General features: G+C 33.5%; 46 protein-coding genes and 1 rRNA gene (1 of these 47 running past the window's edge). 36 read left to right on the top strand and 11 right to left on the bottom strand.

Annotation, left to right across the window (positions count from 1 at the left end):
* Positions 1–81: ribosomal RNA gene (rrf, locus tag FVB9532_RS06985) — 5S ribosomal RNA — on the top strand; the annotation flags it as partial.
* A 181-nt stretch (positions 82–262) separates the two neighbouring features.
* Here rrf and FVB9532_RS06980 read toward each other — a convergent pair.
* Both FVB9532_RS06980 and exaC read right to left on the bottom strand, forming a co-directional pair.
* Positions 263–625 (bottom strand): DUF779 domain-containing protein, encoded by a 363-nt coding sequence (locus FVB9532_RS06980; protein WP_150544488.1) that lies wholly within the window; start codon positions 623–625, stop codon positions 263–265.
* Positions 625–2,148 carry an acetaldehyde dehydrogenase ExaC gene (gene exaC / locus FVB9532_RS06975; RefSeq protein ID WP_150544487.1) on the bottom strand — a complete coding sequence of 508 codons (1,524 nt, stop codon included), beginning with the start codon at positions 2,146–2,148 and terminating at the stop codon, positions 625–627. The genes FVB9532_RS06980 and exaC overlap by 1 nt, the downstream gene beginning before the upstream one ends.
* A 185-nt stretch (positions 2,149–2,333) precedes the next feature.
* Between exaC and FVB9532_RS06970 the strand changes: the two genes are divergently transcribed.
* Positions 2,334–3,233, top strand: coding sequence for an AraC family transcriptional regulator (locus FVB9532_RS06970; protein WP_150544486.1), 900 nt, complete (start codon positions 2,334–2,336; stop codon positions 3,231–3,233).
* On the opposite strand, the gene FVB9532_RS06965 is transcribed toward FVB9532_RS06970, so the two are convergent.
* The 3 genes from FVB9532_RS06965 to FVB9532_RS06955 all read right to left on the bottom strand — a co-directional run bounded on the left by FVB9532_RS06965 (position 3,234) and on the right by FVB9532_RS06955 (position 7,931).
* Complete coding sequence (locus FVB9532_RS06965; RefSeq protein WP_150544485.1) at positions 3,234–4,202, bottom strand: glycogen-binding domain-containing protein; 969 nt, start codon at positions 4,200–4,202, stop codon at positions 3,234–3,236.
* A gap of 1 nt (position 4,203) precedes the next feature.
* Positions 4,204–5,160, bottom strand: a complete 957-nt coding sequence (locus tag FVB9532_RS06960) for an aspartyl protease family protein (protein ID WP_150544484.1) — start codon at positions 5,158–5,160, stop codon at positions 4,204–4,206.
* Positions 5,161–5,297: 137 nt separating this feature from the next.
* Entirely contained in the window at positions 5,298–7,931 is a 2,634-nt protein-coding gene (locus FVB9532_RS06955; protein WP_150544483.1) for a valine--tRNA ligase, read from the bottom strand.
* Between the two features lie 133 nt (positions 7,932–8,064).
* On the opposite strand from FVB9532_RS06955, the gene FVB9532_RS06950 reads away from it, so the two are divergent.
* From FVB9532_RS06950 to murB, 3 genes are all read left to right on the top strand, one after another.
* Positions 8,065–8,457 (top strand): DUF1573 domain-containing protein, encoded by a 393-nt coding sequence (locus FVB9532_RS06950; RefSeq protein WP_150544482.1) that lies wholly within the window; start codon positions 8,065–8,067, stop codon positions 8,455–8,457.
* Positions 8,458–8,592: 135 nt separating this feature from the next.
* Positions 8,593–9,783: a pyridoxal phosphate-dependent aminotransferase gene (locus FVB9532_RS06945; RefSeq protein WP_150544481.1), complete on the top strand. Its 1,191-nt coding sequence runs from the start codon at positions 8,593–8,595 to the stop codon at positions 9,781–9,783.
* A 1-nt stretch (position 9,784) separates the two neighbouring features.
* Positions 9,785–10,801, top strand: a complete 1,017-nt coding sequence (gene murB / locus FVB9532_RS06940) for a UDP-N-acetylmuramate dehydrogenase (protein WP_150544480.1) — start codon at positions 9,785–9,787, stop codon at positions 10,799–10,801.
* Positions 10,802–10,875: 74 nt separating this feature from the next.
* Here the strand turns inward: murB and FVB9532_RS06935 are convergent, their stop codons facing one another.
* Positions 10,876–11,532: a fasciclin domain-containing protein gene (locus FVB9532_RS06935; protein ID WP_150544479.1), complete on the bottom strand. Its 657-nt coding sequence runs from the start codon at positions 11,530–11,532 to the stop codon at positions 10,876–10,878.
* Positions 11,533–11,682: 150 nt separating this feature from the next.
* Here FVB9532_RS06935 and FVB9532_RS06930 point away from each other — a divergent pair, with 150 nt between their 5' ends.
* The 6 genes from FVB9532_RS06930 to FVB9532_RS06905 all read left to right on the top strand — a co-directional run bounded on the left by FVB9532_RS06930 (position 11,683) and on the right by FVB9532_RS06905 (position 17,780).
* Positions 11,683–11,892, top strand: coding sequence for a membrane or secreted protein (locus tag FVB9532_RS06930; RefSeq protein ID WP_150544478.1), 210 nt, complete (start codon positions 11,683–11,685; stop codon positions 11,890–11,892).
* Positions 11,893–11,902: 10 nt separating this feature from the next.
* A complete protein-coding gene (locus tag FVB9532_RS06925; RefSeq protein WP_150544477.1) occupies positions 11,903–13,006 on the top strand; it encodes a glycosyltransferase in 1,104 nt (367 codons plus the stop codon).
* Entirely contained in the window at positions 13,003–13,554 is a 552-nt protein-coding gene (locus FVB9532_RS06920; protein ID WP_150544476.1) for an RNA polymerase sigma factor, read from the top strand. The genes FVB9532_RS06925 and FVB9532_RS06920 overlap by 4 nt, the downstream gene beginning before the upstream one ends.
* A gap of 81 nt (positions 13,555–13,635) precedes the next feature.
* Positions 13,636–14,508: a lipoyl synthase gene (lipA, locus tag FVB9532_RS06915; RefSeq protein ID WP_150544475.1), complete on the top strand. Its 873-nt coding sequence runs from the start codon at positions 13,636–13,638 to the stop codon at positions 14,506–14,508.
* Positions 14,508–15,512, top strand: a complete 1,005-nt coding sequence (gene gap, locus FVB9532_RS06910) for a type I glyceraldehyde-3-phosphate dehydrogenase (RefSeq protein ID WP_150544474.1) — start codon at positions 14,508–14,510, stop codon at positions 15,510–15,512. Before lipA ends, gap begins: the two co-directional genes overlap by 1 nt.
* Before the next feature lie 12 nt (positions 15,513–15,524).
* Entirely contained in the window at positions 15,525–17,780 is a 2,256-nt protein-coding gene (locus FVB9532_RS06905; protein WP_150544473.1) for a response regulator, read from the top strand.
* Here the strand turns inward: FVB9532_RS06905 and lpxK are convergent.
* Together lpxK and FVB9532_RS06895 are read right to left on the bottom strand one after the other, a co-directional pair.
* The gene (gene lpxK / locus FVB9532_RS06900; RefSeq protein ID WP_150544472.1) at positions 17,767–18,765 is read right to left on the bottom strand and encodes a tetraacyldisaccharide 4'-kinase; all 999 of its coding nucleotides are present in this window, start codon (positions 18,763–18,765) and stop codon (positions 17,767–17,769) included. The two genes, FVB9532_RS06905 and lpxK, sit on opposite strands and share 14 nt — an antisense overlap.
* Positions 18,766–18,790: 25 nt before the next feature.
* Positions 18,791–19,627 carry a hypothetical protein gene (locus FVB9532_RS06895; protein WP_150544471.1) on the bottom strand — a complete coding sequence of 279 codons (837 nt, stop codon included), beginning with the start codon at positions 19,625–19,627 and terminating at the stop codon, positions 18,791–18,793.
* 114 nt (positions 19,628–19,741) lie between these two features.
* Between FVB9532_RS06895 and FVB9532_RS06890 the strand changes: the two genes are divergently transcribed.
* The 4 genes from FVB9532_RS06890 to msrA all read left to right on the top strand — a co-directional run bounded on the left by FVB9532_RS06890 (position 19,742) and on the right by msrA (position 23,022).
* Positions 19,742–20,836: a Nif3-like dinuclear metal center hexameric protein gene (locus FVB9532_RS06890; RefSeq protein WP_150544470.1), complete on the top strand. Its 1,095-nt coding sequence runs from the start codon at positions 19,742–19,744 to the stop codon at positions 20,834–20,836.
* Between the two features lie 2 nt (positions 20,837–20,838).
* Entirely contained in the window at positions 20,839–21,618 is a 780-nt protein-coding gene (locus FVB9532_RS06885; RefSeq protein ID WP_150544469.1) for a zinc ribbon domain-containing protein, read from the top strand.
* A gap of 126 nt (positions 21,619–21,744) precedes the next feature.
* Positions 21,745–22,350: a hypothetical protein gene (locus FVB9532_RS06880; RefSeq protein ID WP_150544468.1), complete on the top strand. Its 606-nt coding sequence runs from the start codon at positions 21,745–21,747 to the stop codon at positions 22,348–22,350.
* A gap of 6 nt (positions 22,351–22,356) precedes the next feature.
* Positions 22,357–23,022, top strand: coding sequence for a peptide-methionine (S)-S-oxide reductase MsrA (msrA, locus tag FVB9532_RS06875; RefSeq protein ID WP_150544467.1), 666 nt, complete (start codon positions 22,357–22,359; stop codon positions 23,020–23,022).
* Here msrA and FVB9532_RS06870 read toward each other — a convergent pair whose 3' ends face one another.
* On the bottom strand, positions 23,023–23,376 hold the full coding sequence (locus FVB9532_RS06870; protein ID WP_150544466.1) for a DUF4870 domain-containing protein: 354 nt from the start codon (positions 23,374–23,376) through the stop codon (positions 23,023–23,025).
* A 97-nt stretch (positions 23,377–23,473) separates the two neighbouring features.
* Here FVB9532_RS06870 and mnmE point away from each other — a divergent pair, with 97 nt between their 5' ends.
* On the top strand, positions 23,474–24,871 hold the full coding sequence (gene mnmE, locus FVB9532_RS06865) for a tRNA uridine-5-carboxymethylaminomethyl(34) synthesis GTPase MnmE (protein ID WP_150544465.1): 1,398 nt from the start codon (positions 23,474–23,476) through the stop codon (positions 24,869–24,871).
* A gap of 136 nt (positions 24,872–25,007) precedes the next feature.
* Here the strand turns inward: mnmE and FVB9532_RS06860 are convergent, their stop codons facing one another.
* The gene (locus tag FVB9532_RS06860; protein WP_150544464.1) at positions 25,008–25,541 is read right to left on the bottom strand and encodes a hypothetical protein; all 534 of its coding nucleotides are present in this window, start codon (positions 25,539–25,541) and stop codon (positions 25,008–25,010) included.
* Between the two features lie 316 nt (positions 25,542–25,857).
* On the opposite strand from FVB9532_RS06860, the gene FVB9532_RS19445 reads away from it, so the two are divergent.
* The 10 genes from FVB9532_RS19445 (at position 25,858) to FVB9532_RS06820 (ending at position 33,418) form a co-directional block, all read left to right on the top strand.
* The gene (locus tag FVB9532_RS19445; protein WP_194716502.1) at positions 25,858–26,001 is read left to right on the top strand and encodes a DUF8810 domain-containing protein; all 144 of its coding nucleotides are present in this window, start codon (positions 25,858–25,860) and stop codon (positions 25,999–26,001) included.
* Positions 26,002–26,003: 2 nt separating this feature from the next.
* Positions 26,004–26,588: a hypothetical protein gene (locus FVB9532_RS06855; protein WP_150544463.1), complete on the top strand. Its 585-nt coding sequence runs from the start codon at positions 26,004–26,006 to the stop codon at positions 26,586–26,588.
* Positions 26,589–26,851: 263 nt separating this feature from the next.
* Positions 26,852–26,998, top strand: coding sequence for a hypothetical protein (locus tag FVB9532_RS19440; protein WP_194716501.1), 147 nt, complete (start codon positions 26,852–26,854; stop codon positions 26,996–26,998).
* On the top strand, positions 26,999–27,586 hold the full coding sequence (locus tag FVB9532_RS06850) for a hypothetical protein (protein WP_150544462.1): 588 nt from the start codon (positions 26,999–27,001) through the stop codon (positions 27,584–27,586).
* A 39-nt stretch (positions 27,587–27,625) separates the two neighbouring features.
* Positions 27,626–28,315, top strand: coding sequence for a hypothetical protein (locus FVB9532_RS06845; RefSeq protein WP_150544461.1), 690 nt, complete (start codon positions 27,626–27,628; stop codon positions 28,313–28,315).
* Positions 28,312–29,022: a hypothetical protein gene (locus FVB9532_RS06840; RefSeq protein WP_150544460.1), complete on the top strand. Its 711-nt coding sequence runs from the start codon at positions 28,312–28,314 to the stop codon at positions 29,020–29,022. Before FVB9532_RS06845 ends, FVB9532_RS06840 begins: the two co-directional genes overlap by 4 nt.
* 187 nt (positions 29,023–29,209) lie before the next feature.
* Positions 29,210–30,526 carry an AAA family ATPase gene (locus tag FVB9532_RS06835; protein ID WP_150544459.1) on the top strand — a complete coding sequence of 439 codons (1,317 nt, stop codon included), beginning with the start codon at positions 29,210–29,212 and terminating at the stop codon, positions 30,524–30,526.
* Positions 30,510–31,283 (top strand): RloB family protein, encoded by a 774-nt coding sequence (locus FVB9532_RS06830; protein ID WP_150544458.1) that lies wholly within the window; start codon positions 30,510–30,512, stop codon positions 31,281–31,283. Before FVB9532_RS06835 ends, FVB9532_RS06830 begins: the two co-directional genes overlap by 17 nt.
* Positions 31,284–31,558: 275 nt before the next feature.
* The gene (locus tag FVB9532_RS06825) at positions 31,559–33,034 is read left to right on the top strand and encodes a sensor histidine kinase (protein WP_150544457.1); all 1,476 of its coding nucleotides are present in this window, start codon (positions 31,559–31,561) and stop codon (positions 33,032–33,034) included.
* 57 nt (positions 33,035–33,091) lie between these two features.
* A complete protein-coding gene (locus FVB9532_RS06820; RefSeq protein WP_228482263.1) occupies positions 33,092–33,418 on the top strand; it encodes a response regulator in 327 nt (108 codons plus the stop codon).
* Here FVB9532_RS06820 and FVB9532_RS06815 read toward each other — a convergent pair.
* A complete protein-coding gene (locus tag FVB9532_RS06815) occupies positions 33,411–34,001 on the bottom strand; it encodes a DUF6134 family protein (protein ID WP_150544456.1) in 591 nt (196 codons plus the stop codon). The two genes, FVB9532_RS06820 and FVB9532_RS06815, sit on opposite strands and share 8 nt — an antisense overlap.
* Positions 34,002–34,132: 131 nt before the next feature.
* Between FVB9532_RS06815 and FVB9532_RS06810 the strand changes: the two genes are divergently transcribed.
* From FVB9532_RS06810 to FVB9532_RS06765, 10 genes are all read left to right on the top strand, one after another.
* Positions 34,133–36,541, top strand: a complete 2,409-nt coding sequence (locus FVB9532_RS06810) for a heavy metal translocating P-type ATPase (protein WP_150544455.1) — start codon at positions 34,133–34,135, stop codon at positions 36,539–36,541.
* Positions 36,525–37,130, top strand: coding sequence for a pyridoxamine 5'-phosphate oxidase (pdxH, locus tag FVB9532_RS06805; RefSeq protein ID WP_150544454.1), 606 nt, complete (start codon positions 36,525–36,527; stop codon positions 37,128–37,130). The genes FVB9532_RS06810 and pdxH overlap by 17 nt, the downstream gene beginning before the upstream one ends.
* Before the next feature lie 205 nt (positions 37,131–37,335).
* Positions 37,336–37,539, top strand: a complete 204-nt coding sequence (gene ccoS / locus FVB9532_RS06800; protein WP_150544453.1) for a cbb3-type cytochrome oxidase assembly protein CcoS — start codon at positions 37,336–37,338, stop codon at positions 37,537–37,539.
* A 2-nt stretch (positions 37,540–37,541) separates the two neighbouring features.
* Positions 37,542–39,740: a cytochrome-c oxidase, cbb3-type subunit I gene (gene ccoN, locus FVB9532_RS06795; RefSeq protein WP_150544452.1), complete on the top strand. Its 2,199-nt coding sequence runs from the start codon at positions 37,542–37,544 to the stop codon at positions 39,738–39,740.
* Positions 39,741–39,751: 11 nt separating this feature from the next.
* Positions 39,752–39,937, top strand: a complete 186-nt coding sequence (locus FVB9532_RS06790) for a CcoQ/FixQ family Cbb3-type cytochrome c oxidase assembly chaperone (protein WP_150544451.1) — start codon at positions 39,752–39,754, stop codon at positions 39,935–39,937.
* A complete protein-coding gene (locus tag FVB9532_RS06785) occupies positions 39,934–40,905 on the top strand; it encodes a cbb3-type cytochrome c oxidase N-terminal domain-containing protein (RefSeq protein WP_150544450.1) in 972 nt (323 codons plus the stop codon). Before FVB9532_RS06790 ends, FVB9532_RS06785 begins: the two co-directional genes overlap by 4 nt.
* 130 nt (positions 40,906–41,035) lie before the next feature.
* Positions 41,036–42,457, top strand: a complete 1,422-nt coding sequence (gene ccoG / locus FVB9532_RS06780) for a cytochrome c oxidase accessory protein CcoG (protein WP_150544449.1) — start codon at positions 41,036–41,038, stop codon at positions 42,455–42,457.
* 52 nt (positions 42,458–42,509) lie between these two features.
* Positions 42,510–42,959 carry a FixH family protein gene (locus FVB9532_RS06775; RefSeq protein WP_150544448.1) on the top strand — a complete coding sequence of 150 codons (450 nt, stop codon included), beginning with the start codon at positions 42,510–42,512 and terminating at the stop codon, positions 42,957–42,959.
* A 337-nt stretch (positions 42,960–43,296) separates the two neighbouring features.
* A complete protein-coding gene (locus FVB9532_RS06770; protein WP_150544447.1) occupies positions 43,297–44,007 on the top strand; it encodes a sulfite exporter TauE/SafE family protein in 711 nt (236 codons plus the stop codon).
* Between the two features lie 89 nt (positions 44,008–44,096).
* Positions 44,097–44,630, top strand: partial view of a carbon starvation CstA family protein gene (locus FVB9532_RS06765; RefSeq protein WP_150544446.1) — the 5' portion only. It continues 882 nt past the right edge of the window; 534 of the gene's 1,416 nt are visible here — the first part of the coding sequence; the start codon lies at positions 44,097–44,099; its stop codon lies off the right edge, out of view.

Genomic DNA, 44,630 nt, shown 5'->3' with positions numbered 1-44,630 from the left:
CTTTCCATTCCGAACAGGGAAGTTAAGCCCGTTAGCGCAGATGGTACTGCTTTACCGTGGGAGAGTATGTCGCCGCCTTCTTTTACAAGGCCCTTCACTATAAAGTGAAGGGCCTTTTTTTTGATCTAGGATGATCAAATAAGACGGATACTTTGTCCATCTTGGGCTGTTATTTATTCTCTTAAAAAGACAACAAAGATTGGTAAAACCTGAAGAAAAATTATATTATAAAAAAGCTCGACAAATTTGTCGAGCTTTTATGCTAGATAGGTTTTAATTGTTTTTGTTCTTCTTCTGTATATAATTTTGATTTTATAATAAATCGAAGTCCAAGAGGGATTTCTAATGAAAAACTAGAACCTCTACCTTGTGTTATATCTACGGTAAGTTGTGTGTGTTTCCAATATTCAAATTGATCTTTAGAAATATAGAATTCACAATTAGCAATTTCACCGAGGAGAATATCTGAATTATCTAACATTAAATCTCCTTTTGGGAAGCACATAGGAGAAGAGCCATCACAACAACCTCCACTTTGATGAAACATCAATTCGCCATGTTTCTCTTTAAGTTGTTGGATGACTTCTATTGCTCTTTCTGTGATTTTTACTCTAGGAGTTTCCATTAAAAGAATCCTAATTTTTGTTTGTCATAAGAGATTAACATGTTTTTAGTTTGTCTATAGTGATCTAGCATCATTTTATGGTTTTCTCTTCCAATTCCTGATTTTTTGTAACCTCCAAATGGTGCGTGTGCTGGGTAATTATGATAGCAGTTTACCCAAACACGTCCTGCTTTAATAGCTCTAGAAATTTGATAAGCTTGATGTGTATCACGCGTCCAAACTCCAGCTCCAAGACCGTATAAAGTATCGTTTGCAATTTCAATGGCTTCTTTTTCATCTTTAAAAGTGGTCACACAAACCACAGGTCCAAAAATTTCTTCTTGGAATACTCTCATTTTATTGTTTCCTTTTAAGATAGTGGGTTTAATATAATAACCGCCATCGAGTCCTTCGTTGTAAGCAGCTTCACCACCAGCTAATACTTCACATCCCTCTTCTTTACCAATATTGATATAATTCAGGATTTTTTCATATTGATCGTTAGACGCTTGTGCTCCCATCATCGTGTTTGGATCTAGCGGATGTCCTAGTTTTATGGCATTGGTACGTTCAATCACTCTTTCGATAAATTTTTCATAGATGCTCTCTTGTATTAAAATTCTACTGGGACAAGTACAAACTTCACCTTGATTAAGTGCAAACATTACAGCACCTTCAATACATTTATCGAAATATTCATCGTCGGCATCCATAATACTTTCGAAGAAAACATTAGGTGATTTTCCTCCTAATTCTAAAGTTACCGGAATGATGTTTTTTGAAGCATATTGCATAATCAATTGTCCCGTAGTTGTTTCGCCAGTAAATGCAATTTTATTGATTCTTGGGTTAGAAGCTAAAGGTTTCCCGGCTTCGACACCAAAACCGTTCACGATATTTAAAACCCCTGCAGGAAGAATATCTTCAATCATTTCCATTAAAACTAAAATTCCTACCGGTGTTTGTTCAGCAGGTTTTAGGACGACACAGTTTCCTGCAGCTAGTGCTGGAGCTATTTTCCATGCGGCCATTAAAATTGGAAAATTCCAAGGAATAATTTGGCCTACCACTCCAAGAGGTTCAGGTACGTTTAAAGAAACTGTATTTGAATCTAGTTCTGCAACAGATCCTTCTTCAGCTCTAATTACTCCGGCAAAATACCTAAAATGATCTACTGCCAATGGCATGTCTGCTGCCATCGTTTCTCTTACGGCCTTCCCATTATCCCAAGTTTCGGCTCTGGCCAAAGCTTCTAAGTTATTTTCTATGACGTTAGCTATTTTTAATAGTAAATTACTACGATATGTTGCTGAAGAATTGTTCCATTCAGGGGCTGCTGCCCATGCTGCATCTAAAGCTTTTTCTATATCTTCTTCTGTAGATCTTGGAATTTTAGTAAAGCTTTTTCCATCTACAGGAGAGATGTTTTCAAAATATTCTCCTTTTGTAGGAGAAGTCCATTTACCGCCAATGAAGTTTTCATATTGACTTTTAAACTGAGGTTTTTTTATCTCTGTTTTCGATGTGGTAGCTGTATTGCTCATAATATTAAATTTTAGTTAGGTTTCTGATTATTAAAATTATGCAGATACTTTGGTTATATTTTGAACAATACTATTAATATGGTGAACAATACTATTAAAACTTATTAAACTGATAAAATATGTATTATATTTATAGGTATAACTTAATTTATGCGATTTATTGTTGTCATATTAATAATTGAATAATGCTTTCTAAACGATTTTTTGAAAACCGAAGTTTACAGGATATGGTGGAAAACCAAACCACTTACACGATGAGTAATGCCGCAATGCATGTTTTTGAAACTCATAAAATGGCAGAGCATGTTCTGCTGCAATTTGACCAGCCGGTTTTGGCAAGTATGTTAGAAGGAAAAAAAATTATGCATTTAAAGGATAGTCAATCCTTTGATTTTTTACCGGGAGAGTCGTTAGTATTGCCAGCTCAAGAAGTAATGCGCATTGATTTTCCTGAAGCGAAAGAAAAGAATCCTACTCGGTGTTTGGCGATGGCAATTTCTGAAGATAAGATTAAGGAAACACTTCATTTAATGAATGAGAACCTACCTAAATTTGATAAGCGTGATTGGAGTTTGATGGATTATAATTTTCATTTTAGTAACGACAGGGAAATTTTTCAAATTATTCAGCGATTACTTTATCTGTTTACAGAAAATCATCCATCTAAAGATTTGTTTGTAGATAATATGTTGCAAGAATTAGTAATTCGGGTTCTACAAACCAATTCTAAAAAGGCTTATTTAGAAAATTCAAACAAATTTCATCAGAGCAGTAGATTGCGCTATGTTATTGAGTTTATTAGAAAAAACATTCATAAAAACCTTTGTATTGAAGATTTAAGCAATCAGGCCTATATGAGTGAATCTAATTTTTACCGGGTATTTAAAAATGAAATGGGAATCTCTCCTGTTGAATTTATTAATGAAGAACGAATTAAATTAGCTACTAAACTTTTAAAAGAAGAAGACCGAAAAATAAAAGATGTTTATATGGAATGTGGTTTTGAAAGCAGATCTTACTTTAACCGTGTTTTCAAGAAAATTAAAAAAGTGAGTCCGGGTAAATTTCAGGAAAGGTTTAATTAATTACTTTACCATTTTTACACAGTTCACATTTCCTTCGCCATCGTATTCCAAAATAGGATTATCAGAATCGATGGTCCATTTTCCATCAACAATATATTTATAGTGATGTTTTCCGCCAGATAGGTAAAGTTTTTTACTCCAACCATCTTTGGTTTTGTTCATCTGGTAATAGTTTTCATTCCAGTTATTAAAGGTTCCGGTAAGGATCACTTCAGAGGCATCTTGAAAACCTTCTAAGTTGAATGTTACCCATTTTTTTACTTTTATTACAGAATTGTATCCACCAAATTCATTGATAGCTTTATCTTTATTGGTAGGGTCTTCCATCCAATTGCCATCTACAATAAATTTGTATTGATATTCTCCGGGTTGTAAATCAAGCGTTAGTTCCCATCCCTTATCTGTAGGTTTCATTTTTAGAAAATGTTTATCCCATCGGGAAAAAGTACCAGAAAGGATTACATTTTTAGCCTTGGTATGGCCTTCTAAAAAGAACTTGACATTACCATTTTCGTTTGGAATAGTGGTGTATAGTTTTAAATTGTTAGAATTTAAATATCCACCAAACTCATCTATAGCCGGAGTAATATTGGGTACTCTATTGCTAGGTTCTGCCCAATAGGTATTATTGATCACAAATTTAAATTCCCAGATAAATTCATCATCAAAATCCTCGATATTTTTTCTTAGTTCGTATTGGCATTCATCTATTTTTTTCATTTTCCAGCCACTTCTTGACCAATTGTTGAAGTTTCCGGAAACCACTACATTTTCAATATCAAGGTCTTTAAAATCTTTGACCAATCCATAATTATCATGGGTTACTTTTTTATAATCATCCTTATTAAAAGTAAAAACAATCTCATTGCCATCTATCCAATAGCCTTTTACCTTACTGTTTTGCGCAAAATTTGGTATTGCAAACAGCAAGAAAATAATTATGATGATATGTTGTTTTATTGTTTTCAAGTTAGTGTTTCAAAGGATAATCAATAAAATAAAGCATTTCTTTTTTATAATTGATAATTGTTCTTTTCTGCATAAAAAATTCATACCCTAATACTCCATCTACGGAGGTTCCAAAGGCTTCGCTCATTTTGGCTAAATTAGTAATAATCGTATTCATAGGGCCAAAATAAATTTGTTCATTTAATTTCACCCGATACAATTTCCCTGCCAATACTTCGGCCTTTTCATCGGCAGCTCCTGAAAGAACAATCCGTTTAGCAGGTTTAAAAAACTTAATAACCTTTTTACTTTTTCTAGTGTTTAACTGATTAATTTCTGCTCCGGTATCTAAAGCAAAATTCATTTTATCATTTCCAACAAAAGTTGTTAAAACAATAGTGTGTTTTTTTAGTTGAAATCCAATACTATCGACTATTTTCTCTAGGTATACTTTTTTATCGAGTTTGTTTCCCTTTGCATCAATTTTAGTAAGTGTAATTTGATTTAAGTAGAGGTCTATAAAAACTTCATAATCTTTTAAAATGCTATAACCAATAATTCCGGTTAAGTTCATGTTTTTTTTCTTTTCGATATGTGAAAGGTCCATTACATGAGCATTGGCATTTTTTAAACTCAGGTTCTGTAATTTGAATTCCTTTAGGAATTTTTTATAGGCATCGGTATCATTGAGAACTCCTGAAGATTTGACAGCAGATTTATCGTGAACATAGAGATTAGGAAAATGAACTTTATTTAGGATTAAACTTTCTGAACCGGTATCGATGATAAAGTTTCCTTTTTTGTTGAGTAGTTCTGCTTCAACCACCATTAAATGATCGATAAGTTTGAAAGGAATTCTGAATGTATTCTCGTTAACTACTTCAGCATTGGGAAAAATAATAGGGTCTAACTTCAGCTCTTCTGCTTGAAGTTTGAAAAAGGAAAGTGTAAATATGACAACCAACCAAAGTTTTCCCATATCTAATAGACGTGGATTGATGAAAATTGTTACAGTCTAATTAGTGTTGAAGATAAATAAAAAACGCCTAGCTTTCACTAGGCGTTTGGTTTTACGGCTAAATTTTATACTTCGATAAGCTTTAACCAAATGTTTAATTATTGAAGGCTCGCTAAGCTTTGCTTGATGGCTTCAATTTTGGCTTCAGCATCAGCTTTCTTTTGTTTTTCAATCGCCACCACTTTTTCTGGAGCGTTGTTCACAAAACGTTCGTTGGAAAGTTTTTTCTCTACCGATTTTAAGAAACCTTGATTGTATTTTAATTCTTCTTCTAATTTTTCAATTTCTGCTTCTACATCTACCGCACCTTCCATCGGTATAAAATATTCATTTGATTTTATTCGATAAGAAATTGTATTTTCTTGTTGTTCTTTTACGTAATTAATAGCAGAAATATTTCCGAGTTTAGCGATGACATCATCATAATCTTCTTTTAGATTTTCATTATTAATCACACTCAGTTCAATGGTATCTTTAAATGAAATATTTTTTTCTTTTCGAATGGTTCTAATACCTGAAATTATTTCTTTCACCATTTCAAAATCAGCAATAAATGACTTGTTAAAATCAATTTGTTTTGGCCAAGATGAAATAATTAAGGCGTCTTCTTTACTTCTTTTAGTGATGTTTTGCCAGATTTCTTCGGTTAAGAACGGCATAAATGGATGCAAGATTTTTAAGTTATCTTCTAAAAGTGCAATCACTTCATTAAAAGTTTTAGTATCGATACCTTCACCATAAGGTGGCTTCACCATTTCTAGTAACCAAGAACAGTAATCGTCCCAAACCAATTTGTAGGTAGCCATTAAAGCATCAGAAATTCTGTATTTAGAAAAATGATCTTCAATTTCTACCAATGTTTTTTGAAAGGTGTTTTTATACCAATCGATCGCAACTTTAGCTGATTGTGGCTGTTCTTTATTCTTGTCTATTTCCCAACCTTTTATCAACCGGAAAGCATTCCAAATTTTATTTCCAAAATTTTTCCCTTGTTGGCAAAGGTTTTCGTCAAACATTAAATCATTTCCGGCAGCACTACTTAACAATAAACCAACACGAACGCCGTCTGCACTAAAATCTTCAATAAGTTGAAGGGCATCTGGTGAATTCCCTAAGGATTTCGACATTTTACGACGTTGCTTATCGCGAACCAGTCCTGTTAGGTAAACATTATTGAATGGTTTTTTACCGGTATATTCATAACCTGCGATAATCATTCTGGCCACCCAGAAAAATAAAATATCGGGTCCGGTGACTAAATCGTTGGTGGGATAATAGTAGTTGAACTCTTCATTATCCGGATTATTAATTCCGTCAAAAACGCTCATTGGCCATAACCAAGAAGAAAACCAAGTATCTAGAGCATCATCATCTTGTCTTAAATCTTCAGCAGAAAGATTTTCTTTTCCAGTTTTTTGAATAGCTAATTTTAAAGCTTCTTCACGGGTTTCTGCTACTACAAAATCTTCTTTACCATTTCCGTAGTAATAGGCAGGAATGCGATGCCCCCACCAAAGCTGGCGGGAAATATTCCAGTCACGAATGTTGTTCATCCAGTGGCTATAGGTGTTTTTAAACTTATCAGGGAAAAGTTTTACTTCACCGGTTTCTAATACCGCTTTAATAGCAGGTTTTGCCAAGTCTTCCATTTTTAAGAACCACTGGTCAGACATTTTAGGTTCAATAACTGCCTTAGTTCTTTCTGAAGTTCCCACTTTATGAAGGTGCTGTTCGGTTTTAATTAAAAAGCCTTTTTCTTCTAACTCTTTAACAAATTCTTTTCTTACTTGAAAACGATCTTTGCCTTGGTAATGAAGTCCGTATTCATTTAGGGAAGCATCATCATTAAAAATGTCGATAACTTCCAAATTATGCTTTTCACCTAAAACTTTATCGTTCTCATCGTGAGCTGGTGTCACTTTAAGGCAACCTGTACCAAATTCTAAATCTACATATTCATCTTCAATAATTGGGATGACACGATTTACGATTGGAACAATAGCTTTCTTTCCTTTTAAATGAGTAAAACGCTCATCATTCGGGTTTATACAGATCGCGCTATCACCAAAAATAGTTTCAGGTCGGGTAGTGGCAATGGTTAGGGTGTCTTCACTACCTTCCATTTTATAATTGATGTAATATAAGTTTCCTTGCTTCTCTTCGTAGATAACCTCTTCATCAGAAAGGGTTGTTTTTGCTTCCGGATCCCAATTCACCATTCGGTAACCACGATAAATTAATCCTTTATTGTATAAATCAACGAATGACTTAATTACAGAAGAATATAGTTTTTCATCTAAGGTAAACTTAGTTCTTTCCCAATCACAAGAGGCTCCAAGTTTCTTTAACTGATTTAAAATTACACCTCCGTAGTTTTCGGTCCATTCCCACGCATGTTTCATGAACTCTTCCCGAGTGATGGTATTTTTATCAATTCCTTCGGCTTTTAATTTCGCTACAACTTTTGCTTCAGTAGCAATAGAGGCGTGGTCGGTTCCCGGTACCCAACAGGCATTAAAACCTTGTAATCGGGCTCTTCTAATTAGGACATCTTGAATAGTATTATTCAGCATATGTCCCATATGTAAGACTCCGGTCACGTTTGGTGGTGGGATTACGATGGTATATGGCTCTTTTTCATTAACTTCAGAATGAAAATAGTTATTTTGCATCCAGTAGTCGTACCACTTGTCTTCTATCTCTTTCGCGTTATATTTTGCAGCAATGGCCATGAATTGGTCTGATTTTTGAAATTGAAACGCAAAAGTAGTTATATATAGATTATTTTAAAAGATTATAATTTATTAATCTGGCATTTGTATAATGAATATTTTACTATTACATTAGTGCCTAAATAAAAACAAGATGAAAAATTTTATTGTATTAGCAGCATTTTTATTTGCTGGAATTGCTGTACAAGCGCAAGCCAAAATTGAATTTAAAGAAGAAACCGTTGATTACGGTGATGTTGAATATGGAGGAGACGGAATGAGAACTTTTGAATTTACCAATACCGGTGATGAACCTTTGGTTATTGAAAAAGCTACCGCTACTTGTGGATGTACCGTTCCTGAAAAACCAGAAGAACCTATTGCTCCAGGAGAAACCGGAGAGTTGAAAGTAAAATATAATACTAGAAAAGTAGGATATATTAGAAAAACAATTACCGTGTATTCTAATGCAGAAGGTTCTCCTCACGCAGTAAAAATTAAAGGAAAAGTTTTAGAAAAAGACACTAAAAGTGTTTTAGAGAAATAAACTTTTACTTAAAATTTATTTAGAAGAGCCACTTTATTTTAAAGTGGCTTTTTTTGTTGCTCTCAAATTGTATTTATTCTTAAAAATAGTCCTCTTTCGTAAATAATTTTGCAAATTTGCGGCAAAAAATAGATTATGCCTTCAATATCATCTAAAGGTCTGGCCATGCCGGAATCTCCTATACGAAAATTAGTTCCTTATGCTGAAGCTGCCACAAAGCAGGGGAAGCATATTTATTATTTAAATATTGGTCAACCGGATATTAAAACTCCAGATTGCGCTTTAGAAGCTGTAAAAAAGAATGATTTAGAAATTGTTTCTTACAGTCATTCCGCAGGTTTTGCTTCTTATCGCGAGAAACTGGCCAATTATTATCAAAAACAGGGGATTCCTGTCAATACAGAGGATATTATTATAACTACAGGAGGTTCTGAAGCTTTACTTTTTACCATGGGAAGTATTGCAGATATGGATGATGAAATCATAATTCCAGAGCCTTTTTATGCCAATTATAATGGTTTTGCAACTTCCTCTGGGGTAACTGTAGTTCCAGTTACGTCTTCCTTTGAGGATGGTTTTGCCTTACCTCCGGTGAGTGAATTTGAAAAAAGGATCACCAATAAAACCAAGGCGATTATTATTTGTAATCCCGGAAATCCTACGGGTTATCTTTATACCAAAGAAGAAGTAGAGCAGTTGGCAGCTCTTGCTAAAAAGCACGATTTATTCTTGGTGGCAGACGAAGTTTATCGCGAATTTGCTTATGAAGGGAAAAAGCATTATTCAGTGTTGAGCCAGGAAGGAATTGAAGAAAATGCTATTATGATCGATTCTGTATCAAAACGTTACAGTATGTGCGGTGCTAGAATAGGTTGTGTGGTTTCTAAAAATAAAGAATTTATGGCTACGGCCATGAAATTTGCCCAAGCAAGACTGAGCCCACCAACATTTGCTCAAATTGCCAGTGAAGCAGCTTTAGATACCCCTCAGTCTTATTTTGATGATGTAATTGAAGAATATGTAGATAGAAGAAATACACTAATTGAAGCGCTGGAGAAAATTGATGGAGTGCAAGTAGCTACTCCACACGGAGCTTTTTATTGTATTGTAGAATTACCGGTAGAAGACGCAGAAGATTTCGCAAAATGGTTATTAGAGAGTTATGAATATGAAGGTGAAACAGTAATGATAGCTCCGGCTTCAGGCTTTTATTCTACACCTAATTCCGGATTGAAACAAGTTAGAATTGCTTATGTGTTAAAGAAAGAAAATCTTTTAAAAGCAGTTAAAATTCTAGAAGAAGCATTAAAGGTTTACAATAAATAAAATGCAGCAAGAACATAATTTTTCATTAAAGGCATATAATACTTTTGGCTTAGCTATAAAAGCTAAAAGTTTTATAGAAGTTGGTAATGAAGAAGAATTAGAAAAAGTTCTGAGGAAAGTATATTCTTCAGAACTTTTTGTTTTAGGTGGCGGAAGCAATTGTTTATTTACCAAAGATTTTGATGGTACTGTTTTGCATCTAAATATAAAAGGGAAGGAAATAGTAAATGAAACCGAAGATGAAGTTTTCTTAAAAGTAAATGCTGGAGAAAACTGGCATCAGCTGGTGTTATTCTGTGTGGAAAACAATTACGGAGGAATTGAAAATCTATCGCTTATCCCTGGAAATGTAGGTACTTCTCCTATCCAAAATATCGGAGCTTACGGAGTGGAGTTGAAAGATGTTTTTGTAGAATGTGAAGCCATTCATATCCAAACTTTGGAGAAGAAGGTTTTTACCAAGGAAGATTGTCAATTTGGATACCGTAATTCTGTTTTTAAAAATGAAGTGAAAGGACAATACATTATTACTTCAGTCACTTTTCAACTTAGCAAGAAAAATCATCAGTTAAAAACTGATTATGGCGCAATTTTAAACGAATTAGATAAAAAAGGAATTTCAAAGCCTACAATCAAAGATGTTTCTGATGTAATCATTTCCATTCGGGAGCGAAAGTTGCCCAATCCCAAAGAAATAGGTAATAGTGGAAGTTTTTTTAAAAATCCCATTATTTCTATTTCAGCGTTTGAAAAATTGCAAGAAAAATATCCTGAGATTCCATCCTATAAAATTTCAGAAGCAGAAGTAAAAGTACCAGCGGGTTGGTTAATTGATCAAGCAGGTTTTAAAGGTTACCGAAACGGTGATGCCGGAGTACATAAAAATCAGGCTTTAGTTTTGGTGAACTATGGAAATGCCACCGGAGAAGAGATCTTTGAGTTGGCAGAATTTATTCAGGAAAAAATAAAAAAGAAATTTGAGGTTGATTTAGAGATGGAGGTCAACATTATTTCATAAAAAAAACAGGTCTTATTGAAAGACCTGTTTTCCCTAACTTAACTTAATCTAACCAAATAATTTTATCTCTAAAATTATTTTCTCATTAAAACAGTATTCACAGAATGTATAACTCCATTTTGACCTTTTTGGTCTGCGTTGGTAATCATAATTTCTGTTCCTTTACCATCTTTAAGAACAATTTCGCCATCTATAAGCATAGCGTCAATTTTTCCGTTATTTGCTGTTTCTAAGGTATATTTTTTATTTTCACTTTCCTCGATTAAGCTTTTTAGCTTGGTAGAATCTACGTTACCAGGAATAATATGGTAACTGATGATCTCTTCTAATTTTTCAGTATTAGAAGGTTCCATAAGGCTTTCTACAGTTCCTTTTGGTAATTTGTTAAAAGCTTCATTGGTAGGAGCAAAAATGGTATAAGGACCTTCACCTTCAATTTTAACTACCATCCCTGCTTTTTGCAAAGCAGCAACGAAAGTAGAAAGGTCTTTAGCATTCATAGCTACTTGAGACAAGTTCATTTCATTTCCATTCTCTGTAATATCTTCTTCTATTTCTACATCGTCTTGCATCTCGTCATCAGAAGACATTTCATTACCTTCAGACATATCAGAAGAATCGTTCATTTCCATAGAATCTTCATTCATATTGTCTTTTTCTTTATTTTCTTTACATGAAATAATAAGTAAAGAAGAAATAGCTAAAGCTATAATTGATCTGTTGATCTTCATTGTTGTGATTTTTGGGTTTATGGTGCGAAGATAATCTTAAACAATTCTGCTTTAGTTATTTATCCTATAAAGTTTAGTTAAATATTGTAAATAAAGTATTAATTGGCTGATATATTTTATCATCAAGCAAGAATGTTTTATTTTTGCAGTATGAAATTATTATTGATTACCATAGGATTGTTAGCACTTGCTTTTGCAGGAATTGCTATTAAAATTTGGGCAAAGAAAGACGGAAAATTTGCAGGAACTTGCGCAAGCCAAAATCCCTATTTAAATAAAGATGGCGAGCCATGTAGTTTTTGTGGTAAAATGCCTGAAGAAATGGGAGATTGTAGCAATGATTCTAAAAGTAAAGCTTAATTAAGGGCGCATGTTGTTACTATTATTTTACTGCTTCTTAGTAGTAGCAACTATTAATACACTATTTTACATTTCATTTTTTAAGTTTCTTTTTTCTGTTGAAAAAGCACCGCAGGTTAGAATTAACCAACCGGTTTCTATAGTTATTTGTGCTAAAAACGAAGCAGAAAACCTTCAGCAAAACTTACCTTATATTTTAAATCAGGATTATTCAGATTTTGAGGTTATTTTGATTAATGATTCTTCTTCTGATGAAACCTTAGCGGTGATGGAAGATTTTGAGCTTCAGGATAGTCGCGTAGTTGTGGTGAATGTAGAAAGTAACGAGCGTTTCTGGGGGAATAAAAAATATGCCTTGACTTTAGGTATAAAAAAAGCAAAATTTGAAAAGCTTTTATTTACCGATGCTGATTGTTACCCCAAAAGCAATCAATGGTTAAAGGAAATGGCGCAAGGTTTTCAACATGAAAAAGACCTGGTATTGGGTTATGGAGCTTATGAAAAAGTAAAGAATTCTTTCCTGAATAAAATCATTCGTTTTGAAACCCTTTTAACCGCATTACAATATTTTTCAGCAGCAAAAAACAGACATCCTTATATGGGAGTTGGTCGGAATTTAGCTTATACTTCTAATATTTTTTATGAAAATAAAGGTTTTGTGTCACATATGAACTTGCTTTCGGGTGATGACGATTTATTTGTGAATGAAGTAGCGAATAAAACAAATACTTCCATCGTTTATTCCGAAGAGAGTTTTACTTATAGCAAGCCAAAGAAAACTTGGAAAGCTTGGTTTCGACAAAAAAGGCGTCATGTTTCAACAGCAAAATTTTATAAAAAATCCCATCAATTTAAATTAGGACTTTTCTATTTATCTCAATTTTTGTTTTGGGTTTTGAGCTTTGTTTTAGTAGTGTTTTATGATTGGCGTTTAATTTTGGCGACGATGCTCTTACGTTTTGCCATTCAGTATATTGCTTATGGAAAAGCAGCTTCTGTTTTTAAAGAAAAAGATTTACTTTGGCTATTACCTTTGCAAGATTTATGCTTGGTTTCATTACAATTTGTTATCTTTATTTTCAATTCGCTCTCAAAACCTCAATTCTGGAAATGATTTCTGAACAGCTCTCTCAACAAATCGACAAAGCAAAAAAAGGAAATCAAAAAGCATATAAATTTTTATTGGATAATTATTGGAATCAAGTATATAGGTTTCAGTTAAAACGTATTAAAGATGAATATGAGGCTGAAGAAGTTACCGTGCAGACTTTCTCGAAAGCTTTTGATAGGTTAGCAACCTTTAAGGAAGAATATAACTTTCAAACTTGGTTAATAGCCATTTCTAAAAATATTCATATCGACCTTATTAGAAAGAAGAATATTGAAACTACACAGGTAGATAAAAAAGCAGAAAAAACATTTATAGATGAAACTCCTTCTGCCGAAGACAAATTAATTACAGAACAAAACCTTTCTAATCTTTTAGCCTTAATAAAAAAGCTAAAACCGCATTACCAAGAAGTGATTCATTTGCGGTATTTTCAGGAAATGAGTTATAAAGATATTTCAGAAAAAATAGATGAACCTATTAATAATGTAAAAGTAAAATTATTAAGGGCAAAAAAGCTGTTAGCTGAAATTATACAAGATAAAAAGTCTTAGTGCTGTCATACTTATAATCTATAATTCTTCGTTCTTTTAGCAAGACTTTATTTTGTATCTTTGAATCTTATAAATTTTGTTATGGCAGTAGAAACTCTAGCACCCGAAACAACAAAGAAAAAACCTAAATGGTTACGTGTAAAACTACCTACCGGTAAAAAATATACGAACCTTAGAAAGTTGGTAGATAAGTATGACTTACACACCATATGTACTTCAGGAAGTTGCCCTAATATGGGAGAATGTTGGAGTGAAGGTACTGCGACTTTTATGATTTTGGGAAATGTTTGTACCCGTTCTTGTGGATTTTGCGGAGTGAAAACCGGAAGACCGGAAACGGTAGAGTGGGATGAGCCTGAAAAAGTAGCGCGCTCCATTAAATTAATGGATATTAAGCACGCGGTAATTACCAGTGTAGATCGAGATGATTTAAAAGATATGGGTTCTATTATTTGGGCAGAAACGGTAAAAGCCATTCGTAGAATGAACCCTAATACAACCTTAGAAACTTTAATTCCTGATTTTCAAGGAGTAGAAAGAAATATAGATCGTATTGTTGAGGTTGCTCCAGAAGTGGTTTCCCACAATATGGAAACGGTAAGAAGGTTGACCCGAGAAGTAAGAATTCAGGCAAAATACGATAGGAGTTTAGGGGTTTTGGATTACTTGAAAAAGCAAGGAATTAACAGAACCAAGTCTGGAATTATGCTTGGTTTGGGAGAAAAGGAAGAAGAGGTTATTCAAACTTTACATGATTTACGATCGGTAGATGTAGATGTGGTGACTATTGGTCAATACCTTCAACCTAGTAAAAAACACTTACCGGTACAACAGTTTATAACACCAGATCAATTTAAAAAATACGAAGAGATAGGTCTAGATTTAGGGTTTAGACATGTTGAAAGTAGTGCTTTGGTACGTTCTTCTTACAAAGCACATAAGCACATAAATTAATGCCAAATAAAATAAGAATTGCTATCAATGGTTTTGGCCGTATTGGGAGAAGTCTGTTTAGACTTTTGTTGAATCACCCAAAGATTGAAGTAGTTGCAATTAATGATTTAGCAGATGCTAAAACCTTGGCTCATTTATTAAAATACGATAGTATTCACGGGGTTTTAGCTAATGAAGTAAAAGCAAGCGAAAATCAAATTTTGGTAGATGGGGTTTCTTTTCCTTTAACACAGCAAACGAATATTTCAGAAATTAACTGGAAAAATTTTGAAGTTGATCTAGTTGTAGAGTCTACAGGAAAGTTTAAAAAGAAAGAGGAGCTTCAAAGTCATTTAAAAGGGGGAGCCAAGAAAGTGATACTTTCCGTTCCTCCGGTAGACGATGACATAAAAATGATTGTTCTTGGTGTTAATGATCATTTATTGGATGGTAGTGAAGAAATTATATCAAATGCTTCTTGTACCACTAATAATGCGGCCCCCATGTTACAAGTTGTGCATAAAGCTTTAAATGTTCAGCAGGCGTATATTACTACTATTCATTCTTATACTTCAGATCAAAGTCTACATGACCAACCGCATCGAGATTTAAGAAGGGCGAGGGCTGCAGCGCAATCTATCGTGCCTACTACAACTGGAGCAGCAAAAGCACTAACGAAGATTTTTCCAGATTTATCTGATGTTATTGGAGGTTGCGGAATTAGAGTGCCGGTGCCTAACGGTTCTTTAACGGATATGACTTTAAACGTTAAAAAAAGAACTTCTATTGAAGAAGTGAATAATCTTTTTAGAAAAGCAGCAAAAACAAGGTTTAAAAATATCGTTAGTTACAATGAAGATCCAATTGTATCGGTAGATATTCTTGGTAATAGTTTTTCTTGTATCTTTGATAGCGAGATGACCTCAGTAATCGATGGTCATTTAGTCAAACTAATTGGTTGGTACGATAATGAACGGGGCTATAGCAACCGTTTGCTGGATTTAATTTTGTTAGTTGGCTCATAACGCGTCAATTATATGAGTTTAATATTAAATAGATTTTTATTTTTTATAGTTTTTGTAATCGGTTTTCAATTATCATTGAAAGCTCAAGGTGAAACAACCAAAATTTCAAAAATAGAAACTAAAGAATTTGAATCTATTATCGATAGTATTCATCAGAACTACGAATACTATAACTATCCTCAGCTTATTAAAAGACTTGCCTTTATCGGAGAGATAGCAAGGAAAGAAGGTAATAAACAGTTGTGGATATCTTCTAGGTTTTATATGGCAGATATTTTTTATAAAGCATGTAGAAATAAAGAAGCTGAAAAAATATTAAATTATATTTTAGAAAATAATGATGCTAAGGATTTTAATGAAATGTTGCTCCCTTTTAGTTATTATTTATATACCAAAATCCTATTAGATAAGGGTGAAGTTGAGGCAGCTAAAAAAATGTATGAAAAATCTCAGGAAGCAATTAAAAATGGGAAAAGCATACATTCTTTTATAGGAGATTTTGTTTATGCGAAAATTTTATATAAAGAAAAGAAATTAGAAGAAGCTTTAACGCATGTTAAAAATGTAGAAGCTAAAATAAAAGACTACCCAAGCAGTTATTTTTCTGGTGAAATTTATTATTTGAAATCCCAAATACTTAAAGATTTAAAAAGTTTAGAAATCGCTGCGGCTACTGCCAATAAAGTGTATTATCAAGCCCATGTCAATAAGTATGAGATGCAGAAGCTTAGGGCTTCCGAATTATTGGTAGATATATATACATTGCTTAATGATCATCCTGAACAAATTCATTATTTAAATATTTCCAATACCATTAGAGATTCTATTATAGATTTTCAAAACGCTCAGTTTACTGAAGATAAGCTTACAGATTCTCAAAGTATACAGTCTGCGGTAAATACCATTTCAAAATTATCATTGGCCAATTCAGAGCAAGAAAAATCTATAAAATACAATCAACTTACTATAATTTTAAGTGCTCTGTTTATTGCTATACTGTCCTTATTTACTGTTTCTCTTTATAAAAACAATAACCTTCGTGCAAAAGCTAATGCCTTATTAAAACAGAAGAACTCGGAGTTAATAGAATCTAGAGAAAAGTCATTAACTGCAATGCGTTACAGAGAACAGTTTTTATCTACGATCACTCATGAGTTGAGAACACCTATTTATGCAGTAACCGGGTTGACTTATTTACTATTAAAAGAGAATCCAACACCGCAACAAGAAGAGCATTTAAAATCATTAAAACATTCTGGAGAACATCTTCTTTCGTTAATAAATAATATACTGGACATCAATAAATTAGAATCTAATAAGCTGAATAAAGTAGAAGTCGATTTTGATATAAAAGATAAATTGAAAAGTATAGTAGAATCTTTAAGGCGATCTGCAAAAGAGAATGGCAATTCTTTACATTTAGAAATAGATTCAAAACTTCCTTCATTACTTAGGGGAGATGTAGTGAAACTTTCTCAGGTTTTGATTAATCTTATTTCCAATGCAATTAAGTTTACCAATAATGGGGATATTTGGGTAAGGCTATCTTTAATAAAGGAAACCGATTATAAAGTTTTTATACAGTTTGAAGTTGAGGATAATGGTAAAGGGATAGCAAAAGAACATCAAAAAGCTATTTTTGAAAAGTTTAACCAAGGTACCAATGAAATGAATTCCCCACAAGGCGGAACAGGATTGGGCTTGCCTATTGTTAAAAATTTACTTAAGTTTTTAAATAGCGATATAGAACTTGAAAGTAGGCTAGGGGAAGGTTCTAAGTTTTTCTTTAAAATATCTTATGATAAAGCGGAGAATATGGTTTTAGCCAAAGCTAATGGATCAGATAACAATTTCATAAAAAACAAAAAAAGCTTAACCGAAGTTTTTAAAGATAAAAAGATCCTAGTGGTCGAAGATAATAAACTCAACCAGAAAATAACTTGTAAGATATTAGAGAAGAAAGGTTTAAACTGTGAAATTGCCAATAATGGCGAAGAAGCGGTGAAACTTAACCAAGAAAATAATTATGATATTATTTTAATGGATATTCATATGCCGGTTATGGATGGTATAGAAGCTACAAAGGAAATAAGAAAAAGCGATATAAAAACTCCAATAATAGCGCTTACTGCTGTAAGTATATCAGAAGAGATAAGAGAATTTTTAAAGTATGGTTTTAATGATATTATCCCAAAGCCTTATAAAACGGATTTCTTCTTTGAGAAAATTTACGATAATTTATCCCAAGATTCCCCTAAACAACCTTAAGAATAACTTCTTCAAATTTCTGAGCGTCTTTTAAAAAAATGACTTCCATAGGGAGAAAATAAAGCTGTTCAGGTTTTAAGCTGCTTTTTAAACGCATAAAGTCTTTTTCGGTGGTAATGATTAACTTTTCCTTTTTTAATGCTGAAATATCTTTCTCTTTAAAATTATAATGATCCGGAAAGTTGAGGTGTTTATAGTTTAATTGTAGTGTATCCAAATGTTTAAGCAAAGGTTGAGGATTCGCAATCCCCGTAACTAAAGTAAAATCGTTTAAACTTGCTGTAGGTAAAGTTTTTTGTTGAAGGTTATAAACTTGCTTGGGATATCTTATAGAAGTGAAGAAAACTTGCTGATGAGTACTCACTTTCAGCTTTTTACTTAGTATTTTCATATCTTCTTCAGAAGTGTCAAGAGCGCATTTAGTCACCACGATTACATTTGCCCTTTTAGCTCCATTTTTAGGTTCACGAAGATTTCCCGTAGGTAGGATAAAATCATTAATAAACAAATCATTGTAGGTAGTGAGTAAAATAGAAAAATTCGGCTTTACCTTTCTATGTTGAAAAGCATCATCTAATAATATAACTTCTGGTTTTTGTTTTAATTGAAGAAGTTGTTCAATACCACGAACTCGTTCTTCATCGACAGCCACTTGAATACCGGGGAATTTTGTTTTAAACTGAAGAGGTTCATCCCCCACATACGCTGCTTTTTCATTTCCGGTTAGAAGGTAAAATCCTTTGCTTTCCCTTTTGTAACCTCGGCTTAGTGTAGCGACAGTCTTTTTTTCTTTTAAAAGTCTAATCAAATATTCCATCATGGGCGACTTCCCCGTGCCCCCCACGCTTAAATTGCCAACGCAAATGACTGGAACATCAAAACCGGTTGATTTTTTTAATTCCCAGTCATAAAGCTTATTTCGTAGCAGTACAATAAACCCGTAAAGCAGAGAAAATGGAAAAAGTAATTTTCTGAGTACTGCCATGCATCGTTAAAAATTATTTGATTTATTAAAAAGGAGTATTAATAGTCCCTTCAAAAGTATAATTGATATTAAGACCTGGTTCAGAAAATTGTATTTTACTTTCGTCTACAACATTTACTTTAAGCGTATCATTTGCCCCTTCAATTACAACACCATTAGAATCAACATATATAAATATCAATTCATTACTAATCGGTTCTTCTTCACTATTTGATGTAGTTAATTTATAGCTCCCCTGGTTTTCCCAATTAATTTCATCATAGGTTAAACCTTCTACATCTTCAGAAGATCTAAAACTTCTACCTCCAAAAAATTCAACATAATTTATAGTAGAAAAATCTCCGTCATTCTCATCGGGATTTTCAGTAAGTGTTTTTTGCCAAAACTGGTATTCATTAAAAAAATGAGGCATTCTTTCATAGTAAAGAATATCTAATGAAGGAAATTCGTTAGTGTTATATCCTGTGATGTAAAAGGCAGTCGTATTGTCATAGTTGTCAACAAGTTTTAGAGAGTTATCACTAATTCCTAAAACTTTAAAATTAGTATCATCAATAGTAATAATAGCATTGTTTCCTTCTTGCTCTACAATATAGGTCGTTTCTATACTACCCGTTGTGCTGGGATCAAACCCAATTAGATTTTTATTGGCATATAATTCATTATTTACAAAAGAAAAAGTAATGGCATCTTGACCTAAATCAAAATCACTAGAAGGCTGGCCGGGTTCCACATACCATAAATCATAAGATTCTAATAATTCTTCAATTGACTTGCTTTGTGAAGGGGTGGTAGAATCATCATCAGAACCACAAGAAGTTAAAAGGATGATAGAAAATAAGAGGCTTAATAAATTTTTCATTTGGAATTTTAGTTTATAACTTACAAATATAATAAGGAATCTAATCAAAAAAAATTAAAACAGTAACAAAGCATTTTCTCATATTTGTGAAAATTAGAATTTAAAATCATAAAAATGACTATTAATCAAGTTATTTCAACTTTAGAAGAATTGGCTCCAACAGCTTATGCTGAAGATTTTGACAATGTAGGTTTATTGGTAGGCGATAAAACTGCAGAAGTTTCCGGAATTCTAGTCACCTTAGATACACTGGAAGAAACTATAGAAGAAGCCATTCAGGAAGACTGTAATCTAATTGTAAGTTTTCATCCCATTATTTTTAAAGGATTAAAAAAAATAACAGGGAAATCTTATGTCGAGCGAGTAATTTTAAAAGCCATCAAACATGATATAGCGATTTATGCCATTCATACCGCGTTGGATAATTCTTTTAAAGGGGTGAATCATCAAATTTGTGAAGAAATAGGGCTTGTTAATCGTCAGGTGTTGGTTCCACAGCCACAAACTATTAAAAAATTAGTAGCTCACGTTCCGCATCAAAATGTAGAAGAAGTGCGAGATGCTTTGTTTAACGCTGGAGCGGGAAGCATTGGTAATTATGATGATTGCAGTTTCAATATTTCTGGGAAAGGTACTTTTAAAGCTAATGAAGAGGCCAATCCTACTTTGGGAGAAATAGGAAAATTACATATGGAAGAAGAGACACAACTTCACTTAACTTATCCAAGGCATGTAGAAAGCAAGGTTTTAAAAGCACTCTTTACCACACATCCTTATGAAGAAGTAGCTTACGAAATCACAACACTAGAAAATAAAAATCAACAAATAGGAATAGGAATGATGGGGGAGTTACCCCAAGCAGAAAATGAAGTAGAGTTTTTAGAACGAATAAAGAAAACATTTCATTTAAAAGTAATAAGGCATTCCAAGTTATTAAATAAAGAAATAAAAAAAGTAGCTGTTTTAGGAGGAAGTGGAGCATTCGCCATTCCTAACGCAAAAGCTTTACAAGCAGATATTTATATAACTGCAGATTTGAAGTATCATGATTTTTATCAAGCTGAAAATCAGTTGGTTTTAGCAGATATTGGACATTACGAGAGTGAACAGTACACAAAAAATCTTTTACATTCTTATCTTACAAAAAAATTCCGTAATTTTGCGGTCGTTTTATCACAAAAAAGTACCAATCCAATTCAATATAGTTGATTATGGCAAAGAAAAAAGAGGTTACCGTTGAAGAAAAGCTTAGAGCATTGTTCGATTTACAATTAATCGATTCTCGTATAGACGAGATAAGAAATGTGCGAGGTGAATTACCTTTAGAAGTAGAAGACTTAGAAGATGAGGTAGCTGGTTTAAATACTCGATTAGAGAAACTTAATGCAGACTTAGAAAGCTTAGATCATAAAATTAAAGACAAGAAAAATTTAATAGAAGAGTCTAAAGCACAAATAAAAAAATACGGCGAGCAACAAAAAAATGTTCGTAACAACCGTGAATTTAATGCAATTTCTAAAGAGATTGAGTACCAAGAATTAGAGATAGAACTTGCAGAAAAACATATCAAAGAATTTTATGCTCAAATAGAGCAGAAAAAACAGGTAATCGAGCAAACTCAAGAACGCTCAACAGAAAGAAAAAAACATTTAGATCATAAAAAAGGTGAACTAAATGAAATTTTAAGCGAGACTGAAAAAGAAGAACAATCGCTTATTGCAAAATCTACCGACTACAAAGATGAAATTGAAGACAGATTGGTAAAAGCATATACACGTATTCGTGAAAATGTAAAAAATGGTCTTGCTGTAGTACCTATTGAAAGAGGAGCTTCAGGAGGTTCTTTCTTTACCATCCCTCCACAAGTGCAAATGGAAATAGCTGGAAGAAAGAAAATTATTACCGATGAGCATAGTGGTAGAATTTTGGTAGATCAAGAATTAGCAGAAGAAGAGAGAGAAAAAATGCAAAAACTTTTTGCTAAAATGTAATTGTAATAATCATTTATTGAATTCAATAGAAGCCTTTTTCGATATGAAAAAGGCTTTTTTTATTAACATTTATTTGAGAGAAAAATAAAGCCTGAACTTGTAATTTGGATTACAAAAATTAAAATCATGAAAAAATATATAACTTTTGTGCTCTTTATAAGTTTGTTTGTAGGCTGTAAAGAACAAGGGAATTCTAAAAAATTGGAGGTAGAAAACTCAAAGGGAATAGTAGATGAAACAGCAAAAGACCCTAAAATAAACCCCAGAGAAGAAGCGGAAGCTGTCGAACTAGAAACAGATGAGGTAGATGAAAATTCAGCAAAAAATAAAGCAACTACGATAACTACGAAGGATTTTTCAGGGAGTTATCAGCGTGCGGATGATGATAAAACCGGATTAGACTGCGATTGTAATTGTTTAAATATAAATCTTGACCAAAGCCAAAGCATTTGCATAGATAAGCAGGATAATATTCATGTTGAAGTAAAGTTCAAAGAAGGAGAAGAGTCAGATCTTGTTATTTATTTTGTAAGTGGTAGCGGCAATATGGAAGGGCAAAAAGATATTCCTTGGGAAGGTTTTGATAAAAATTCTGTGTTAGCTACCATCGATTTTACCTCACCAGATTCATTTAAATTAGATTGGAAAGGCTTTACCCAAAATGAAGAGATTGCCATTGATTATGCGCTCTTGGGAAAGAAAAATTTAGAAGGAAAATATAAAAGAAAATAAATAAAGATGAGATTAAAACTTTTTTACCTCGCAGTATTCATTACTTTTTGTAGTTGTGGAAACACGAAAAAAGAAAAAACCGAAGCTCAAAAACAATTGGCAAGCGCAGAACCTGTAGAAGCAAGCGCAACTAAAGAAGGTGATAAGAAGGCTTATTTTGCCAGTGGATGTTTTTGGTGTGTAGAAGCCGTTTATGAAAGTATTAAAGGAGTAAAAGAATCAATTTCTGGGTATTCAGGAGGAACAGGAAAAAATCCAACTTATGAAAATTATGGAAAAACTGATCATGCTGAAGCTGTTGAGGTTATTTACGATCCAAATGTTGTTGATTTTAAAACCTTAGTAGATGCCTATTTTGCCTCCCAAAATGTGACGCAACAAAACGGACAAGGCCCCGATATAGGTAGGGAATACCGATCTATTATTTTTTATCAAAATGCAGAACAAAAACAGATTATAGAAAACAAGATTTCAGAGTTAAGCAAAGAATACAAAAAACCAATTGCTGCAGAAGTAATGCCTTTTCAGAAGTTTTGGAGAGCAGAAGAATACCATCAAGATTATAAAAAGAAACATCCTGGAAATAGTTATATCCAGCATGTTTCTATTCCAAGGTTTAATAAATTCCGAAAAAATTTTCCGAAGGAATTATTAAAAGAAAAATATCAATAATTATTTAATAAATTGGATGGTGAACGGGTAACTTACCGCTTCGCCATTATTGGCTTTAATTCCGTTCATTATTGGGAAAATTAAACTAATTAACCCCAGAATAGGTAAAATAACAAATCCAATAATTAAAAAACATAAAAGACCAGCTAAAATAAAATAGATATAAAAACTTATTTGAAAATTGATGATTTCTTTCGCATGTTCTTCCATATGCTCTACTTCATTTTTTTTCAATTGCCATAAAATAATAGGAACGATAATTCCTCCCAATCCAGAGACAATATTAAGGAGTTGACTCAAGTGTAGAATCATTAGCATTTGTCTATCTTCCGTTTTTTGTGTAATTACTTCCATAAATAATTCTTTTTTTAAATATGACGCAAGCAAAAGGCTTTTGTTACAATTCCTCATTTTTAAATTCCACAAAAAATAACTTTCTTACCTTTGCGCTATGATATTAAACGATACGATAGTTGCCGTTGCAACAGCGCCGGGAAGTGGTGCTATTGCCGTAATTAGGGTTTCCGGACCAGATGCCATTATTTTTACTTCACCAGTATTTAAAGCAAAAAATAAGATTTCTTTAGAAAATCAAAAATCACATACGCTTCAGTTGGGAAATATCATGGATGGTGAACGCATTATCGATGAAAGTTTAGTGTCTGTGTTTAAAGGAAAGAGAAGCTATACCGGAGAAAACACTGTTGAGATTTCATGCCACGGAAGTCCCTTTATTCAACAAGAAATCATTAATTTATTACTGCGTAAAGGATGTCGTGCTGCACAACCAGGAGAATTCACCTTACGCGCATTTTTAAACGGAAAAATGGATTTAAGTCAGGCAGAAGCTGTAGCCGATCTTATTTCCAGTGATAATGCAGCGAGCCATCAATTGGCAATGCAGCAAATGCGGGGAGGTTTTGCTTCAGAAATTCAAAAGCTTCGGGAAGAGTTACTCAATTTTGCTTCATTAATAGAACTGGAACTTGATTTTTCTGAAGAAGATGTAGAGTTTGCCGATAGAAAGCAGTTTCAAGATTTGGTTTTCAGGATTCAAAAAGTGCTAGGCAAACTCATCGATTCTTTTGCAGTGGGCAATGTACTTAAAAACGGAATCCCCGTAGCCATTGTAGGAGAGCCCAATGTAGGGAAATCTACTTTGCTCAATTCACTTTTAAATGAAGAAAGAGCTATCGTAAGTGATATTGCCGGAACTACACGCGATACGATTGAAGATGAAATATCAATTGGAGGTATTGGTTTTCGATTTATTGATACAGCGGGAATTAGAGAAACGACCGATGAAATTGAAGGCTTGGGAATTAAAAAAACTTTCCAAAAAATAGAACAGTCACAATTGGTTATGTATTTGTTCGATTCCAACAAAATAAAAAATGAAAATCTTAGCTTATCCCAAGTAAAAACGGAAGTTGAGAAAATAAAAAACCGTTTTCCTGGAAAACCTTTAATTATAGTAGCCAATAAAACCGATGTGCTTTCTTTAGAAGAACAGGAAAATTTTCAGCAGCAAATCGCTGAACTCAATTTAATTTCAGCCAAAGAAAATAGAGGAATAGAAGAACTACAAGCTAAAATTTTAAGCTTTGTAAATACCGGAGCTTTAAAAAGTAACGATGCCATTGTGACCAATTCCCGTCATTATGATGCTTTGTTAAAAGCTCAAGAAGAAATAAATAAAGTTCAGGAAGGCTTGAATATAGGCTTAACAGGAGACTTGTTAGCTATCGATATTCGTCAAGCTCTTTATCATTTTGGGGAAATTACAGGTCAAATTACTACCGATGATCTATTAGGAAATATTTTTGCTAATTTTTGTATCGGTAAATAGTTAATGAAACTAAAAGAAGATAAAAGTCAATAATAGTCTTAAATACAGTTGGTTTCAAGCATTTCCCTGTTTTCTTTTTTTCTCTTGTTTTGATATACTATTTGTTATCCCCTCTTATACGTGTTTAATTACGCAGTTATTTGTGGTGAGCTAGCGTAAAAATAATTTCCTCTTGTATAAGTTTAATCTTTTTATAATCTATATCTATCTTAGAAAGGTCAAATTCAGATGCGAAGTTTATAAGTAAATTTTTTAATTCCTCTTTTAAATCATCATGTAGGTTGGTTTCCATTGGTTCGTATAATTTAAACGCTAACTCATGACCAAATTTTGAGTTTATTACATCCAAATCAGTTTCCGTAGTATCTGTGATTTCTTCATCATACTTTAAATATAACCTATTCAACGTCCAATAATGTAAAGCACTTAAATTCTCATTTGATAAATTATCTATGAAATTAGAAATAAAATTATTTAGTATTTCTTCATATTCAAAAGGTAGAACAGCACCATTAAAATAATTTACTTCTTTAAATAATTCGGAATTTTTTTTTCCCTTATTGTAAGCAAACAAATTCAATAACTGCTTTATAAGTACTACTTCAGCGTATTTGACTAATACTCTATTAATATCAGCAGTAATAAAAAGTTTTTCATCAATTGAAATCATAATCTGAATTAGATATTTATTAATTTTGATTTCGGTTGACTAGGTAAATAAAAAGCATACTATATTAGATATACCGTGTTTCTAAGTTTTTTAATACTTTTATTTTACTAATAAAAAACTATGATGAGGATTGTGGCTATTTTGAGGAAGTACATTAAATATTACTTATTTTAAAAATTTATATTTTAAAAGATCATAAACTATTCTAATGAGCTAAAATCAAAGAAATCAATAAAGCCATTAATAATAAAAACCGTGAGCGTCGTAAAAAAGTGAAACCAAAAATCTCAAAACTCACCAAAAAAGATGAGTTTGAATGGATGGAACTCTTGAAGAAAACAAGAAAAAAGCGCAAGATCTTCAAAATCAAATAGCCGCCACAGAAAATGAAATCGACCAAAAGGTTTATGAATTGTATGGCCTTACCGACGATGAAATAGCAATTGTTGAAAATAGTTAGAGATGGGGAAAAGGAAAAAAGATAAACCAATTGAGTTTACATCAGAACAATTAGCGGGCTGGGAAGAATACCGCCAGGCACTTTATATTCAGAAATCAAAAAGTGATGATCTTTTTGAAAAGGCGATCACATTCATAAGTTCTGGAGCATTAGGTCTTACATTAACTTTTCACGATAAAATTGTACCTGCTGTTGATGCCATCTATGTAATTATTATAGCCATTGGCTGGGCACTATTAGTTGCTACTTTATTTATCAACCTTATAAGCCATTATCAGTCCAGTAAATCTACAGATAACTCTATTGACGAAATAGACAATATAATTGACTACAAGATCACGTATTCTATATTCCAAGAAAAATTAGGTAAGCGAAACAGAAGCATTGACAATTTAAACAAAGCATCCATTTTCCTATTAGGTATGGGACTTTTATTAATTATAATCTACGTATCAATAAATCTACATTATGGCAAAACAACACAATCAAAAACCACAATCGAAACCACAAAATCGGCAACAACCCAACACGAACAATCGAAATCAGAAGAGGCAATCGATACCACGACCTACATCCCAGTTAAATAATAACTTTAAAAAGAAATAAAATGGCAGACGATAAAAAGAAGAATGAAACCACAAGATTAAAAAAAACTTTTGGTAACACTATTCCAAAACCAAAGAACAGTTTAAGTCCAAAAAACAATATCGATAAAAAGAAAAAGTAAAATGGCAGAAGACAAGAAGAAATAACAAAATAAAAACACAAAAAATTGATTTAGGCAACACCATCCGTAAGCCTTCAAACAATTTAAAACCTGTTTCAAATAAGAACAAGAAAAAATAACATTATGCCAGATAAGAAAAATCCAAAAAGAGATAATCCCAACATTGGAAAAAATACCAGATGGGACACCACAAAGATTAATCCAAATGCTGGGCAAACCATTCCAAAACCCCCCACTAATCTAAATCCTGATAGGAATAAGAAGAAATAAATGGATAAGTTAAAGGCAGCTATTAAACTTAAAAAGCATTGGCCTTCAAATTTTGTACCTGACGAAACTCGGGAATTTAAGGAAATAACGGAAAGCTTTCCCGTAATGCTAGCCACGCTCACAAATAAGTCCAGAGTGATAAGTATATATGATAATTTTGGTAAAGCTGGCGTTGGAAAAGTAACCTCTCGCAATTCCTTAAAACCCTTAATTCCTCAATTAGAGCACGACGAAGATTTCAAGGGTATTTATCTATTCTGGTTAAACAATGAACCGTTCTATACAGGGATTTCACGTGGTGTTATCAAGCGTATTCATCAACATACAAAGGGATCAAACCATTTTTCATCTTCATTGAGTTACACAAGGGGAAAAGAGTTTCATAATGAAATAGAAGGTATTGAGCATACTGGCACAAGGAAAGAATTAGATTTTGATAGATTTTCGGGTCCATTTAAAAAGATATTGAGAGAAGAATGTCAAGTCTCGATGCTTCCCATAAAAGGTTCAACAGAATTGTATCTATTTGAAGTATATGTTGCGGTTCAACTAAAATTATCTTACTACAATAGATTTAAAACCCATTAATGCCCTTATATGTCAAGAACGAGAAGATTAAATGACCTAATGAATTATTTCCTACCGCAATGGGTAGACTTTGAAATGATGCAAATTGACGACTATATAGATGAACAAGAACGTCAATTTGAGACACAAGGCAAGTCGCTTGAAGATAAATTTCATCAATTGCAAAAGGATATCGAAGTAGGTCAAATTGATGCCACACCAGAATATCACGATCATTTAACATCGAGTTTAATTGACGATATGTGGCAGATTGACAATCACTTCAAACAATTTTTTAGGCAATCAATCGTCATTCAACTTTATTCATTTCTTGAATATAAATTGAAATATGGCTGTGATAACTATGCACGTCAGAAAAACACGGCCTATAAAATGAGTGATCTTAAAGGTAGTAGTGATATGGATAAGGCAAAATTATTTATGTCACGTTCAATGGGGATAGCTGTTAAAGATTTATATCCAGAATGGAGCTATGTACAACGCTTGCGTAAAACTCGAAATATATTAGTTCATCACAATGGAGAATTAATGAGTACACATAGGGATTTTAAGGAAATCAAGGCATTTGAGCAAAAAGGGTTTGAACTTGACCATAAAACTAATCAACTTACCGACTTAAGTCAGCCGCAACATTACATATTAAAATTTACAGATAAGGCTTTTTTACAAAGCCTTTCAAAAAATATCGCTTCATTACTTTATAAAATTGGCAAACACCCTGTAGAGTGAAAAAATATGGTATATGTAAGCTTTGTGGTAAACAAAGCAAATTAACCTTTGAGCATATTCCACCTGAAGGTGCATTCAACTCAAAACCAGTTTACTTTCAAGACAAAGAAAATCTTCTTGATAAGTCAAGTTATCGATACGGTGGTCGTAAACGTAGTAATAAAGGAGCAGGTGGCTATCACTTATGCAAATCCTGCAATAACAATACAGGTAGTTGGTATGCAAATGATTATATAGAATTTGCAAAACAAGGCGCTTATGTATTAACACATCGAGTTTATGCAAACCACTTTATCTGTGCTGAATATGAGATTAAGCCGTTAAATGTTCTCAAGCAAATCTTAACGATGTTCATAGCCTTGGAAACAAGTAGTTATCTGATTGATAGACAAGGATTAAGAGATTTTATTTTAGACAAAGAAAGTAATCAATTACCCTCAAATATTCGATTATTGATGTATATGACGAGTACAATTAGTTTAAGGAATGCATTATCGTGGTCTAATATGGATGGATACGCAAGAACTTTTGGAGAAATCAGTTATACACCTTTTGGCTTTCATTTAAGTATCGATACACCCACAATTAATCGACCATTTTGCGATATTACTCATTTCACATCTCTTGCATTTAATGAAGAAGCAACTGTAAAATTACCTTTACGACATTTAATACCAAGTAGTATGTTTCCCGGTATATATTTATAAGCTCACAACCTTTATTGTTCAATCTAATTTGATTAGTAGAGAGTCTAAATATTTTGAAATCTCAACTTCTACAAGGCAATTGTTAATTCATTTAAAAACTTATTTCGTACAGTTTTCCACATTTTTATCAACTATTTAGAATAATAAATGGTATATTTGCGTTTAATATGCAAATAACATCTTTATTATGCTTGTTCAGTTTTCTGTAACTAACTATAAGTCTTTCAGAGATAAGGCAACCTTATCTCTAGTAGCCTCTAACTATGATAAAAAAGTAAGAGAAGCCGATAACGTCACGGCGTTTGAAAATTTTTCATTCCGTTTACTTAAAAGTGCCGTTATGTATGGACCAAATGCAAGCGGAAAGAGTAAATTCTTTGAAGCTTTTAATTTTGTTCACCATTATATTAGAGATTCTGCCACTGATTTTACAGCCGGCGATAAAATCCCAGTTGAACCATTTTTACTCGATGAAACTTCTGATTCTGAACCAAGTGAATTTGAAGTCGTTTTCTTGCGTAATGGCTTAAGATATAGATATGGGTTTGAAGTGACCGAAGAGAAAGTAATTTCAGAATGGCTCTATGAGAAAGCAACAAAGGAAATTGAGTTATTCTATCGTGATGAGCAATCAATTACCACACATCCTAAAAAGTATAAGAAGGGTGGTATGATTGCAAAGCAGGGTTTTGTCAGGGAGAATCAACTCTTTCTATCTCGAGCTGTTCAGTTCAATGATGAAATTTCGGAAACTTTGTATGACAGTTTAGGTAAACTACGAACTCTGTCAGGGCTTGATGAAAAGGGCTTTCAGGGCTACACGATGTCTTTACTTGAAAAAGAAGATTATAAAGGTAGAATTCTTAAGCTTCTTGAAGCCGCCGATTTAGATATCGAAGACCTTGAAGTTGAAAAATTAGATATTGATGATTTGCCCTCAGATTTACCTAAATCTTTGAGAGAATTCATTAAAAAAGAAAGTCAAGATAACGATCGTTCATTTGCTTCAGACGTTGTAACTAAACGATGGAAATATAATCAAAAGGAAGAAAAAGTTGGCTTTGCTCATTTTTCAATGGATACGATGGAATCATCGGGTACAAAAAAATTCTTTGCCCTTACTGGTCCAATCATTGATACCTTAGAAAATGGGTATACCTTATTTGTGGATGAATTGGATTCAAAATTACATCCCAATCTTGTGGAAAAAATTGTATCATTATTTAATTCGAAGTCGTTAAACCCTCATAATGCTCAATTAATTTTCAATACTCACAACACCAATTTATTGGATAGTGGACTACTAAGACGCGATCAAGTGTGGTTTGTAGAAAAAGACAATTGTGGAAATTCAGAACTTCATTCTCTTTCAGACTTTAAAAAGATTAGAAAAAATGAAGCTTTAGAATCAAATTATTTGCGTGGTAAATATGGTGCAATTCCTTATTTAGAGTTTTTTAATTCATTCACTTCAAAATTTCTGGAATATGAAAATGAAGGATAAAAACGCTGAACAAAGAGAGAATAAAAAGAAACATCTTGCAAGTTTAAAAGAATCCAAACAAAATCGTAGAAGAAAAGAACCATCTCTCAATCGTAAGAGAGCAACCTTAACACCTCGAAAGGTAATTCTTATTGCTTGTGAAGGTGAGAATACAGAACCATCGTACTTCCGTCAGTTTAAAATAAAATCTGTTGATATCGAACCAATAGGAGATGGTTATAGTCACTTATCCCTTGTTGATTGGGCTACTAAAAAAGCATCGTATAAAGAATATGACGAAATATGGGTTGTTTTTGACGCTGATCCCAAGCCAGATAATCCCAACTGGAAGCAAAATTTCAATCAGGCTATTTGGAAGGCTCAAGGATTAAACTATAAAGTTGGCTATTCCCATCAGGCATTCGAATACTGGTTGATTTTACACTTTGAAAATCATCAAGGAGGCAGTATGCCACGAACAGATTATGATGCAAAATTAAATGATTATATCAATCCTTTAGGTGCTACCTATGAAGGAAAAGGAGATAAAAAGGTGTCTAAAGAGTTTTTTGAGATATTAATGAGTGAAGATCCAGATATAGGTAAGAAAAGAGTAGAAACAGCGATTTGTAGGGCTAAAACAATTTACGACAGGCTTCCCCATAACAATTTCGCTGATGAAGAAAGCTCAACGTCAGTATTTCTTTTAGTAAAAGAATTATTGGATATGGATATTCCAAAGAGTAAGCGGGTAGCTTTAGAAGATATTTGCAATTAAATTAATAACAATATGCATTTGTTGGGTATTCAAATAATTGGATTGGGAGAATGAATGGATGGAAAATTGTAAATATTATCAAATACCTTTAATTCTAATTCATACTAAAAAAAGGCAAGCAAAAGTTTACTCCTCAATTACACCTTATACTTTTGGAAGTGTTGATATGATTAAATTTGTACTTATTGCATCCGGAAGTAAGAAGTTTAATTTTTTAATAAAAATTATCGGTGTATTTTTATAAATTATAGCTTGAGTATGGTTTTTTAGATTTTATGAATACACAAGATGATTATATAGATTTATTAAATAAAACTTCTCAATTTGCCAATATGGGGAGTTGGAAGGTAGATTTGATTGAAGATAAATTATATTGGTGTCCCATTACCAAAAAAATCCATGAGGTTTCCCATGATTTTAAATGTTCAATTCAACAAGCGCTGAATTTTTATAAAGATCCTGTTTCTAAGAAAGCAACTTCCATAGCCTATCAAAGAGCTATTAAAAAACATCAAGAATACGATATTAAGGTAAAAATTACCACAGCAAAAAATAAAGAAAAATGGGTGAGGTCAATAGGCATTCCTGTTATTTCTGAAGGTAAATGCATAAAAGTTTATGGTGTTTTTCAAGACATCACCGAACAGGAAACGCAGTATCAAGAGTTAAAAAGACAAATGTCTTTATTGAATGATATGTTTTTAAACTCCCATATGGGAGTTTCTTTTGCAGATTTAGATGGGAATTTGTTTAAAGCAAATAGGGGATTGTGCAATATTTTTGGGTATGAAGAAAAAGAAATGTTAACCAAATCCTTTCAAGATTTAACCCACCCTGAAGATTTAGATTTTTCGCTAACTTATATACAACAACTTATCGATGGGGAGAAAACCTATCATACTACCGAAAAACGTTACAAGCATAAAAGTGGAAAAACCATATATGGTTTTCTCTATTTGTCTATGATTAAAGACTCTTTTGGGAAACCCTTACACTTTATGTCTCAAATAATAGATTTAACCCAACAATATGAAACAAATAAGAAGTTAAAATCTTATCTAAACGTAACTACAGACCAAAATAAACGTTTGCTTAATTTTGCACATATTGTATCTCACAATTTAAGGTCACATTCCAGCAACCTTAAAATGTTGTTGAACCTTTTAAAGATTGAAAACCCGGAGCTTGAGGATAATGAAGTGATTGCAATGGTTAACCAATCGGTGAATAATTTAAGTGAAACAATTCTACACTTAAATGAAGTAGTGATGATCCAGACTTCAGATAGAAAAAATGTAAGAAACCTCAATTTAAAAGAATACATCGTCAATACAATAGAGACACTCTCGGCTATTATTAAAGAAAATGATTGTGAAATAATAGATACGATAGAAGAAGATCTAGCCGTAAACTTTGTACCCGCTTATTTAGAAAGCATTCTGCTTAACCTTATAAGTAATTCCATCAAGTATAAGTCCAAAGAAAGAAGGTTAAAATTAAATCTATTCGTAAAAAAGAAAAAAAAATATTTAATTTTATATGTTCAAGATAATGGTTTAGGAATAAACTTAGAAGATCATAAAAAAAGTTTGTTTGGAATGTACAAAACCTTTCATAATCACGAAGATTCTCGTGGAATAGGGCTGTTTATTACTAAAAACCAAATTGAAGCGATGGGAGGTAAAATAGAAGTTGAAAGTCAAGTAGATAAAGGATCCACATTTAAAGTATATTTTAAGAATGAAGCCTGAAATCAGTTTAGCTTGTATTATAGATGATGATCCTATCTTTATCTTCGGTACAAAAAAATGATGTCATATTCAGGTATTTGTGAAAGCTTTCTCATCTTTAAAAATGGAAAAGAAGCTTACGATCATCTTAGCATCATTATCAAAGAAAATAAAAGCTTGCCAGATATTATTCTTCTAGATATTAATATGCCTATTATGAATGGTTGGCAGTTTTTAGATGAAATCATTAAAATAAATATTCCTAAAGAATTAAAGATTTTTATCGTTAGTTCATCAGAAAATCCAGAAGATATCGAAAAGTCAAAAGAATATAATTTTATTAAAGATTATGTAGTAAAACCTATCAATGCAACAAAACTAAAACAAATTATGGCTTTTATCTAGCCACTATTTCAAAGGAGATAAGACCTGCATCAATTTCAGCTTCAACCAACGCACCATCTTTATATTTATAGATAGAGGTTTTGCCTTTATGAGAAGTCTTTTCATAAGTATGAGCACTTAATTTCTTTAGGGTATGAAAACAGCCGTGCTCTTCAGCATAAACTTTTTTCACATTTTCCGGCTCTTCAAACATTAAATTAACCGTTCCATAGGTGATAGGTTCATAAATTCGGTTTTCTTCTTCATCATCCTCATAAAAAATATAGCCCTTATTATTTTTATCTGTATATGTATTGGTTTTCTCTTTTCCGTTGAATAATATCAGTGCATAGGCGTGAGATAATTCACCATTCTCATAAACCACTTTGTAATTATAATCGACTTCAATCTTAGTAATGATTCGAGTATCAATTTCGGTACGATTACTATAAATAATTTTTGGGCCAACTTGCTCCTTTTTAGCATATAAAGTTCCTATATTTTTTCCTTTATGGATAATATTAAAAACGTGCCTTTCTTCTTGAGCCAGAGCATTAGTGCCAAATGTAACCAATAGATAAAAGAGAAGTAAAAAATTTTTCATTCAGACAATAATTAATTCTTTAGAAATATACTACAAAAATTTTGATAATAAATTCAACAGAACCTGACAATTATCATTTTTAGAAATACACTTCTTCCGCAACTTTGTGAACTAATTATTCTAGAGAAGAGATGCAACAAACTTGTTTTCATTGTGGGAGCGATTGCGGGAAATCGCCTATTGTGTATGACGAGAAAAACTTTTGCTGTCATGGATGCCAAACTGTATATGAAATTTTTTCAACTAACAATCTATCCTGTTATTACGATCTTCAGTCTGCTCCAGGTGCAATTCCGCAAGAGATTGAAGGAAAATACGATTATCTCGATCATCCTGATATTATTGAAAAATTAGTAGAATTTAACGATGGAATTATTCAGGTGATTAACCTGTATATTCCACATATGCATTGTAGTTCCTGTATTTGGATTTTAGAAAATTTGAATCAACTACAACCGGAAATTAAAAGCTCGCAAGTCAACTTTCCTAAAAAAACGGTTCGCATCACTTTTAAAACCGAAAACTTAAACTTAAAAGAAGTTGTCAAGCTGTTAAGTGCCATTGGCTATGAACCATACATTAGCCTAAGTGATTATGCCGAAGGAAAGAAGCAAGTAGACCGTAGCTTAATTTATAAATTAGGAATTGCCGGTTTTGCTTTTGGGAATGTGATGTTTCTTTCTTTTCCTGAATATTTTGAAGTTTCAGAATTTTGGCTGGAAAAATACAAGTACCTGTTTCGTGGTTTAATGTTCGCTTTCTCTTTACCGGTGGTTTTTTATGCGGCGCAAGAATATTTTGTTTCAGCTTATAAAGGTTTACGTTCTAAAATATTAAACATTGATGTGCCGATTGCATTGGGGATTCTAGTACTTTTTATTCGAAGTTCCGCAGAAATATTTACCGATACGGGTACCGGGTTTTTCGATAGCCTTACCGGTTTGGTATTCTTTTTACTACTAGGGAAGTTTTTTCAGCAGAAAACCTATTCATTTTTATCTTTTGAGCGCGATTACAAATCCTATTTTCCAATTGCGGTGACTAAAATCAGTAAAACCCAAACGGGAACTAAAGAAGAAAACATTCAAGTTTATGAAATTAAAGAGGGCGATCGCTTACTCATTAGAAATGCTGAATTATTACCCGTTGACAGTATTTTAATTTCAGGTAAAGGACAAATTGATTACAGTTTCGTTACTGGAGAAAGTGAACCGGTGACCAAAGTGAGTGGCGATAAACTTTTTGCCGGTGGAAAACAATTAGCAGGTGCGATAGAGGTAGAAGCCATAAAATCTGTCGAGCAAAGTTACCTTACCCAATTGTGGAGTAACGATGTGTTTGCCAAAGATAGGGAGCAGGGTTTTGTTGGGATTACTAACGCTATTAGTAAATATTTTACTTGGGCAGTGTTAAGCATTGCTTTATTGGCTACCGGTTATTGGTTGGTGGCCGATAGCAGCTTGGCCATAAATGTGCTTACTTCGGTTTTAATTATTGCCTGTCCCTGTGCATTAGCTTTATCCACACCTTTCGCTTTAGGTAATATGTTACGCATTTTTGGTCGACAAAAATTCTATTTGAAAAATGCAAGTGTCATTGAAAAACTGGCGCGAACCGATACCCTTATTTTCGATAAAACCGGAACTATAACCACCAACAAAAAAAACAGAATCGCTTATGAAGGAATGGCGCTTTCTGAAGAGGAAGAATCCTTGCTAAAAAATACCTTGCGTTCATCAAACCATCCGTTAAGTCGGGCTTTGTATAATTTCCTAGCAGATCAAGACATTCAAATTCTAGATGATTTTGAAGAAATTACCGGAAAAGGGATGCACGCCAAAAAAGCTGAAAACTCTATTGATGTAGGCTCAGCCAAATTTGTGGGTAACGAAGCAGAAACCGAAGCCTTAGCTACTTCAGTTCACGTAAAAACCAACGATAGCTATAAAGGGAAATATGTTTTTCATAACCAATATCGCGATGGTATAAAAGAATTGTTTAAGCAATTAAAAGAAGATTATAATTTAATTATTCTTTCGGGAGATAATCAGGGAGAAAAGAAATATCTACAAGAATTACTTCCACAAGGAACCGATATGTTGTTCAACCAAAAACCGGAAGATAAACTCAATTATATAAAAACCCTCCAGCTAGAAGGTAAAAAAGTAATTATGGTAGGCGATGGGCTAAACGATGCCGGAGCTTTGGCACAAAGTGAGGTAGGTATTTCTATTGCAGAAAATGTAAATGTATTTTCTCCGGCTTGTGATGCCATTTTAGAAGCCGGGCAGTTTTCAAAAATCAATGCCTTTATTCAAGCCTCTAAACAAACTGTGGGGATCATTAAAGCGAGTTTTACCTTGTCGTTTATTTACAATGTGATTGGACTATATTTTGCAGTTACAGGACAATTATCGCCAATTATTGCAGCCATTTTAATGCCGTTGAGTTCCATAAGTGTTTTGGTTTTTGTGACCGTTCTTACCAATTTAAAAGGACGAAAACTTTTTAAAAAACATCAAGATGAATCAAGAGCATAATCCATTACAGGAATTTCAAACTTGGTTTTATGAAGTTGAAAAATCTCATGAAATAGGCGAAGTAAATGCCATGTTATTGACTACCATCGGAGAAGATGCTTGTCCAAAAAGTCGAATGGTATTGCTAAAGCGTTTTACCTGGGAAGGTTTCTTGTTTTTTACCAATTATAAAAGTGAAAAAGCAAGAGCGATCGCTAAAAATCCGCGGGTAAGCTTGCATTTTAACTGGAAAGCTGCAGACCGTGAAATTTATATTCAAGGCAAAGCAGAAAAACTACCTCAATCGGTTTCAGAAGCTTATTTTGAACAACGCCCCAGAGGAAGTCAGTTAGGTGCTTGGGCATCTGAACAAGGAAAAATAATTTCTTCTAGAAAAGTACTGGAAAATAATTTAAAGAAGCTAGAAGAAAAATTTCAAGAGCAAATTATACCTATGCCTGAACATTGGGGCGGTTATTTGGTAAAACCTGAGGCTTTCGATTTTATTCAATATTCTTCTGTAGGCATTCGAAAAACAATTCGATATCAGTTAGAAAAAGATTATTCGTGGTGTAAACACGTACGCCATGGGTTAGATTTTTTTATATAATGAAGTGAAAATCGAAGTCGAAAATGATATACTCATAAGCTTAGAATAATACTTCCTCCTTCCTGTTTACTGATGACTTCCAGCTGATTACTGCTCACTTTTCACTAAAAACTGCTCACTGAAACGATCGGCTAATTTTCAAACCTGACAAATGTCATTTTTTAAGAAAGCCTTCACATTTACTTTTGAACCATAATAGAGAGTTATGAGTGTAATATATGTTTTACTAGCTATCAGTATCACCGTTGCGGTTATATTTTTTGTAGCGTTTATTCTATCTGTAAAGAATGGGCAATACGATGATGTATACACGCCTTCAGTACGGATGCTTTTTGAAGACGAGCTGGTAAAAGATCCCAAGAAAAAGAAAAATCAAAAACAAGTATTAACTAAAGACAAACAATCATAAAAATGGAAATGGATCAGTTTTATTACGACAATAAGATCGTAAAAAAATTCTTGTACGCTACGATTTTTTGGGGAATCGTAGGGATGTCTGTGGGACTTCTCTTAGCGTTTATGTTTTTATTTCCCAATCTTACCGATGGGATTTCTTGGCTGAGTTTTGGTCGCTTACGACCCTTACACACCAATGCCGTAATCTTCGCCTTTGTAGGGAACGCCATATTTGCAGGGGTTTATTACTCCTTACAGCGTTTGCTAAAAACCAGAATGGCCAGTGATGCTTTAAGTAATTTTAATTTTTGGGGTTGGCAATTAATTATTGTTGCGGCAGCAATTACCCTTCCGCTTGGTTATACTTCCTCTAAGGAGTATGCCGAATTGGAATGGCCTATCGATATTGCGATTGCGCTAGTTTGGGTAGCCTTTGGGGTAAATATGATTTGGACGATCTTTAAAAGAAGACAGCGCCATTTATATGTTGCCATTTGGTTTTACTTAGCGACTTTTGTGACGGTAGCTGTGCTTCATATTTTTAATAATATCGAGCTTCCGGTAAGTGCGTTAAAAAGTTACTCGGTTTATGCAGGAGTACAAGATGCCTTGGTACAATGGTGGTATGGGCACAATGCGGTGGCATTTTTCTTAACCACCCCATTCTTAGGCTTGATGTATTATTTTGTGCCAAAAGCCGCGAATCGTCCTGTATATTCGTACCGACTATCGATTGTACACTTTTGGTCCTTAATTTTTATCTATATCTGGGCAGGACCTCACCACTTGTTGTATTCTGCTTTACCCGATTGGGCACAAAACTTAGGGGTTGCATTCTCCGTGATGTTAATCGCTCCATCTTGGGGTGGGATGATCAATGGATTATTAACCTTGCGCGGTGCTTGGGATAAAGTAAGAACAGATCCTGTTTTAAAATTTATGGTAGTGGCTATTACCGGTTACGGGATGGCAACTTTTGAAGGACCAATGCTTTCGCTTAAAAACATCAATGCCGTAGCACACTTTAGTGACTGGATTATTGCACACGTTCACGTGGGAGCTTTAGCTTGGAATGGTTTCTTAACCTTCGGAATGGTGTATTGGTTAGTACCAAGATTAGTGAAATCAAATTTATGGTCAACTAAACTGGCAAACGTTCACTTTTGGATTGGAACTTTAGGGATTATTATGTACGCATTACCGATGTATGTAGCAGGATTTACCCAAGCTTCCATGTGGAAACAGTTTAATCCCGACGGAAGTTTAGTGTACGGTAACTTCTTAGAAACCGTTCAAGAAATTATCCCAATGTACTGGATGCGTGCTATAGGAGGTAGTTTATATATTCTAGGAGCTTTCGTGATGCTTTACAATATTGTAAGAACTATTAAGGCTGGAAGCACTGTAACCGATGAATTAGCAGAAGCAGCTCCACTTCCAAAAGTAACCAATAAACGTGTTGCCGGAGAAGGCTATCACACTTGGTTAGAAAGAAGACCGGTAAAATTAACCATTTTTGCAACCATTGCGATCTTAATTGGTGGAGCCGTTCAAATTATTCCAACCTTAATGATTGATTCTAACATTCCTACAATTTCTAGTGTGAAGCCATATACTCCATTAGAATTAGAAGGAAGGGATTTATACATCCGGGAAAGTTGTGTCTCTTGTCACTCGCAAATGATTCGACCTTTCCGTAGTGAAGTAGAACGTTATGGCGAATATTCTAAAGCAGGAGAATATGTGTACGACCATCCATTCTTATGGGGAAGTAAACGTACCGGACCCGATTTATTTAGAGTAGGAGGAAAGTATTCTGATAACTGGCACTTCAATCACTTCTACGATCCGCAAACAACTTCTTCCGGTTCAATTATGCCAAGTTATAAGTGGCTTATTAAAAATGAACATGACCGTTCACAAACCGAAGATAAGATGAGAGCGATGGTAACCTTGGGTGTTCCTTATACCGAAGAAGAAATTGCCAATGCTCAAAAATGGATGGAAGAGCAAGCCACTCAAATTGAACAAAACCTATATTCAGATCCTGATTTTGCTGAAAGTTACGAAGCCGATAAAAAGTTTGCTAAAGAAAACGGACTCGATTTCGTAGAAATGAAAGATCGTGAAGTAATAGCACTTATCGCTTACATTCAGCGATTAGGAACCGATATTAAAATAAAAGACGATAACCAAGAAGTAAGTTCAAACTAAAACCAAAAATCATGTTGAAGTTTATAAAAGGACACATGGAAACAATCGATGGGGTAGAAGTTTACCCGATGATTTCCTTACTCATATTTTTCTTCTTCTTCTTAGCCTTGTTCTGGTGGGTATTTACTACTAGAAAAGATTACATCAAAGAAGTGAGTAATTTACCCCTAGAAACCGAAAAAGATACTGCCTTATGAAAAATTTAGCATCATACATTCGAGTATTCCTGTTTCTGTTAATTGGGTACTTATTAATTGAATATACGGTAGAAATAGAAGACGGTTCGGTTTTTACCACCTATCCATTAGCTTGGTTAGTCTTAGGGGTGGCCGGTTTATTTGCTATAGCTGTAGAACTTTGTGTAGGTGCGTTGCGAAGCGTACTTTTTAAATCACTAGATGAAGAAGCTAAAGCGCGCTATTTAGCTGCAGAAAAAGAAAGCAGAGCCAAACAATATGCTTGGTTCCATAAACTCTATAATAAACTCTATAATAAACTGGTAGATGGAAAACCCATCGAAAAGGAAGATGAAATTATCCTCGATCATAATTATGATGGCATCAAAGAATTGGATAACAACCTTCCGCCTTGGTGGCTTTACGGATTCTATGCAACGATCATTTTTGCAGGAGTTTATTTAGCACGTTACCATATTTTCCAAGATGATAATCAAATTCAAGAATATGAAGCGGAAGTAGTGGAAGCCAAAATAGCCATTGAAGAATATAAGAAAACCGCTAAAAACTTGGTAGATGTGAATACCGTTGAATTACTGACTGATGCATCTGATTTGGCAGCGGGAAAAAAAATATTCCAAACCAACTGTGCCGCTTGTCACAAAGCCGATGGTGGAGGAGGGATTGGTCCTAACTTAACCGATAAATATTGGATTTTAGGCGGTGGCATTAAAAACGTATTTAGAACGGTAACCGAAGGAGGTCGATCTGGGAAGGGAATGGTAGCTTGGGAAGGAACCTTAAAACCGGTAGAACGAGCACAAGTAGCAAGTTTCGTATTGTCATTACAAGGCACAACCCCGGCAGAACCTAAAGAACCTCAAGGCGAACTTTGGGTAGATGAAGGTGATGCTCCAAAAGCCGATGAGGTAGAAAGAGCAGAAAATACGACCTCGATGGATACGATTCAAGTCACTGATGAAATATAAGATAGGTCAACTCTGGCGGAGTTGAGAGGTCTCAATTCCGCTTGTTTTGAACTCATCCAGTTTTGTTATCAAAGCATAATGAGGTTTTTTAAACCATAAATCAATACCTACAACCTAATACCTAAACAACGTGGAAACTCCAGATAACGAAAAATTCAGAGATTCGATAGGAACCATCAATCAAGAAGGGAAACGATCGTGGATATTTCCTAAAAAGCCCGAGGGTAAATATTATAAATATAGAACTTGGGTAAGTTATGGTTTGTTATTATTTCTGTTTGCAGCACCATTTGTAAAAATTAATGGCAATCAGTTTTTGATGTTCAACGTTTTAGAACGTCGCTTTAATATTTTTGGATTTCCGTTTTGGCCACAAGATTTCCATTTGTTTGTGATTTCTATGATTATTGGCGTGGTATTCATCATACTGTTTACCGTTGCTTTTGGTCGAATTTTCTGTGGGTGGATTTGCCCGCAGACGATATTTTTAGAAATGGTTTTCCGTAGAATCGAATATTGGATCGATGGTGATCGTGGAAAACAAATTCGTTTAGCTAAGCAAGCTTGGAATGCCGAAAAGATTAGAAAACGAGTTTTAAAATGGAGTATCTATTTTGTGATTAGCTTTTTAATAGCTAACATTTTCCTAGCCTATTTAATAGGAAGCGATCAACTTTTAAGATATATCATAGAAGGCCCCGCTGCTAACGCAAGCACACTCATCTCTCTTCTTATATTTACTGGGGTCTTCTATTTTATCTTTGCCTGGTTTAGAGAGCAGGTATGTATAATTGCTTGTCCTTATGGTCGTTTGCAAGGCGTTTTATTAGATAAAAAATCCATTGTTGTTGCTTACGATTATAAGCGCGGTGAGAAAGAAGAAGGAAGGGCGAAGTATAGAAAAAATGAAGACCGGGAAGCTACAGGAAAAGGAGATTGTATCGATTGTTCGCAATGTGTTCATGTTTGCCCTACAGGAATCGATATTAGAAACGGTACGCAACTTGAATGTGTAAATTGTACCGCTTGTATTGATGCTTGTGATGCGATGATGGAAAAAGTAGACCTTCCCAAAGGTTTAATTAGATATGCCAGTGAAGAAAATATAGCTGAAAAGAAAAAGTTTACCTTCAATCCACGTTTAAAAGCTTATACTGCTGTTCTGGTAATTCTTATAGGTGTTTTAACCGGAATGCTTTTTCTAAGAAATGATGTAGAAGCTACCGTTTTGCGTTTACCTGGACAATTGTATGAGAAAAAAGATAATAATATAATTAGGAATGTGTACACTTTTAAATTGGTCAATAAAACTGTAAAACCTATTGAAAATGTTCATTTTAAATTGATTTCGCACAGCGGAAGAATTGAATTGGTGACGCACGAAAACTTTGAAGTTCCTAAACAAGGATTATCAAAAGGAACCTTGTTCATAGATATTAATCAAGCTGCATTAGAAACTGATAAAGAACGATTAAAAATAGGAGTTTATAGTGGCGATCAACTTATTGAAACTACAAAAGCATCCTTTTTAGGTCCGCGGAGTTTTAGGTAATTCGTTTTAGCAGCTCATCCAAATAGAAGATAGAAAATTAAAATAAATAACGATGAAAAAAATAAACTGGGGAGTAGGAATTGTAATTACTATAGTGTGTTTTATGGGATTCATTATGTTTTTTGTTATCAAAATGAGCACTGATACAAAGTACGATCACGATTTGGTAACCGAAGAATATTACAAAGAAGAATTGGCCTATCAAGATCAGATTGATGCCCAACAAAATTCAGCCCATTTAGCTGAAAATATTCAGGTTGAAGTTTCAGCAGAAGGTATTCAAATTCTGTTTCCTTCAGAAAAAATAGACATTGAAGGTAAAGTAAATTTATACCGACCTTCCAATAAAAAATTGGATTTAGAAATCCCTGTGAACTTAGAAAATCAGCAAATGATGATTCCGGCTGAAAAATTAGTGGAGGGGAAATACAAACTTTCTATCCATTGGAAATGGAACGGAACCACATATTTGTTTAAAAAAGATTTACAGATTAGAAATTAAACTGATTATTCTAGTATTGATATTTTCGTCATTCGGTACTTGATCCGGAATCACATACTAAATTGAAAAATAAAATCTTGGAGATGAGCCCCTGAAGCAAGCCCGTCTGCCGGACGAGCAGGTTCAGGATAACGGCATCTCGTTATAATTTATAACGGACATTCAAAAATTAATGAATCTGTCCCCTCGAGCGGAGTCGAGAGGTTTTTTAAAATTACAAAAACAAAAAGGTCTCGACTCCACTCGACCTGACAAAGATAAAATGCGTCATGCTGAACTTGATTCAGCATCACATAAGAGTAAGTAGTTTATTAGGTTTTAATTAAGAATCGTAATTATGCTTTATTCAGCTTTCATATTAGGGTTATTGGGCAGTTTTCACTGTGTGGGAATGTGTGGTCCAATTGCATTTATGCTTCCGTTGGATAGAAAAAGCAAGTTTAAAAAAATATTACAATTAAGCCTTTACCACCTAGGGAGATTGTTCACCTATAGCTTTATTGGTTTGCTTTTCGGGCTATTGGGTAAAGGCTTATTTTTGTTTGGGATTCAGCAAAAAATATCGATCGCTATTGGCGTATTGATGATTTTGGTAGTGGTTATTCCACATCAAACGTTTAATAAATACAATTTCTCCAGACCTGTTTTTAAACTTATTTCTAAAGTAAAATCAGCTTTAGGAAAAGAACTTCAAAAGAAAACCCCGGATACTTTTCTAAGCATCGGTTTTCTCAACGGATTTTTACCTTGCGGTTTATTATACATGGCTATTTTTGGTTCGTTTGCCTATGAAAGTATCTCAATGAGTTTGTTGTATATGTTAGTGTTTGGCTTAGGGACTATTCCGTTAATGACAACAATGGTATTAGCAGGTAATTTTTTAAGTACTTCCTTCCGACAAAAAATACAAAAAGCCATACCGATTTTTGTGGTGATTGTGGGGTTGTTGTTTGTTTTACGAGGTTTAGGTTTAGGCATTCCCTATGTTTCCCCAAAACCCATTCATACCACCGAAAAAGTTTCTTCTCAAATCGATTGCCATTCATAAAAGGTTCAAATTATCGGTAAAATTGTAGGGGCATTTGTTAAGTATAAAATATTACTGTAAATTGCTAATTCAATTAGTTGAACTCCTTCATGATTACATTTATAAGCAGTCTCTTGCTACTAGTTATAGGATATTTTACTTATGGAAAGCTCATAGAGCGTGTTTTTGGAGCTAAAGAAAGCAATCGCCCTACTCCGTCACATACCGAAAACGATGGAGTAGATTTTATTCCGCTTAATAAACAAAAAAACGCATTTATACAGTTATTGAATATTGCTGGAGTCGGACCTATTTTTGGTCCTATCCTAGGAGCTTTATATGGTCCGGCCGCATTTCTTTGGATTGTATTTGGGTGTATTTTTGCAGGTGGTGTGCACGATTACCTTACAGGAATGATATCGGTAAGAAACAAAGGGATGCAACTCCCTGCATTGGCATCAAAATATATAGGAAAACCCTTTAGCCATTTGGTAAACCTTTTTGCTCTGCTTTTACTGCTATTGGTGGGGACCGTTTTTGTAGTGGCGCCATCTAAAATGGTTAGTGAACTCTTAGCTGGAGGAGAACAAACCTTAATGATAATTACCGCCATTATTTTTTTATATTATACCATTGCTACCGTT

The organism is Mesonia oceanica (assembly GCF_902499555.1).
Taxonomy (GTDB): domain Bacteria; phylum Bacteroidota; class Bacteroidia; order Flavobacteriales; family Flavobacteriaceae; genus Mesonia; species Mesonia oceanica.
This window is presented reverse-complemented; position numbering and strand designations above follow the sequence as displayed.

Coding starts and splice junctions, on each gene's coding strand:
- FVB9532_RS06980 (WP_150544488.1), bottom strand. CDS start 625: ATGGAAACTCCTAGAGTAAAAATCACAGAAAGAGCAATAGAAGTCATC.
- exaC (WP_150544487.1), bottom strand. CDS start 2,148: ATGAGCAATACAGCTACCACATCGAAAACAGAGATAAAAAAACCTCAG.
- FVB9532_RS06970 (WP_150544486.1), top strand. CDS start 2,334: ATGCTTTCTAAACGATTTTTTGAAAACCGAAGTTTACAGGATATGGTG.
- FVB9532_RS06960 (WP_150544484.1), bottom strand. CDS start 5,160: ATGGGAAAACTTTGGTTGGTTGTCATATTTACACTTTCCTTTTTCAAA.
- FVB9532_RS06955 (WP_150544483.1), bottom strand. CDS start 7,931: ATGGCCATTGCTGCAAAATATAACGCGAAAGAGATAGAAGACAAGTGG.
- FVB9532_RS06950 (WP_150544482.1), top strand. CDS start 8,065: ATGAAAAATTTTATTGTATTAGCAGCATTTTTATTTGCTGGAATTGCT.
- FVB9532_RS06945 (WP_150544481.1), top strand. CDS start 8,593: ATGCCTTCAATATCATCTAAAGGTCTGGCCATGCCGGAATCTCCTATA.
- murB (WP_150544480.1), top strand. CDS start 9,785: ATGCAGCAAGAACATAATTTTTCATTAAAGGCATATAATACTTTTGGC.
- FVB9532_RS06935 (WP_150544479.1), bottom strand. CDS start 11,532: ATGAAGATCAACAGATCAATTATAGCTTTAGCTATTTCTTCTTTACTT.
- FVB9532_RS06930 (WP_150544478.1), top strand. CDS start 11,683: ATGAAATTATTATTGATTACCATAGGATTGTTAGCACTTGCTTTTGCA.
- FVB9532_RS06925 (WP_150544477.1), top strand. CDS start 11,903: ATGTTGTTACTATTATTTTACTGCTTCTTAGTAGTAGCAACTATTAAT.
- FVB9532_RS06920 (WP_150544476.1), top strand. CDS start 13,003: ATGATTTCTGAACAGCTCTCTCAACAAATCGACAAAGCAAAAAAAGGA.
- lipA (WP_150544475.1), top strand. CDS start 13,636: ATGGCAGTAGAAACTCTAGCACCCGAAACAACAAAGAAAAAACCTAAA.
- gap (WP_150544474.1), top strand. CDS start 14,508: ATGCCAAATAAAATAAGAATTGCTATCAATGGTTTTGGCCGTATTGGG.
- FVB9532_RS06905 (WP_150544473.1), top strand. CDS start 15,525: ATGAGTTTAATATTAAATAGATTTTTATTTTTTATAGTTTTTGTAATC.
- lpxK (WP_150544472.1), bottom strand. CDS start 18,765: ATGGCAGTACTCAGAAAATTACTTTTTCCATTTTCTCTGCTTTACGGG.
- FVB9532_RS06895 (WP_150544471.1), bottom strand. CDS start 19,627: ATGAAAAATTTATTAAGCCTCTTATTTTCTATCATCCTTTTAACTTCT.
- FVB9532_RS06890 (WP_150544470.1), top strand. CDS start 19,742: ATGACTATTAATCAAGTTATTTCAACTTTAGAAGAATTGGCTCCAACA.
- FVB9532_RS06885 (WP_150544469.1), top strand. CDS start 20,839: ATGGCAAAGAAAAAAGAGGTTACCGTTGAAGAAAAGCTTAGAGCATTG.
- FVB9532_RS06880 (WP_150544468.1), top strand. CDS start 21,745: ATGAAAAAATATATAACTTTTGTGCTCTTTATAAGTTTGTTTGTAGGC.
- msrA (WP_150544467.1), top strand. CDS start 22,357: ATGAGATTAAAACTTTTTTACCTCGCAGTATTCATTACTTTTTGTAGT.
- FVB9532_RS06870 (WP_150544466.1), bottom strand. CDS start 23,376: ATGGAAGTAATTACACAAAAAACGGAAGATAGACAAATGCTAATGATT.
- mnmE (WP_150544465.1), top strand. CDS start 23,474: ATGATATTAAACGATACGATAGTTGCCGTTGCAACAGCGCCGGGAAGT.
- FVB9532_RS06860 (WP_150544464.1), bottom strand. CDS start 25,541: ATGATTTCAATTGATGAAAAACTTTTTATTACTGCTGATATTAATAGA.
- FVB9532_RS19445 (WP_194716502.1), top strand. CDS start 25,858: ATGGATGGAACTCTTGAAGAAAACAAGAAAAAAGCGCAAGATCTTCAA.
- FVB9532_RS06855 (WP_150544463.1), top strand. CDS start 26,004: ATGGGGAAAAGGAAAAAAGATAAACCAATTGAGTTTACATCAGAACAA.
- FVB9532_RS19440 (WP_194716501.1), top strand. CDS start 26,852: ATGCCAGATAAGAAAAATCCAAAAAGAGATAATCCCAACATTGGAAAA.
- FVB9532_RS06850 (WP_150544462.1), top strand. CDS start 26,999: ATGGATAAGTTAAAGGCAGCTATTAAACTTAAAAAGCATTGGCCTTCA.
- FVB9532_RS06845 (WP_150544461.1), top strand. CDS start 27,626: ATGAATTATTTCCTACCGCAATGGGTAGACTTTGAAATGATGCAAATT.
- FVB9532_RS06835 (WP_150544459.1), top strand. CDS start 29,210: ATGCTTGTTCAGTTTTCTGTAACTAACTATAAGTCTTTCAGAGATAAG.
- FVB9532_RS06830 (WP_150544458.1), top strand. CDS start 30,510: ATGAAAATGAAGGATAAAAACGCTGAACAAAGAGAGAATAAAAAGAAA.
- FVB9532_RS06825 (WP_150544457.1), top strand. CDS start 31,559: ATGAATACACAAGATGATTATATAGATTTATTAAATAAAACTTCTCAA.
- FVB9532_RS06820 (WP_228482263.1), top strand. CDS start 33,092: ATGATGTCATATTCAGGTATTTGTGAAAGCTTTCTCATCTTTAAAAAT.
- FVB9532_RS06815 (WP_150544456.1), bottom strand. CDS start 34,001: ATGAAAAATTTTTTACTTCTCTTTTATCTATTGGTTACATTTGGCACT.
- FVB9532_RS06810 (WP_150544455.1), top strand. CDS start 34,133: ATGCAACAAACTTGTTTTCATTGTGGGAGCGATTGCGGGAAATCGCCT.
- pdxH (WP_150544454.1), top strand. CDS start 36,525: ATGAATCAAGAGCATAATCCATTACAGGAATTTCAAACTTGGTTTTAT.
- ccoS (WP_150544453.1), top strand. CDS start 37,336: ATGAGTGTAATATATGTTTTACTAGCTATCAGTATCACCGTTGCGGTT.
- ccoN (WP_150544452.1), top strand. CDS start 37,542: ATGGAAATGGATCAGTTTTATTACGACAATAAGATCGTAAAAAAATTC.
- FVB9532_RS06790 (WP_150544451.1), top strand. CDS start 39,752: ATGTTGAAGTTTATAAAAGGACACATGGAAACAATCGATGGGGTAGAA.
- FVB9532_RS06785 (WP_150544450.1), top strand. CDS start 39,934: ATGAAAAATTTAGCATCATACATTCGAGTATTCCTGTTTCTGTTAATT.
- FVB9532_RS06775 (WP_150544448.1), top strand. CDS start 42,510: ATGAAAAAAATAAACTGGGGAGTAGGAATTGTAATTACTATAGTGTGT.
- FVB9532_RS06770 (WP_150544447.1), top strand. CDS start 43,297: ATGCTTTATTCAGCTTTCATATTAGGGTTATTGGGCAGTTTTCACTGT.